This is a genomic window from Pseudoalteromonas sp. J2K-J599 (assembly GCF_059295115.2).
In genome coordinates this window covers 173,015-230,685 of sequence record NZ_CM200271.1, presented here as the reverse complement: position 1 = coordinate 230,685, position 57,671 = coordinate 173,015, and the positions used below count along the sequence as shown (strand labels likewise).

At 40.4% G+C, this 57,671-nt stretch carries 48 protein-coding genes and 1 riboswitch (2 of these 49 running past the window's edge); of the genes, 24 read left to right on the top strand and 24 right to left on the bottom strand.

The features are described 5' to 3' along the window. Positions 1 to 1,031, top strand: partial view of a flagellar assembly protein A gene (locus AC5NT5_RS01045; RefSeq protein WP_182692454.1) — the 3' portion only. Its footprint begins 577 nt before the window's first position; only the last 1,031 of its 1,608 coding nucleotides appear in the window; its start codon lies off the left edge, out of view; it ends in the stop codon at positions 1,029 to 1,031. Between the two features lie 39 nt (positions 1,032 to 1,070). Here the strand turns inward: AC5NT5_RS01045 and asnA are convergent, their stop codons facing one another. Continuing rightward, positions 1,071 to 2,066, bottom strand: a complete 996-nt coding sequence (asnA, locus tag AC5NT5_RS01040; protein ID WP_494514128.1) for an aspartate--ammonia ligase — start codon at positions 2,064 to 2,066, stop codon at positions 1,071 to 1,073. Between the two features lie 197 nt (positions 2,067 to 2,263). Between asnA and asnC the strand changes: the two genes are divergently transcribed. Genes asnC through recG form a run of 3 tightly spaced genes read left to right on the top strand, consistent with a single transcriptional unit; the run spans position 2,264 to position 5,590 of the window. Beyond that, positions 2,264 to 2,722 carry a transcriptional regulator AsnC gene (asnC, locus tag AC5NT5_RS01035; RefSeq protein WP_024595831.1) on the top strand — a complete coding sequence of 153 codons (459 nt, stop codon included), beginning with the start codon at positions 2,264 to 2,266 and terminating at the stop codon, positions 2,720 to 2,722. A gap of 41 nt (positions 2,723 to 2,763) precedes the next feature. Next, entirely contained in the window at positions 2,764 to 3,450 is a 687-nt protein-coding gene (trmH, locus tag AC5NT5_RS01030) for a tRNA (guanosine(18)-2'-O)-methyltransferase TrmH (RefSeq protein WP_007580009.1), read from the top strand. A 58-nt stretch (positions 3,451 to 3,508) separates the two neighbouring features. Then, on the top strand, positions 3,509 to 5,590 hold the full coding sequence (gene recG, locus AC5NT5_RS01025) for an ATP-dependent DNA helicase RecG (RefSeq protein WP_494514129.1): 2,082 nt from the start codon (positions 3,509 to 3,511) through the stop codon (positions 5,588 to 5,590). A gap of 160 nt (positions 5,591 to 5,750) precedes the next feature. Here the strand turns inward: recG and AC5NT5_RS01020 are convergent, their stop codons facing one another. The 7 genes from AC5NT5_RS01020 to AC5NT5_RS00990 form a co-directional block, all read right to left on the bottom strand. Further along, positions 5,751 to 7,883 (bottom strand): alpha-galactosidase, encoded by a 2,133-nt coding sequence (locus AC5NT5_RS01020; protein WP_494514130.1) that lies wholly within the window; start codon positions 7,881 to 7,883, stop codon positions 5,751 to 5,753. A gap of 321 nt (positions 7,884 to 8,204) precedes the next feature. Beyond that, the gene (locus AC5NT5_RS01015) at positions 8,205 to 9,683 is read right to left on the bottom strand and encodes an SLC5 family protein (protein ID WP_182682444.1); all 1,479 of its coding nucleotides are present in this window, start codon (positions 9,681 to 9,683) and stop codon (positions 8,205 to 8,207) included. Between the two features lie 53 nt (positions 9,684 to 9,736). Further along, positions 9,737 to 10,498, bottom strand: coding sequence for a SapC family protein (locus tag AC5NT5_RS01010; RefSeq protein ID WP_494514131.1), 762 nt, complete (start codon positions 10,496 to 10,498; stop codon positions 9,737 to 9,739). 12 nt (positions 10,499 to 10,510) lie between these two features. Then, on the bottom strand, positions 10,511 to 12,037 hold the full coding sequence (locus AC5NT5_RS01005) for a tryptophan halogenase family protein (protein WP_494514132.1): 1,527 nt from the start codon (positions 12,035 to 12,037) through the stop codon (positions 10,511 to 10,513). Positions 12,038 to 12,229: 192 nt separating this feature from the next. Continuing rightward, the gene (locus AC5NT5_RS01000; RefSeq protein WP_188161681.1) at positions 12,230 to 14,977 is read right to left on the bottom strand and encodes a TonB-dependent receptor; all 2,748 of its coding nucleotides are present in this window, start codon (positions 14,975 to 14,977) and stop codon (positions 12,230 to 12,232) included. Between the two features lie 187 nt (positions 14,978 to 15,164). Further along, a complete protein-coding gene (locus AC5NT5_RS00995) occupies positions 15,165 to 16,139 on the bottom strand; it encodes an aldose epimerase family protein (protein ID WP_494514133.1) in 975 nt (324 codons plus the stop codon). A 200-nt stretch (positions 16,140 to 16,339) separates the two neighbouring features. Next, positions 16,340 to 16,738: an acyl-CoA thioesterase gene (locus AC5NT5_RS00990; RefSeq protein WP_182671870.1), complete on the bottom strand. Its 399-nt coding sequence runs from the start codon at positions 16,736 to 16,738 to the stop codon at positions 16,340 to 16,342. Positions 16,739 to 16,771: 33 nt separating this feature from the next. Here AC5NT5_RS00990 and AC5NT5_RS00985 point away from each other — a divergent pair, with 33 nt between their 5' ends. After that, positions 16,772 to 17,476, top strand: coding sequence for a 2OG-Fe(II) oxygenase (locus AC5NT5_RS00985; protein ID WP_193226805.1), 705 nt, complete (start codon positions 16,772 to 16,774; stop codon positions 17,474 to 17,476). A 21-nt stretch (positions 17,477 to 17,497) separates the two neighbouring features. On the opposite strand, the gene AC5NT5_RS00980 is transcribed toward AC5NT5_RS00985, so the two are convergent. The 6 genes from AC5NT5_RS00980 to AC5NT5_RS00955 all read right to left on the bottom strand — a co-directional run bounded on the left by AC5NT5_RS00980 (position 17,498) and on the right by AC5NT5_RS00955 (position 26,035). Next, positions 17,498 to 18,733 carry a cysteine desulfurase-like protein gene (locus tag AC5NT5_RS00980; RefSeq protein WP_494514134.1) on the bottom strand — a complete coding sequence of 412 codons (1,236 nt, stop codon included), beginning with the start codon at positions 18,731 to 18,733 and terminating at the stop codon, positions 17,498 to 17,500. Positions 18,734 to 18,744: 11 nt separating this feature from the next. Beyond that, positions 18,745 to 19,377 (bottom strand): 2OG-Fe dioxygenase family protein, encoded by a 633-nt coding sequence (locus AC5NT5_RS00975; RefSeq protein ID WP_002958808.1) that lies wholly within the window; start codon positions 19,375 to 19,377, stop codon positions 18,745 to 18,747. A gap of 199 nt (positions 19,378 to 19,576) precedes the next feature. Then, positions 19,577 to 22,174, bottom strand: a complete 2,598-nt coding sequence (gene acnB / locus AC5NT5_RS00970; RefSeq protein ID WP_039488618.1) for a bifunctional aconitate hydratase 2/2-methylisocitrate dehydratase — start codon at positions 22,172 to 22,174, stop codon at positions 19,577 to 19,579. 292 nt (positions 22,175 to 22,466) lie between these two features. Continuing rightward, positions 22,467 to 23,528, bottom strand: coding sequence for an OmpA family protein (locus AC5NT5_RS00965; protein WP_494514135.1), 1,062 nt, complete (start codon positions 23,526 to 23,528; stop codon positions 22,467 to 22,469). Between the two features lie 390 nt (positions 23,529 to 23,918). Then, on the bottom strand, positions 23,919 to 25,328 hold the full coding sequence (locus tag AC5NT5_RS00960) for a protein adenylyltransferase SelO (RefSeq protein WP_494514136.1): 1,410 nt from the start codon (positions 25,326 to 25,328) through the stop codon (positions 23,919 to 23,921). A gap of 11 nt (positions 25,329 to 25,339) precedes the next feature. After that, the gene (locus tag AC5NT5_RS00955) at positions 25,340 to 26,035 is read right to left on the bottom strand and encodes a DNA-3-methyladenine glycosylase I (protein ID WP_149594454.1); all 696 of its coding nucleotides are present in this window, start codon (positions 26,033 to 26,035) and stop codon (positions 25,340 to 25,342) included. Between the two features lie 191 nt (positions 26,036 to 26,226). Then, positions 26,227 to 26,427, top strand: a riboswitch (Lysine riboswitch). Between the two features lie 190 nt (positions 26,428 to 26,617). Between AC5NT5_RS00955 and dapA the strand changes: the two genes are divergently transcribed. The 5 genes from dapA (at position 26,618) to AC5NT5_RS00930 (ending at position 32,003) form a co-directional block, all read left to right on the top strand. Then, the gene (gene dapA / locus AC5NT5_RS00950; RefSeq protein WP_494514137.1) at positions 26,618 to 27,502 is read left to right on the top strand and encodes a 4-hydroxy-tetrahydrodipicolinate synthase; all 885 of its coding nucleotides are present in this window, start codon (positions 26,618 to 26,620) and stop codon (positions 27,500 to 27,502) included. A gap of 15 nt (positions 27,503 to 27,517) precedes the next feature. After that, the gene (locus AC5NT5_RS00945) at positions 27,518 to 28,258 is read left to right on the top strand and encodes a 2,3,4,5-tetrahydropyridine-2,6-dicarboxylate N-succinyltransferase (protein ID WP_002958799.1); all 741 of its coding nucleotides are present in this window, start codon (positions 27,518 to 27,520) and stop codon (positions 28,256 to 28,258) included. Then, positions 28,258 to 29,463 (top strand): PLP-dependent decarboxylase, encoded by a 1,206-nt coding sequence (locus tag AC5NT5_RS00940; protein WP_494514138.1) that lies wholly within the window; start codon positions 28,258 to 28,260, stop codon positions 29,461 to 29,463. Before AC5NT5_RS00945 ends, AC5NT5_RS00940 begins: the two co-directional genes overlap by 1 nt. A 5-nt stretch (positions 29,464 to 29,468) precedes the next feature. Continuing rightward, a complete protein-coding gene (locus AC5NT5_RS00935; RefSeq protein ID WP_494514139.1) occupies positions 29,469 to 30,590 on the top strand; it encodes a succinylglutamate desuccinylase/aspartoacylase family protein in 1,122 nt (373 codons plus the stop codon). Positions 30,591 to 30,968: 378 nt separating this feature from the next. Continuing rightward, entirely contained in the window at positions 30,969 to 32,003 is a 1,035-nt protein-coding gene (locus AC5NT5_RS00930) for a phospholipase A (RefSeq protein ID WP_182671863.1), read from the top strand. 71 nt (positions 32,004 to 32,074) lie between these two features. Here AC5NT5_RS00930 and AC5NT5_RS00925 read toward each other — a convergent pair whose 3' ends face one another. After that, positions 32,075 to 32,968 (bottom strand): bifunctional GNAT family N-acetyltransferase/hotdog fold thioesterase, encoded by an 894-nt coding sequence (locus AC5NT5_RS00925; protein WP_494514140.1) that lies wholly within the window; start codon positions 32,966 to 32,968, stop codon positions 32,075 to 32,077. 246 nt (positions 32,969 to 33,214) lie between these two features. Here AC5NT5_RS00925 and AC5NT5_RS00920 point away from each other — a divergent pair, with 246 nt between their 5' ends. Then, positions 33,215 to 33,922, top strand: a complete 708-nt coding sequence (locus AC5NT5_RS00920) for a spermidine synthase (protein WP_494514141.1) — start codon at positions 33,215 to 33,217, stop codon at positions 33,920 to 33,922. Here the strand turns inward: AC5NT5_RS00920 and dtd are convergent. Further along, positions 33,919 to 34,356 (bottom strand): D-aminoacyl-tRNA deacylase, encoded by a 438-nt coding sequence (gene dtd, locus AC5NT5_RS00915; RefSeq protein ID WP_494514142.1) that lies wholly within the window; start codon positions 34,354 to 34,356, stop codon positions 33,919 to 33,921. The genes AC5NT5_RS00920 and dtd overlap by 4 nt on opposite strands. Then, a complete protein-coding gene (locus tag AC5NT5_RS00910; protein ID WP_002961130.1) occupies positions 34,357 to 35,262 on the bottom strand; it encodes a virulence factor BrkB family protein in 906 nt (301 codons plus the stop codon). It lies immediately after the preceding gene. Between the two features lie 87 nt (positions 35,263 to 35,349). Between AC5NT5_RS00910 and AC5NT5_RS00905 the strand changes: the two genes are divergently transcribed. The 3 genes from AC5NT5_RS00905 to AC5NT5_RS00895 all read left to right on the top strand — a co-directional run bounded on the left by AC5NT5_RS00905 (position 35,350) and on the right by AC5NT5_RS00895 (position 37,956). Next, the gene (locus AC5NT5_RS00905; protein ID WP_149594446.1) at positions 35,350 to 36,006 is read left to right on the top strand and encodes a DUF2959 domain-containing protein; all 657 of its coding nucleotides are present in this window, start codon (positions 35,350 to 35,352) and stop codon (positions 36,004 to 36,006) included. Between the two features lie 74 nt (positions 36,007 to 36,080). Further along, the gene (locus AC5NT5_RS00900) at positions 36,081 to 37,160 is read left to right on the top strand and encodes an MBL fold metallo-hydrolase (RefSeq protein ID WP_494514143.1); all 1,080 of its coding nucleotides are present in this window, start codon (positions 36,081 to 36,083) and stop codon (positions 37,158 to 37,160) included. A 67-nt stretch (positions 37,161 to 37,227) separates the two neighbouring features. Continuing rightward, positions 37,228 to 37,956 carry a CBM9 family sugar-binding protein gene (locus tag AC5NT5_RS00895; protein WP_182671860.1) on the top strand — a complete coding sequence of 243 codons (729 nt, stop codon included), beginning with the start codon at positions 37,228 to 37,230 and terminating at the stop codon, positions 37,954 to 37,956. A 349-nt stretch (positions 37,957 to 38,305) separates the two neighbouring features. Here AC5NT5_RS00895 and typA read toward each other — a convergent pair whose 3' ends face one another. Next, entirely contained in the window at positions 38,306 to 40,129 is a 1,824-nt protein-coding gene (gene typA / locus AC5NT5_RS00890) for a translational GTPase TypA (RefSeq protein ID WP_002961123.1), read from the bottom strand. A gap of 506 nt (positions 40,130 to 40,635) precedes the next feature. Between typA and glnA the strand changes: the two genes are divergently transcribed. The 5 genes from glnA (at position 40,636) to AC5NT5_RS00865 (ending at position 45,718) form a co-directional block, all read left to right on the top strand. Then, on the top strand, positions 40,636 to 42,042 hold the full coding sequence (gene glnA, locus AC5NT5_RS00885) for a glutamate--ammonia ligase (protein WP_002961121.1): 1,407 nt from the start codon (positions 40,636 to 40,638) through the stop codon (positions 42,040 to 42,042). A 113-nt stretch (positions 42,043 to 42,155) separates the two neighbouring features. Next, positions 42,156 to 42,677 (top strand): DUF4124 domain-containing protein, encoded by a 522-nt coding sequence (locus tag AC5NT5_RS00880; protein ID WP_165743523.1) that lies wholly within the window; start codon positions 42,156 to 42,158, stop codon positions 42,675 to 42,677. Positions 42,678 to 42,759: 82 nt separating this feature from the next. Continuing rightward, complete coding sequence (glnL, locus tag AC5NT5_RS00875) at positions 42,760 to 43,830, top strand: nitrogen regulation protein NR(II) (protein WP_494514144.1); 1,071 nt, start codon at positions 42,760 to 42,762, stop codon at positions 43,828 to 43,830. A gap of 14 nt (positions 43,831 to 43,844) precedes the next feature. Further along, positions 43,845 to 45,230, top strand: coding sequence for a nitrogen regulation protein NR(I) (gene ntrC / locus AC5NT5_RS00870; RefSeq protein ID WP_002961117.1), 1,386 nt, complete (start codon positions 43,845 to 43,847; stop codon positions 45,228 to 45,230). A gap of 29 nt (positions 45,231 to 45,259) precedes the next feature. Beyond that, entirely contained in the window at positions 45,260 to 45,718 is a 459-nt protein-coding gene (locus AC5NT5_RS00865; protein WP_182671858.1) for a cyclic nucleotide-binding domain-containing protein, read from the top strand. Position 45,719: 1 nt separating this feature from the next. On the opposite strand, the gene AC5NT5_RS00860 is transcribed toward AC5NT5_RS00865, so the two are convergent. After that, positions 45,720 to 46,385: a hypothetical protein gene (locus AC5NT5_RS00860; RefSeq protein ID WP_182671857.1), complete on the bottom strand. Its 666-nt coding sequence runs from the start codon at positions 46,383 to 46,385 to the stop codon at positions 45,720 to 45,722. 56 nt (positions 46,386 to 46,441) lie between these two features. Further along, positions 46,442 to 46,729: a hypothetical protein gene (locus AC5NT5_RS00855; protein WP_007582180.1), complete on the bottom strand. Its 288-nt coding sequence runs from the start codon at positions 46,727 to 46,729 to the stop codon at positions 46,442 to 46,444. A 245-nt stretch (positions 46,730 to 46,974) separates the two neighbouring features. On the opposite strand from AC5NT5_RS00855, the gene AC5NT5_RS00850 reads away from it, so the two are divergent. The 4 genes from AC5NT5_RS00850 to AC5NT5_RS00835 all read left to right on the top strand — a co-directional run bounded on the left by AC5NT5_RS00850 (position 46,975) and on the right by AC5NT5_RS00835 (position 51,224). Next, positions 46,975 to 47,358, top strand: a complete 384-nt coding sequence (locus AC5NT5_RS00850) for an RNA-binding S4 domain-containing protein (protein WP_182769411.1) — start codon at positions 46,975 to 46,977, stop codon at positions 47,356 to 47,358. Between the two features lie 98 nt (positions 47,359 to 47,456). Then, positions 47,457 to 47,885, top strand: coding sequence for a hypothetical protein (locus AC5NT5_RS00845; RefSeq protein WP_039488637.1), 429 nt, complete (start codon positions 47,457 to 47,459; stop codon positions 47,883 to 47,885). Between the two features lie 205 nt (positions 47,886 to 48,090). Beyond that, entirely contained in the window at positions 48,091 to 50,835 is a 2,745-nt protein-coding gene (acnA, locus tag AC5NT5_RS00840) for an aconitate hydratase AcnA (protein ID WP_494514145.1), read from the top strand. A gap of 134 nt (positions 50,836 to 50,969) precedes the next feature. Beyond that, positions 50,970 to 51,224 (top strand): hypothetical protein, encoded by a 255-nt coding sequence (locus tag AC5NT5_RS00835; protein ID WP_494514146.1) that lies wholly within the window; start codon positions 50,970 to 50,972, stop codon positions 51,222 to 51,224. Here the strand turns inward: AC5NT5_RS00835 and AC5NT5_RS00830 are convergent, their stop codons facing one another. The 4 genes from AC5NT5_RS00830 to AC5NT5_RS00815 all read right to left on the bottom strand — a co-directional run bounded on the left by AC5NT5_RS00830 (position 51,225) and on the right by AC5NT5_RS00815 (position 56,276). Beyond that, positions 51,225 to 51,773, bottom strand: coding sequence for a DUF4124 domain-containing protein (locus AC5NT5_RS00830; RefSeq protein WP_188161670.1), 549 nt, complete (start codon positions 51,771 to 51,773; stop codon positions 51,225 to 51,227). Between the two features lie 145 nt (positions 51,774 to 51,918). After that, positions 51,919 to 52,659, bottom strand: a complete 741-nt coding sequence (locus AC5NT5_RS00825; RefSeq protein WP_002961106.1) for a phosphoadenylyl-sulfate reductase — start codon at positions 52,657 to 52,659, stop codon at positions 51,919 to 51,921. Between the two features lie 43 nt (positions 52,660 to 52,702). Next, complete coding sequence (gene cysI / locus AC5NT5_RS00820; protein WP_002961104.1) at positions 52,703 to 54,400, bottom strand: assimilatory sulfite reductase (NADPH) hemoprotein subunit; 1,698 nt, start codon at positions 54,398 to 54,400, stop codon at positions 52,703 to 52,705. 61 nt (positions 54,401 to 54,461) lie between these two features. Then, positions 54,462 to 56,276, bottom strand: coding sequence for an assimilatory sulfite reductase (NADPH) flavoprotein subunit (locus AC5NT5_RS00815; RefSeq protein ID WP_494514147.1), 1,815 nt, complete (start codon positions 56,274 to 56,276; stop codon positions 54,462 to 54,464). A gap of 303 nt (positions 56,277 to 56,579) precedes the next feature. Here AC5NT5_RS00815 and AC5NT5_RS00810 point away from each other — a divergent pair, with 303 nt between their 5' ends. Then, on the top strand, positions 56,580 to 57,671 hold the 5' portion of the coding sequence (locus tag AC5NT5_RS00810; RefSeq protein WP_494514148.1) for an endonuclease. The gene runs 534 nt beyond the window's last position; 1,092 of the gene's 1,626 nt are visible here — the first part of the coding sequence; its start codon is at positions 56,580 to 56,582; the stop codon falls past the right edge of the window.

Sequence of the window (57,671 nt, the reverse complement as noted above, 5' to 3'; positions counted from 1 at the left end):
CAACCCCTGGTAAAGAAGGCTTCACCGTAATAGGTGACATACTGCCCGCAAAACCCGGAGAAAATAAACAATTAGTGGCAGGCGAAGGCACCGAAATATCAAAGCTAAATCCGCTTGAACTAGTCTCTACTATTGCAGGTGTTCCGGTTGAAATTAATAATGGTATGCGTGTCGACGATATTTTTACCATTTCAGATGTAAACGTAAAAAGCGGCCACATTGACTTTCAAGGCAGTGTTATTGTTACCCGCAATATAGACCCTGGAATGAAAGTAACAGCCAAAGGCGATATTACTATATTTGGCACGGTTGAATCAGGAGAGCTTACCGCAGGCGGAAACATCACCGTTAAACAAGGCATTATTGGCCATCAAAAAGCCGACGAACAATCACTGTCTTGTAAGCTTATTGCACGAGGTGATATTCACGTCTCTCATTCACAGTATTGCTACCTAGAAGCAAATAATATTTTTATTGATCGCCAAACAAGCCACTGTGTAATGAAAGCAAAACGCTTACTGCAAGTTGGTCAATCCGACTTACCTAAAGGTAAAATATTTGGTGGCGAAATACTTGATGCAACGACCCTCATTGCTGGCGAAATAGGGAATGAATCAGGCGCTAAAATGATTATTAACCTAGCGGCTTCTGGCGCCGAAATAACCGCTGATACTGATAATTGCTTTAAAGACTTAGCTAAAACAGATGCACAGCTAGACACGTTGCAAGCAGCACTAGAAAAAACTGATTTAGTGAAAGATGCCGAAAAGAAAAAACTATTAATTACTAAAATTGGTGCTACTCAAAAGCATTATTGTGAGCAGGCAGAGCAATTAGAAAAACGTCTTTCAAACTTAGATCACGACTTACACGATTTACTTAACGACGCTAATTTAGCGGTAAATTCTGTTTTGCATTCAGGTGTAGAGATTCATATTTTTGATAAAGTACTCAAAACAATCCGCAATTACCCTCCGTGCAACGTTAAACTTTTGAATAACAAAATTGAAATAGAGTTCAAAACAAGCTAATAACTGAGTGCTCTATTGAGCACTCAAATTTATTCACATTTAAAGTAAACCGCTTACCTCAGCATGTGTTTGCTGCGGCCATACACCCACTTGTACTTGACCAATATGCTGCTTTTGTAGCAAGAGCATAGCCAAGCGCGACTGCCCTATTCCACCGCCAATTGTTTGCGGAAATTTACTTTGTAGTAGCGCTTTATGCCAATCAAACTCTAAGCGGTCTTCATCTCCAGTTTTACTTAACTGCGCTTTTAAAACCTCAGGGCTTACACGTATGCCCATTGATGATATTTCAAATGCATCTTCAAGTACTGGGTTCCATACTAAAATATCACCATTTAAACCCATGTATTGCTCGCATGTCGGCGTAGACCAATCATCGTAATCTGGGGCTCTTACATCATGGATTTTGCCATCACCAAGCGCGCCACCAATACCAATTAAAAATACAGCACCATACTCTTGTGCAATGGCTTTTTCGCGTTGTTTAGCGCTAAAGTCAGGGTACATTTTACGTAGCTCTTCACTGTGCACAAACTTAATGTCGTCCGGTAAAAAAGGCGTCAAACCATAAGACTCACTTACAAAAGCTTCCGTCTCTTTTATCCCTTTATAAATAGATTGAACAGTTTGCTTTAGTGTTGCCAGCGAACGCTCTGTGGTTTCGTTAATTACTTTTTCCCAATCCCATTGATCAACATATACAGAATGAATAGGACTTAATGAATCTTCATCTGGGCGCAAAGCTTTCATTTGAGTGTAAATACCCTCACCAACACCAAAGCCATAAGTTGCGAGTGTTTTACGTTTCCACTTAGCCAATGAATGCACCACTTCGTAGCGGCTATCTGTAATCGCTTTTACATTTACAGCAACTGCGTTTTCATGGCCACTTAAGTTATCTTGCGTGCCGTCACCTACTTTAGCCAAAATAGGGGCTTGAACCTCAACCAGCCCAAGTTGGGTTTCTAGTTGCTGTGAAAAAAATTGCTTAACTTTACTTATTTGCTGCTGTTGCTGCACATAGTGTGAACTCATAATAATTGGCCTCATTCCCAGTTATTGTTACTTGCTTAATTGATAAAAAGCACCCTAATGAGCGCCTTTAATGAGGTTAATGTAACGATTTGATTAATTAATTCAATATCCCATAACAAAAATAGCTTTAAAATATTAAAACCATCAATTAAGTGGTATAAAAATCATATATTCGATAATTTTATGAGAAAAATATAATGGAAAATTATTTAATCGATAATCTCGATAAACAGATACTTCATGCATTAATGGAAAATGCCCGTACTGCGTACGCCGAATTAGCAAAAAGATTTAATGTAAGCGCAGGGACAATTCACGTAAGAATTGAAAAAATGAAGCAAGCAGGGATCATTACAGGCACCCAATTAACGATTAATACTAAACAGTTAGGCTACGATGTGTGTTGCTTTATAGGTATTAATTTAAATAACGCACGTGATTACCCACAAACACTTATAAAGCTAGAAGCATTGGAGGAAGTGGTAGAGGCTTATTACACAACAGGTAACTACAGTATATTTATAAAGGTAATGACAAAATCTATTGATCACTTACAAGATGTGCTGATTAATAAAATACAGGCAATAGAAGCAATTCAATCAACAGAAACTCTTATTTCTCTACAAAATCCAATTAGCCGTACGGTAATGCCTTAACTGCAAAAATCTCGTATAATTGCCGAAAAAAGAGGATAACCATGCAGCAAACTCGCTACCAAAGAATCGAAGACGTACTTTCGCGCCGTCAAACAGACTTAACCGTGTGCTTAGAAGACGTGCACAAACACCATAACTTATCTGCAATAGTACGAAGTGCTGATGCGGTTGGTTGTCATCACGTACATGCTGTATGGCCTGAAAAGCAAAAATGGCTAACTAATAACACCTCAGGCGGCAGTAAAAACTGGCTAGAGACGCACCTGCATAGAAATATTGATGATGCTGTTACTGCAATGCGTGAACGCAATCCAGAAATACAAATATTAGCGACTCACTTATCAGAAGATGCCGTTGATTTTAGAGAAGTAGATTACACCAAGCCAACGGCTATTATTGTTGGACAAGAAAAAACGGGGATATCAGAAAAAGCCCTAGAATATGCCGATCAAAATATTATTATTCCAATGCAAGGCATGGTGCAATCGCTAAATGTTTCAGTTGCTGCTGCGCTAATATTGTTTGAAGCACAGCGCCAACGCGAGCTGGCTGGTTTATATAATAGAGATATGTTGAGCGCCGAAGTTAAACATCCACTCTACTTTGAAGGCTGCCACCCTATTATCGCAAGGCAGTGTAAACAAAAAAAATTACCTTATCCTGCACTTGATGAAAACGGCGAAATAGTCGCTGACGAGCAATTTTGGCAAGCTTTAAAACATACTTGATGGACTAAAGCTCTGTAAGTACACTTAACTTATTCACAAATAATAAGATTGATATAATTTGTCTAAACCTAGCTTAAATCAATACCCAATTACAGAGCTCAAAGGGGTCGGCCCAAAAATGGCTGAGCGTTTGTTAAAGCTAGGTATTTTAACTGTGCAAGATATGCTTTTTCATTTGCCACTTCGCTACGAAGATCGCACTCGCTTATACGCGATTAATGAGTTGTCACTGCACAGCCACGTGAGTGTTGAAGCAACAATTGAAACAAGCCAAATCACGTTTGGAAAAAGGCGCATGCTTGTTTGCCAAATCAATGATGGTACTGGCAGGCTAACACTACGATTTTTTAATTTTACCGCCGCACAAAAAAACGCATTTAGCGCTGGTAAAATAATACGTTGTTTTGGTGAAGTGCGCCGTGGCCGTGTTGGCTTTGAAATGAGTCATCCTGAATACAGCATCAGCGATACCTCTAACGAGCAGCCGGTAGCGACAACATTAACGCCCGTTTATTCAACAACCGAAGGCTTAAAGCAACTATCGATTAGAGCTTTAAGCGAGCAAGCCATTGATTTACTAAATAAATACTCAGTAGAAGAACTACTGCCTTCACAGTGGCAGCCATCAAATATGCCGCTAAGTGACGCCTTATTATTACTGCACCGCCCACCAAATGATGTTGATGTAACTGCATTAGAGCAAGGTACTCACCCTGCTCAACAGCGCCTTGTATTTGAGGAGTTACTTGCTCAAAACCTCAGCTTATTAAAAGTACGAGAGCAAGGGCAACAAGTTAAAGCCGTGGCATTAAATCCGGTAAACACATTAGAAAGCCAATTTTTAGAGCAACTTCCTTTTGCACCCACAAATGCGCAAAGCCGCGTAGTTGCTGAAATTAAAGGTGACATGCAACACGCGTATCCCATGATGCGTTTAGTACAAGGCGATGTAGGCTCAGGTAAAACCCTAGTAGCAGCACTTAGTGCACTAACAGCCATTGCGCAGGGCTTTCAAGTCGCTTTAATGGCTCCTACTGAAATTTTATCAGAGCAACATGGTGTTAATTTTACAACGTGGTTTAATCAACTAGGTATAACAGTTGCTTGGCTTGGCGGTAAAACAAAAGGCAAAGAGCGCGTAGCAACAATTGAAAAAATAGCCTCTGGTGAAGCGCAAATGATTGTAGGTACTCACGCTTTATTTCAAGATGAAGTTAAGTTTAATAACTTAGTGCTTATCGTTATTGATGAACAACACCGCTTTGGTGTCCACCAGCGTTTATCACTGCGTGAAAAAGGTAAGTTTGGTGATTGTTACCCTCATCAACTAGTTATGACCGCAACACCCATTCCACGTACACTCGCTATGACCGCCTATGCCGACTTAGAAACCTCTGTGATTGATGAGCTGCCACCTGGGCGTACGCCAATCACAACAGTGGCACTTCCTGATACTCGCAGAGACGATATTATTGCCCGCGTTAAACTAGCGTGTAACGAGCAAGGCCGCCAAGTTTATTGGGTGTGTACACTTATTGATGAATCTGAAGTACTGCAATGCCAAGCCGCCGAAGACAGCGCACTGCAGTTAAAAGAAGCGCTACCAGAGCTAAACGTAGGCTTAGTACATGGGCGAATGAAATCAGCTGAAAAACAAGCCATTATGAGCGAGTTTAAGGCAGGAAACATACACGTATTAGTAGCCACTACGGTTATTGAAGTTGGTGTAGACGTCCCTAATGCGAGCTTAATCATTATAGAAAACCCTGAGCGCTTAGGCTTAGCACAGCTGCATCAGTTACGTGGGCGAGTTGGCCGTGGCGCTACGGCATCGCATTGCGTGCTTTTATACCACGCACCACTGTCTCATACTGCTCAAAAGCGATTAGGTGTACTACGCGATAGTAACGATGGTTTTGTGATAGCAGAGCGCGATTTAGAAATTCGTGGCCCTGGTGAAGTACTCGGTACAAAACAAACAGGGTTAGCCGAGTTTAAAATTGCCGATCTTACCCGCGATAAGCACATACTTAATCAAGTAAGACCGATTGCACAGCAAATGCTTAAGCAACACCCAGAGGTTGTTGACCCACTAATTCAACGTTGGTTGGGTAACAAGCAAAATTACGCGCAAGCGTAACCACTCTATTTTCGATACTTTTGAGTTTACTAAGTTAATTTACTAAATTAGCTTACTAAGGGTATAAAAAAGCCAGCCCTAAACAATATAGAGCTGACTACTGATATCTCAATAGAGCAGCATAAAAGCGATTTTCGCCCTTTACTGCTCTTAGTTAAATTTAAGCTTTGTTAAGCTCAAATATAAGCGATGTTTGCGGGAATGAAATTGGCATTTGTAAACCAAACTGCATTAACGCTTCACCGGTAAATGTTTGACCATTTACCGCAGCAATAGAAGATGGACGATACTCTTCAAATTTTACCGGCCACACTAAATTAAGTGTGTACTGCGCATCGGCATCTAGGCCAACAAAACGAAGCTTATTAGGCGCTGTACGCGGTGTTTCGCGAACGCTGTTATAGGCAAATAACGCTTTTGTTTTTTGCTCATCGATTAAACCAAAGTTAATTGATAAATCGTCGCTATCAAGGCGGTATAAATCGGCAGCATGAATAAACTCACGATGCTCTTTGTGAAGTGCTATTGCCGCTTTAAGTGCATTGTATTCGTGATCGGTCAGCTCACGTGGGTCCATTTCAATGCCCATGTGGCCAAACATTGATACCGCAGCACGCATTTCAATACTTACATTACGCCCTGTGATATGACAATCACGTGGCCCTACGTGTGCCCCCATTACCGACGATGGGAAAAAGAACGAACATCCACGCTGTATTTCAAGGCGATCAAGCGCATCGTTTGAATCTGACGTCCATACACGGTCTGTGTGTGCAAGTACGCCGTAATCTACACGTGCACCACCTGACGAACAGCTTTCTATTTCAAGCCCTGGGTGCGCCGCTTTAATACGGTCAATTAAACGATAAAGTGCTAATGTTTGCTGGTGCACTGCTGGCTTACCATCAAAATTACCCGCATGGTTAATATCGCGGTTCATATCCCATTTAATGTACTTAATAGTTGGGTATTCAACTAAAATATCGTCAATCGCTTTGTATAGGTACTCAACAACCTCAGAGCGCGTTAAATCAAGTACTAGCTGATTTCTAAAGCTTAACTGCTCGTTATTTTCTGAGCCTAAAACCCAATCAGGATGCGCGCGGTATAAATCGCTATCTGGGTTGACCATTTCTGGTTCAAACCAAATACCAAACTCCATACCTAAGCTGTTTACATGATCAATGACTGGCGATAAGCCATCTGGGTAAATTTTGTAATCTACTGTCCAATCACCTAAGCCTGCATTGTCGCCACGGCGGCCTCTAAACCAGCCATCATCAAGTACAAAACGCTCAATACCTAACGGCGCTACTTTGTCGGCTAACTGCTTAAGCGTGTCTACGTCGTGATCAAAGTAAATACCTTCCCACGTGTTGTAATGCACAGGGCGCGCTTTTTCACGTTGAGCTTGGCTAAGTAAATTAGCTTTAACAAAACGATGAAAATTACGAGAAAGCGCGCTAAAACCTTCACTTGAAAACGAGCCATAAATGCTCGGGCTTTGATACGTTTGACCTTTAGCAAGCGTAAGCTCACCAGGAAGTAATAGCTCACCCATTTGTACATAACGACGACCTTCAGCTAGAAGCTCTGCGCGTAGTTTATTGTTGCCGCTCCAACCTAAATGAAAGCCGTAACATTCGCCGTGTTGCTCGCCTGCATTTTCGTTATGCACTAATAAACCAGGAAACACATCGTGTGATGTTTTGCCTTTACGGTTTTCACGTACAAAGCTGCCAAGCACTAAATCAACAGATTGACGCTGGAATTCGTTTGACCAACGACCTTCAAAGCTCACTATTTTACTTACGCTGTCTGGCAATTGAAATGTTGGCGCGGCGCAAAAATTAACGCTCAGTGGTGAGTCACCTAAATTAGTTAATACAGTATGTGCACTTAGTACGTCACTGTTGTTGTCAAGCGTAATGCTGTGCACGACTTCAATACCACGAAGCTTATCTACACTTACAAACTCAACAGTCGCACTTGAAGGCTGACGCACTTCTTGAAGCTCTGGCCCAACTGACCATGCAATTGAATCATTTACTAGCTCAAGCCCTGGCGCGCCAGTAAAGCCTTCGCCTAATAAAGGAGATAGAGAAATAGGCGCTTCTTCAACCACGGCACATTTTACTTCTTGACGGGTAGCAAGCTGAGTAAGCATTGTTTCTGTTGTTTGCTCAGATAGGCGCTTACCAAAGTACAGTAACGCCGGTGTTTTGCTCTGGCAGTCGAAAATAACGGTGCTGTTTACACTGTCTAATCGATAAAATGATTTAGTGTCGGCCATGATTTTCCTATCCTCTTGTTCATTGTGTGAGTTATAAATATAACGAAAATTAGTAAGCTACACTATTTACTAAATGTATCTCTTTGCTTGAGCCACAATCTATCAGATGGTGACACTCAATAATAATAGTATATATCATACAAATTAGGTTTTGATAGTCTTTACATCGCAAATAGTCAGATAAACTCACTGGAAGTACCACTGTAATAAAAGGTATTAAACTAACCTTTACTTTAAAGCTCTGTTATTGCTTTTAATATATATAAAAAATCGGCCAGAGTTGCCCCATGACCGATTTTGTCAGCTTAAACTATTTACAATCTATTTTTGTACTTGTACTTGTCCTGCGTCATCAAGTGCCGGTGTTTTACCTGCCCACTGCGCATTCAAACCAAATACCACTTTATTTACTATCAATGCAAAAGCTACACATACAATCAGTGTAATTGGCATTAAGTGAATGTAATGAATGTCAGTATGTAGTGGGGAGTTTGCAAACGTAAGCATGCCGTACATTACAACACCTAAAATTACTGCTGCAATACCTGCACGTGCATCAACATTTTTAAATAATAAGCCCACTACAAAAATTGAGAATATAGGCATACTTAATAAGCCATTTAATTGCTGTAGCAAGTTAATAATACTGTCTGCTTGCTGGTAAATTGGTACAAGTACCAGTGTTAAGCTTGTTAGTAGCAATGTTACGTAACCACTTAGCTTTACAACACTTGGCTCTTTATTAAAGTAAGCTTCGTGAATGTCACATACATATAGTGCTGTAGCTGAATTTAATAAGCTGTTGTAAGTAGACAGCACTGCCGCTGCCATTGCCGCTGCAAACACACCAGTTAACCATGCTGGCATTACATCACCTACAATTCGACCATAAGCAGCGTCGCCAATATCGCCGTAAAGTTTAAATGAAATAATACCCGGTAATACCACAATGGCAGGGACGATTAAAAAACGAATTCCCGCTGCGGCAAATATACCTTTTTGCGCTTCTTTAACATTAGGTGCTGCCATGGCTCGTTGCGTAATTGTTTGGTTAGTACCCCAGTAATACATTTGAATAAAGATCATACCGGTTAAAAGTGTTGGCCACGGAATAGGTGAGTCAGCATCGCCTATGAGTGTTAAGCGCTCCTCAGGAATACCCGTAAAGTCATAATTAATCGCATTAAGTGCTAAAAACACCACTAAAACAGCCATACCCAGTACCAGTAAACCGTTGTATGTATCAGACACTGCAACTGCACGTAGACCACCAAAAAACGCATAAATAGCACCTACAATGGCAAATGCGGTGGCAATATACATTAGCGGAATATCAACCTTAAACATGGTTTGCATAAATAGCGCACCTGAGTAAATTACCGCTGGCATGTAAATAAGTGCATTACCTAAAAAGAATAATCCCCCAATAACAGCGCGAATATGTTTGTTGTTATAGCGCTTTTCTAAAAGCTCTGTGGTGGTAGTACAATTGTATTTGTAATAAACAGGAATGAAGACTTTAGCTAAAATAATTAAGCCAATAATCGCCGCAAGCTCCCACCAAACAAGCAAAGCCATTTGGTTACCATTCATACCTACTAGTTGGTCGGTGCTTAAGTTAGTAAGTGTTATTGAACCTGCAACAAACATCCAAGTAAGGCCACCGCCCGCTAAAAAATACTCTTTGGTTTGGCTTTGTCCGTTATTACGATTTTGGCCTCGGCATTTCCAATAAGTAAGGCCACCAATTAAAGCGGTGACAAAAACAAAAACCACCAGCTGTAAAATGTTATCTGACATGTGTGTGTCTCCTACGCGTTACGCGCAATGTCTGTGTAATAAAAAAGTGCACGCTACAGCGCGTGCGCATCTCGACTTAGTTCTAACTTAATTTGCTTTAAAGGCATAAGTTCGGGACGTTGGTTGTGCAGCTTTACCAATGCATTTAACTGAAACAGAGAAATAAGCATACTGTTAAGCACACTTAGGTAACCTTGCTTGTGTAAGTTTGCAACGGTATCGCTATCTAAAGTTTGCAGTTTGTCTTCATCAACGGTGCTCAAACCTTGAATAGTTTGGGTTTCGCCTTGTTCAAACTGCAATACAATATCTATGTTTTTAATAAGCCCTAAGCGCGCTACTTCTTGGGTAAATTGATACGTTTGATAATCATTTTTTAAATCGCTCTCAAGTAGCTTTTGCTGTGAATTCAAAAATAAGCTTGGCTTACCTTTAGCATCAAATAGTGCCTCGCCTTGCTGCGTATTTACGGCTGAGCTTTGATCATCAATCGCAATAAAGTAGTCGCTGTTATTTGCTTCACGGGTCATTAAATAAAGAGGGTGAGTTTGTATACATACCGGTGTGTAAAGCGCCTGCCACTGGTTGTTATTAACCAATAAACTTTGCCCAGCACTAAAGCTTGTTAAACCCGATACGGTATAACTGCCGTTTTGCGCATTTCGCGCTAAAAATATAGGTAAGTCGCATGCAGCTTTTGCCACTTCGTTAGCTCTTAAATTAACTAAATGCTGCGTTTTTGCATATTCAACACCTGCATTAGGGTTAATTTTTAATGTTTGGTGTTTGGTGTTTACTAGTTCACTAATAGCCATAGTTACACATCCTTAAACTGGGTTAGCCGCTAACCACTGCTCAATATAAGCGCGGTGTGGCGGCAAAGTTTGCAACATCTGCTGTGTAAGCTGGCTGTTACGTTCAATTATTTGTTTGGCTTGAGCGTCTTGTGAATACAAATAAGCCTGTTTAGTAAAGTCTGGTTTGAAGCCCATACCATATAAAACGTACTGGTAGCTGGCGGCTGGGAATAACTCTAATGCGCCATGAAAATCTTGAATAAGCGGGCCACGGCTTCCCCAAAGCAGTAAATCTTCTTGCAGGGTTTGTGGAATAGTGTCCGGATGTACATGCGCTTGCCAGTAAGGTTCTGGACGCTTGGTTAGCATGTAATGGAGCTTTAAAAAGTCGATAATGCGCTGCCAGCGGTAGTCCATTTGCTCGTTAAAGCGTTTAGCTACAATAGGCATTACTTGTGTATCTGCTGGCATATGCTCTGCTACAAAGCGTGCTGAAATTTCAACAAGCATAATAGCGGTTGCTTCAAGCGGCTCTACAAACCCTGCTGACATACCCACTGCAACACAGTTTTTATGCCAAAACTTCTCACGGTAGCCCGACTCAAAGCTAATTTTACGGGCAGTTAAACCGTTTGCTGCATCGCCTAAATAGTTTCGTAAGTTTTGCTCTGCTTCATCGTCTGATAAAAATTTGCTTGAATATACATGCCCTACACCACGACGATGCGTTAAACCTATATCCCAAATCCATCCAGCATTTTGCGCTGTTGCTATGGTATGGCTGGCTAAGGAGTCATCGTTTTCATCGTAAGGGACTTGCATCGCCAGTGCGCTGTCGTTAAATAGCACGTGGTCCATTTTTTTAAACGCTACGTTGAGCGCTTGGCCTAATAACAATGATGAAAAACCAGTACAGTCTATAAATAAATCGGCGCTTATAATGCGGGTTTGATCTTTTAGAGTAAGCTCATTTATTGCACCATCGTCATCAAGTTTTACCTGATCAACAGTACCAACAATATGCTCTACGCCAAGCTTACTTTTACAATGCTGTTTAAGCATTTCTGCAAAAGCGCCGGCATCTAAGTGATAAGCGTAATTACAGTTACCTTGATATTCACCCTGAGCTATACCTCTTGGGGCTAAGCTTGCTTCGCAAATATCATGTTGAAAATTAGTTTGCTGTGCAAAGTCTTCAACATTATCTAAATAAGGGGCTAAATCTATGCGGCCGTAGCCTAGCGGTACAGTAAATGGATGGTAGTAAAAGTCGTTGTTGCCGTGCGTCCAATTTACAAATTTACCACCTTGCTTAAAGGTAGCGTTACAGGCTTTAAATACATCAACTTCACGCAAACCTATTTGCTGAAGTGTGTTTTTCATAGTGGGCCAGGTACCTTCACCTACACCAATTGTTGGAATATCTGACGATTCAACCAACATCACTTTTAAGCCATCACCATTTTTACCTTGGTGATACGAAGCTATAATTGCAGCGCTCAACCATCCTGCTGTGCCGCCACCAATTACTGCGATTGTTTTTATTGCTTTATTCATAGTGGACTACTCTTTGAGTATCTTTGATAACGTTTTATACAACAAATGCCCGGTAGGGCATTTGGATTTAATGTGGTTTCATTTTAGCCAATTAGGTTAACTAATATACATTACTGTTAAATTAACCTAATTGGTATTAGCACTAATGTACTGCAATGAAACAAGAGGCGAGAAGTTCGCCTCAAACATTAATTAAAACGATCCGCGAATACCAAACGCGTAACGTGAGCCATTATCTTCCACTGAATAGATTTGGTTAGCAAAACGACCTGTTTGTACTAACTCTTCTTCAGTGATATTGATGCCTTCTGCAAAAATAGTGAAGTTTTCGTTAATATCGTAGCTTGCACTAATATCCCACTGGCCGTACGTTTCTACGTTCACTGGTTCACCATTGAAGCCGTTATCAACTAAGCGTAAAAAGCCTTCACGGTTGTTAAATGCAACACGTGCTTGCCAGTTGTCTTGCTCATAAAACAATACTAAGTTTTGTGAATCGCCCAAACCTTCAAGTGCAAATGTTTGAGTTGTATCATCACCTACACTAATGTCGCTATTCACAACAGTCGCATTAGCGATAAAACCAAAGCCATTTTCAAACATGTGAGTAACACCCACTTCGAAGCCGGTTACGGTTGCAGACTCACCATTTTGAGGACGGCTTACAGTGTAAACTTCTGAGCTACCAATAAGTTCGTCATCTGTTTGGTCTGTACATGTAGTACACGCAAAATCAGGGCCCGAACGGTCAGACATTTCGTATGTTTCTGCACCCGTTAACGTAACAATAAAGTCGTCAACTTCTTTACTAAATACCGCAAAGCTAAATAAGTTAGCATCGTTGTAGTACCACTCGTAAGAGATATCCCAGTTTTCTGATTGGAATGGTTTAAGTGCTGGATTGCCACCACTTGCCGTTAAGTTTTGACGACGTGGTTCGTTAAAGTTTGTCGCAGGAGATAACTGAGACATCGTTGGACGAGTAATACTATCGTACGCGGCAAAACGTAAAATCATATTATCTTGTAGCTCAAGCTTAACGTTGAAAGACGGTAGTAAGTTTGAGTAGCTAGTACCTTGTTCAATATTAGTCGCAGGACCAAATACGTTAGCAAACAATGTCGCATCTGACGTTGGAACTACATCGCTAATAAAGCTTTGTATAGCAGCAACTTCAATATCGGTTTCAGAGTAACGAGCACCCATATTAACGGTTACCGGCATATCAGCTAGGTCAAAACCAAGCGTAAAGTCCATGTATAAGCTAGTGATGTCTTCGTTAATTGTGTAACGGTTATTTTGTAGCGTTGGCTCTACTGGAAAACCTTGATCGGCTAAGTAATCAAGCATCTTATCGCCATCGTAGCTATAAAATGTATCGATTAAACCAGGGAAGTAATTACTCGCTGTGTATGCTTCAAAATCAATTTCATCAAGCGGTGCTTGTGTACCGTAACCACAAAATTGACATTGGCTACCAAAAATTTGGAAGCTAGATTTTTCACGCTCTTGGCGATAAGCACCAAAGTTAATACGCTCTACTGGGCCTTTATCTGGCACGTATTCAAAATCGGCTTTTACTTCAGTGATTTCATCTTCATCAGTAAATTGGTTACCAATTTCATTGTAGTGAAGACGCGCTAGGCTTGGATCTGGCAATGACCCATTTTCAAAGCCATCATGCTGTACGGTAGGAATACTGCCAGTACCGTCAAAGCTGTAGCTGTTAATCATACCTACAACGTTAAAGCGATCATTACCTGCACGGTCGTTTTCAGCTGTTGAGCGAGATACATCAAATTTTGCTTTTAATGACTCGTTTACTTGCCAATCAACATTAATACCAAATGCTTTGTTAGTTACATCACGTGAGTTACGCGTGTGTGATACAAAGTCACTTGCAGGGTCGCCACTTGGCGCGCCTAAGCCAGCTTCTTGAGAGAAAGTTAAAAGCGTACCCGTTTCAGCATCAATTGTTGCACTGCCTACACGGTCTGGTTCAAACCAAGATGCTAAATCACGCACTGACGAATCAACTTCAAATTTTGAAATCATTCCATCAACAGTAATTGTAACATCGTCAGATGGTGCATATTGAAGCACTAAACTTGCGTTTGTACGTTCACGGTCTTGCTCATCAACTACTTGATCCCAGTTACGTGGAATGTATGCATTTTCAAACAGTACACCATCAGTAGGGTTAGAAATTGTTTGGCCGCCGCGCCAACCTGCCGTTAAAATTTGGTTATTTTGAAGCTTTCGTTGCTGATTAGTGATGGCAAAAAGCACACCTAGCTTGTCATCGTTAAACGTATTACTAATTAAAAATGATGCTGATGGAGATACTTCTTCAGAAAGGCTTTCGTACATGCCTTTAACAGAGCCTAAAACATGTAAACCGCCAAAATCAAAAGGACGTGCTGTAGTTACGTTAACCGTACCACCAATGCCGCCTTCTTGAAGCGTTGCTGTATTACTTTTATAAATATCAGCACCGGTGATTTGATCTGCCGCTAATACATCAAAATTGAATTCACGACCTGCACTGTCTGTCGCAATTTGACGACCATTAACAAGTACAGTATTAAATTGTGGACCAAAACCACGAATAGTTACCGCTTGGCCTTCACCACCACTGCGGTCAATTGCCACACCTGTAATACGTTGCAGAGACTCTGCTACGTTTAAATCAGGAAATTTACCAAGATCTTCTGCTTTAATCCCGTCTGTAACAACATTAGATGCTTTTTTATCTAACATTGATGAACGTAAGCTGCTGCGGATACCCGTTACTGCGATAACTTCAACATCTTCATTTACTACTGTAGGCGTATTGCCTTCAGCGCCTTGAGCTGCAACGCTTCCGCTTGCCAATATACCAGTGATAGCAATACTGAGCGCGGTTTTCTTGTTGAACGATAACTTATTGTTAATTATCATTTTTTAAAAACTCCTGATTGTGTGTAGTCGTTGTGTCGTTGTGGTAGTGCATATAGTTTCAAATACTATTTATATTATAAATACTTTAAACCAGCAAAAAGTGCAACCTTTTCCTGAATTATGGATAGCATTTAATCACTATATTTTTGCTTTTAATTTTCTTTAAATTAACATTAGAATGCTGTATTCACTCAGAAAAAGAGTAAATAATAACCTGTTCGTAATCCTCTCCCGGAAATAAATTAGCTTTTGGAAAATTTGTCCGGTTTGGCGCATCTGGCCAATTTTGCGCTTCAAAACACAAAGCTTGCCGTGCTTTAAAAGGCGCACCTACAAAGTTTGCGGTATAAAGTTGCATGCCTGGCTGCGTACTTTTAAGGGTTAAACTAACGTTCGTGTGTGGCGAAGTTAATGTAGCCATCGTTTTTAAACTGCTGTCATCATTAAAAATATAGCAGTGATCAAAGCCATTACCAGCTTCTAGCTGAGGATGAACGGCGCTTAAGGCCTCACCAACTTGAGCTGGCTTAGTAAAATCAAAGCAGGTGTCTGTAGCTAAAGCGGGTTCATTAAGTGGAATACTTGTTGTATCGATAGGAAGGTAACGATCGGTATTAATTTGAACAAGATGCTCATTAATTGATTCACTGCCATCAAGATTAAAGTAGCAATGGTTAGTAAAGTTAACGAGCGTTTCTTTATTCGTTATCGCTTTAAAGTGCAGAGTAAGCTCGCCGTTTTTAGCGCTAATCGTTTGCCAAACCTGCAACTCACCGGGGAAACCTTGTTCGCCGTCGGGCGAGCAATAATAAAGCTCAACTTCACTTTCAGTTTGTTTACTTACTTGCCAAAGAACTTTATTAAAGCCTTTAACGCCGCCGTGCAGGCTATTAGGACCGTTATTAGTATCTAACTGATATTCAGTACCCGATAGACTAAAACGTCCACCAGCAATGCGGTTAGCGTATCTACCGACAGTTGCGCCTAAGTAAAATGGGTTTTCAAGATAGTATTGCGGGTCGTCAACGCTAAGCGTCATTTCTTGTTTTTTAAATTTAATGCTTTTTATTATTGCGCCAAATGGCAAAATTTCAGCTGTTAAATTTTGACCATCACTGAGCTGAATAACTTGTAAAGGTTGGTTATTGCCAATAGATGTCACACGCATTCTCCAATCAAATTACCGAATTAACATTTCCTGTTATAACGGCGCAACAATATATAATATAAATAGTATATAATTGAGACCTGTAACTCAATCTAAATGCGTTAAAAAATCACGACAAAAATTTACAGCTGCCATTATTTATTTACACTAATTCAGCTCAGTATGGGCTTATGTAAAATATAAGCCTCGTAAAGTTAACTGCTTTGGTAAATATGCTCGTTAAGCGCCGTTTTTTCGTCAATGCTAAGCGCTTGCTTTGATTTAGCAATAAAATCGTACCTCACCATCACAGCTTTGCCTATTGCGCAGCATTTATCGTGTTGCCATGCTTCTTGCCTAAGTGTAAAAGAGCTAGTGCCTATATGCTCTACAGAGGTTTTTACGGTCACTTCGTGGCCATAAAATAATTCGCCCACAAACGACACTTCAACTTTGGCGATAATCAATTTCCAGTCATGTGGATTTAAGTCCGGTGTAAAAAACTTAAAAATAGGTCCACGCGCGACTTCAAACCATACAGGGAGTACGGTATTGTTAATGTGTCCGAGTGCATCTGTTTCGCTAAAGCGCGGCATCACTTTTTCAATAAACATAAAAATCCAATAATAATTATATAAAGGTAAACCATGACGGACTTTATACGCGTTATTGATAACGCATTAAGCGATGAGTTTTGCGATGAATTTATTTCCACATTCGCGCAAAGCCCGCATGTAAGACAAGGGGTAACATCGGGCGGTATCGACTTAAAGAAAAAAGACAGCCACGACCTACACTTAAATAATCACCCCGAATATGCACAACAATTAAAACATATACAACAAACGACTGCACAGCATGTTTTTAAGTATGTTGAAGAGCATATTTTTATGATGATTGGGGCATTTGGCTTAAAGGTTTATCATCCAAAAACAGGTGATGTAGTCGATTTAACCCAAGAGAATTTTGAAGAAGTGGGTAAACCGCAGTTACCCGTTTTAGTTCAGCAAATTTTTAGACTCGGTAACATTCAAGCGCAAAAATACGAAGTAAACAAAGGTGGCTACCCTTACTGGCACAGTGAAGTTTATCCGCAGCTACAGCACAATGAAGCTTTGCATCGCGTGTTGTTATTTATGTTTTACTTAAACGATGTAGAAGAAGGTGGTGAAACAGAGTTTTACTATCAAAACCGTAAAATCGCCCCTAAAAAAGGCACTATGGTAATAGCACCTGGCTACTTTACACATACTCATAGAGGCAATAAGCCAGTATCAAACGATAAGTATATTTTAACCTCGTGGGTACTGTTTAACCGTGCAGAACAAATATATGGTGCGCCTAAGAGTTAGCGCACCAAAAATCAGTATTATTTAACCAAGCAGTTCATCAAATAAATTAAACAACTGATCTAGCTCTTCAATGGTGTTGTAGTGCATACAACCAATGCGCACTACACCGCCTTTATCAAGCACATCTAATTGCTTACACAACCCTTGCGCGTAAAAATTACCATCCCACACGCAAATATGCTGCTTACCTAGAAATTCTGAAACGGCGCGTGGCTCAAGCCCTTCAAAAATTAAAGCAAAAGTAGGTGTACGCTCATTAAGGCGATCAAAATCATCAATACCAAATAACTTAATACGTGGATAATTAACTAAGCGCGTTAAAAAGTGTTCGCTAAGCGCCATTTCGTGCTGCTTAGTTTTAGCAAAAGCAACGCTTAACTTTTCGCGGCGTGAATGGCTATCGTCAAGTTCGCTAATCGCCGCAATGTAATCAACAGCTGCGATAAAACCAGCCATTGCTTCAAAGCTTTGCGTGCCGGTTTCCCAGCGACCTGGTGCTATGTCTTTAGCTGGCTCAACCTTGTAAGGCGTAAACCCGTCTAAATGTTCTTTTTTACCGTAAACCATACCTAAATGCGGGCCAAAAAACTTATACGCAGAGCACGCTAAGAAGTCGCAATCAAGTGATTGCACGTCAACAAGTTCATGCGGTGCATAGTGTACGGCATCAACATAAACAAGCGCACCTACAGCGTGAGCAAGCTCGACAATACGTTTAATATTATTAATTGAACCTGTGGTATTTGAAGCGTACGTTACCGCGACAAGCTTAGTGTTGCTGTTTAATAAGCTTTCAAATTGCACCATATCTAAGCTGCAATCAGCTTCGTTAATTAAAGCCGTATTAACTTTAACGCCTTTATCTTCTGCAGCTTGTTGCCACGACGATACATTCGAGAAGTGATCGGCATTAGTTACAATTATTTCATCGCCAGCCTTCCAGTCGCGTGAAATTGCACGGCTAAAACTAAACGTAAGGCTGGTCATGTTTGGACCAAACACAATTTGTTGTGAGCTAGGTGCATTAAGTAAGTCAGCGGCGGCTTGGCGCGCATTCGCCATTAACTCAACCGTTTTATCACTTGAAAAAAACGCGCCACCTAAGTTCGAATTATAATGACCTAAATAAGCTGTCATCGCAGTAAGCACCGATGTTGGTACCTGCGAGCCACCTGGTCCGTCTAAAAATATTGGCGATTTACCATCAACGTTCTGCATTAATGCTGGAAACTGCTCACGTAATTGCGTTATGTTCATGCCTAACTTCCTTAAGACGTTAATACAAAACAATCCAGGTAACCTGGTTTGCTAGCATCAATTTTGTTCATAGGTGTTGCGTTATGCCACACTTGACGGTCGTTTATTAATGCAAACATGCCGTCTTTTATTTCCATTTTAAAACAAGGCTCAGCTTGCTTGTTTTCGTATACAAGCAGTTCGCCACCTTCTAAGTTCTCGTGAGAAACACCGCATATACATACATGGTCAAAACCATCTTGATGCACGCCTTCTGGAGCTGCAGGTGTATCGCTATCGATGGCAAGCATACGGAACTGATGAATTTCAATATCACGCTGCTCATCAATACCGGTAAGTTGGCGAAACTCATTTACAATGCTTTTCATGCCCTCTGACTCAAGTAAACTTTGCTCTAAATTTTCGTAAGTACGCTCTACATTACCTTGAAAAGTATTAATTGAATCATCTTGAACAAATGCTTTGGCTTGCTGTAGCTTTATTTCACCATTTTGCATTTTTACTACTGAATAACGACGTTTACGAAAGGCACCATCTGCATAAAGGTTTGCAGGAAGGTTATCAAAAGAAGGTTTAACCAAATCAATATTTGCTTGGTTAACAAAACGTAGTTGCAATAAATTCTGGTTGTTTAATGCTGTCATAAAATCTCGCCTAAAATAATGAGAATATTGATAAGGATTTTAATGCATTTTGATAGGAATTTTTGCGCGATTAATTACTTTAAAAGCAATTTAAGACTAGAGTTAATACAATAATACAAAAAAAGAAGCATGAACTATCTAATATTTTTTTAGCCAATAAAAAACCCGCCGAAGCGGGTTTTTAAACAAACTCTAAAAGTTATACAGCTTGTTGAATAATCACGTTGTCTGCTTTTTTAGTGTAAGCAGGCATACGGTGGAAGTTTAAGTAACGGTAAGTATCTGCAGCCGTTGCATTAATCTTCGCTGCGTATTCTTGGTACTCAGCTGGAGTAGGTAGTTTACCTAAAATAGCCGCTACTGCAGCAAGTTCTGCTGAAGCTAAGAATACGTTCGCGCCATTACCTAAACGGTTAGGGAAGTTTCGTGTAGAGGTAGACACAACCGTTGCTTTGTCTGCAACACGTGCTTGGTTACCCATACATAGTGAACAACCTGGAGTTTCGATACGTGCACCTACACGACCAAAGATACCGTAGTAACCTTCGTCTGTAAGCTGATCTTTATCCATCTTAGTTGGCGGGGCAACCCAAAGCTGAGTTGGGATACGACCTTTAAAGCCATCTAGTAACTTACCTGCTGCGCGGAAGTGACCGATGTTAGTCATACAAGAACCGATGAATACTTCGTCGATTTTCTCGCCAGTAACATCAGATAATAAACGTGCATCATCAGGGTCATTTGGAGCACAAAGGATTGGCTCTTTAATATCTGCTAAATCGATTTCAAGTACATGTTTGTACTCTGCATCAGCGTCAGCTTCCATTAGTTCTGGGTTAGCTAACCAATCTTGCATTGCAGTAATACGACGCTCAATAGTACGTACATCGCCGTAACCTTCAGAGATCATCCATTTAAGCATAACAATGTTTGATTCTAGGTATTCTGCGATAGACTCTTTAGAAAGTTTAACCGCACAACCTGCTGCAGAACGCTCTGCAGATGCATCTGATAGTTCAAACGCTTGCTCAACAGTTAGGTGTTCAACGCCTTCAATTTCTAGTACACGACCAGAGAATTCGTTAATTTTACCTTTTTTCTCAACTGTTAATAAACCTTCTTTAATACCGAAGTAAGGGATTGCATGTACAAGGTCACGTAAAGTGATACCTGGTTGCATTTCACCTTTAAAGCGAACCAAAATTGACTCAGGCATATCAAGAGGCATAACACCTGTAGCTGCTGCGAATGCTACTGCACCCGAACCTGCTGGGAATGAAATACCTAATGGGAAACGTGTATGTGAATCACCACCAGTACCTACAGTATCTGGTAATAACATACGGTTTAACCATGAGTGAATTACACCATCACCTGGGCGAAGTGACACACCGCCACGGTTCATGATGAAATCAGGAAGCGTATGGTGAGTGTTTACATCGATTGGTTTAGGGTAAGCCGACGTATGACAGAAAGACTGCATTGTTAAATCTGCAGAAAAACCTAAACATGCTAAGTCTTTAAGTTCGTCACGTGTCATAGGACCTGTTGTATCTTGCGAGCCAACAGTTGTCATTTTAGGTTCACAGTATTGGCCTGGGCGAATACCTGGAACGTTACACGCTTTACCAACCATTTTTTGCGCTAGTGTGAAGCCTTTTTCAGACACTTCTGTCACTGTTGGTACTTTAAACACATCAGTTGGACCTAGGCCAAGTGATGTACGTGCTTTATCAGTTAAACCACGACCAATGATAAGTGGTATACGACCACCAGCACGAACTTCATCTAAAATTACGTCAGATTTAAGTTCAAAAGTTGAGATTACTTTGTCAGTACCGTGGCTCTTAACAACACCTTCGTACGGGTAAATATCGATTTGCTCACCCATGTTAAGCTCATCAACATTTAATTCAATTGGTAATGCGCCTGAATCTTCCATTGTATTAAAGAAGATTGGAGCAATTTTATTACCTAGACACACACCGCCAACACGCTTATTTGGTACGAATGGGATATCATCGCCCATGAACCAAAGTACAGAGTTAGTTGCAGACTTACGAGAAGAACCAGTACCAACAACATCACCTACATATGCAAGTGGTAAGCCTTTAGTTTTTAATTCTTCAAGCTGAGAGATTGGACCTACTTCGCCTGGCTTGTCTGGTGTAATTCCATCACGTTCAATTTTTAGCATTGCTAAAGCATGAAGTGGGATATCTGGACGAGACCATGCATCTGGTGCTGGTGATAAGTCATCAGTATTTGTTTCGCCAGTTACTTTAAATACTGTAACTGAGATCTTTTCAGCAACAGCTGGTTTATTAGTAAACCATTCTGCATTTGCCCAAGACTCAATAATTTGCTTAGCGAATGTATTACCCGCTTTTGCTTTTTCTTCAACATCGTAGAACGCATCAAACATAAGTAATGTATTTGAAAGGCCTTTAACTACGATTGGTGCAAGTGTTTCGTCATCAAGTAGGTCAATCATTGGCGCGATATTGTAACCGCCCAGCATTGTACCTAATAATTCTGCCGCTTTTTCTTTAGAAACAAGTGGAGAATTAGCTTCACCTTTAGCTACGGCTGCTAAAAATCCCGCTTTAATATAGGCAGCATCATCAACACCAGCTGGTATACGCTGAATGAACAAATCTAAAATGAATTCTTCTTCACCTGCAGGTGGGTTTTTTATTAATTCAATAAGATCAGCAGTTTGCTGAGCATCTAATGGCGCTGGTACGATACCTAACGCGGCACGTTCTTCTACGTGTTTACGATATTCTTGTAGCACAATATTGCCCTCTTGGTGACGTGAAAGTATCCGGTAGCGCTTTGGGCGCAAATAAGTTACCCAATACTTATAGTATTCTAACGCGTAATTATAAAGCTTTTATGGATAGATGAAAATCCATCCAGTTGCGCAACTGATTATACCGATTATAAATACTATGAATAGTGGTTGTGGTAAAAACTATTTTCATGAATACTTGTTAAGTAAGAATCATTACCATTAACTAATATTAATTTATTACAGGCATAAAAAAACCCAGCACTTGGCTGGGTCTTTATTACAAACTATTTAATTAACGTAAAACTTTAACGTTTTTGATAGTTTTGATATGCGCTTCTACACGACGGTTTTCTGCGTTTGCAGCTTTAGTGTTTGCATCATTTTTAAGACGCTCTTCACCTAAACCAACTGTAGTAATACGGTCTTCAGCAATACCATCAGCAACAAGTTGCTTAGCTACAGCATCAGCACGTTTTTTAGATAACCATTTGTTGTAAGTTGCTTTACCTACAGCAGAAGTGTGACCTTCTAATAGTACTGTTGTATCTGGGTACTCTTTTAAGAATGCAGATACTTTTTCAATATCATTTAAGTATTGAGTAGATACTGCAGAAGCATTGTTAGGGAAAGTCACTAATAAGCTTACTGTTACTTCTTTATCTTCATATAAAGTACAACCAGTACCATCTACAGCATCAGTCATAGGTGTGTTAGGACACTTATCATCTGCGTCAAGAATGTTATCGTTGTCGCTGTCTACAGGAGCTACAACTACTTCAACTACTTTAGGCTCTGGAGCTGGTTTTACTGGCTCTACAGGAGCAGAGTTTTGGCCAAATAAGTAGTTAATACCAATTTTAGCGCCAACATCTGTGTAACCACGGTCAAGACCTTGGTATACAGCTGTTTCAGCATTTACAAATAAGCCGTCTGTAATGAAATGTTGGTAACCAACACCTGCATTTAAGAATGTGTTGTCATCAACTACGTCAATTTCTTTAATACCGAAAAGACCATAGAAAGGACCGCCGTCTAAATGGTAAAGAGCATCAATACCGTAACGCTCGCCATCAATATTGTTACGGTTGCCAGCAACTTTATCAAAAGCATTAAAATCCATGTCTGCATATTCAAGACGTGCGCTCCAGTAATCACTGAAACGGTAACCAGCTTCAACACCCCAGCCAGTTGATTCGTTTACGTCAAGACCAGCTTGGTCACGCATGTTTTTCCAAGATGCGTCATAGTAGTCGCCAAATGCGCCAATGTAGAAACCTTCTTCTTTATCAGCAGCGAATGTAGATGCGCTAGTTGCAGCCAACGCGATTGCAATTGTAAGTGATTTTAATTTCATTGTTTTCTTCCCATTTGAACAATTGTAAATTGTAGCTAATCGATACTAGCTCAATCAGTTTTATATAGACTAACTGAGCCTTTGTTAATCAATACTTAACGAAAAATAAAGTTTATTACTTTTTTCTATGCCTTGTCGCAACACACATCCACTTACTATAGGCGAAATTAAAACTTTATTGAAAAATAAATATAGTAGTTTTTTGTAAATTAGTACTTAGCAAGGAATGTAAGAGCAATTAAATTGAATGCACTTATAAATGCAAAGAAATATTGCTTGGTTTTAATTGTGCGCATAATACCACCAGAATTAGCATTCCCCTAGGTATATGCGCATGTTTGATTAAAAAATGACTCTTTTTAATCATGCGGTTATATTTAAAGTTAAGTATTAAGTACCACAAAAAGTCTGGTAGTCATTATCATTCGTCGGTGGAGAGCAAAATTCTGATAACTTTTCACCGTAAGAGTATGGATTACCGGCTATTTTTATAAAGCGCTGTAGTAACTCGCTGGATCCTGTAGCGTTATATTGTGCAATTATTTCTTCGATCACATGATTTCGCGGTATAACACGAGGATTTGCAGCTCTCATTGCTTCATAACTATTATCGTCAGTTAAACTTACCCACCTAGCTCTCCATTCAATTAGCGACTCAGGTACGCTTTTTTCTCCTTTTAAGGATTCAGTAAGCGCATCAAAGGTATTGGTGTAGTCGAGCTGATTATCTTTTAATAGCGTTAACAACTCTGCTATTAACTCGCCACTACTATCGCTAGATTCATTTAAACCCAGTTTTTGTGCCCACATAGCCGTAAACTCAGTATTAAACTGCTCAGCAAAACTATTAATAAATGGCGTCATTAATGAAACCGCTTGCTCGTCATCATCGCTAATAAGCGGTATTAAGCTCTCAGCTAAGCGTGCGCAGTTCCAGTTAGCTATATTAGGTTGATTACCGAATGCATAGCGGCCTTGTTTGTCTATAGAGCTAAATACGGTATCAAAATCAAAGCTATTCATCATGGCACACGGGCCGTAATCAATGGTCTCTCCGCTAACTAGCGTATTATCTGTATTTATTACTCCGTGAATAAAGCCAACACGCATCCAGCTCACAACTAGCTTAACTTGGTTTTTAATCACAGCGCCTAAAAATGCTAAATATCGCTGCGAACCTGTATCGGTTATTTCTGGGTAGTGTCGCTCTATAGCTAATTCGGCTAAATTTTTAAGCCCTTCAACATCGCCTTGCGTCGCTAAATATTGAAACGAGCCAACACGAATATGGCTAGTTGCTACACGCGTAACGATAGCCCCTGCTTGTGGCGGATTACGATAAACCGTTTCACCACTACCAACAACCGCTAAGCAGCGTGTGGTTTTAACTCCCAGTGCATGCATTGCCTCGCTCATTACGTATTCACGAATAGCAGGGCCAAGAGCACAACGTCCATCCCCACCTCTTGAGTAAGGAGTAGCACCAGAGCCTTTTAATTGAATATCCCATAACTGGTTTTCATCATCACTAATAGCGCCCAGTAAGTGCGCTCGTCCATCGCCTAAGCGTGGTGAAAAATGTCCAAATTGGTGCCCAGAGTAACCAAGTGCTACTGCAGGAATCGCCTGTTTTTCGTTACCGCTAAAAGTGCTGGCACGCAAATCAGCCGCAACGTTAATATTAAATTGTTTTGCTAAACTCTCGTTCCACAGTAATAGCTGAGGAGAGGCGACACTTGCAGGGAAATCTTCTATTGCGAAGTTTTCCGCAATATCTGTGTATCTTGGCACTAATTTCATGGTAATTCCTATTATTGCTGACTTATACCAACACGGTTGTCACCTACGCCATAAGCAACAATTAAGCTTAACTCTTGCATACTTAAGCCGCTTTGCTTTTGCATTTCGTTAAAAAAAGCTTGGGCTGCATTTAGTGACTTTTTAGTTTGTAAGCCGCCGTCTATAATTTTATGGGCACGCAAATAATTCTCTACATCGCGTGATAGTAAAAATGTATCTTTACCAAGTGCTCGCAGCGCATAAGGCCCTGTATTTCCGCCTAAACGCGAACCATGTTTTTTTAAATACGCCCACAAGCCAATAATATCGTCTGTTGGCCAATTAGCGATAAACTGGCTAAAACTGCCATGTTCTCCTGCTATTTCGTGGATCATGTAAGCATTTTCGGTAATTGTTTTTACTTTTTTATAGTTACGAACAATTCGCTCATCCGTTGCTTTTTGTTCCAGCATATCAGGTGGCATCATTAATAACTTATCAACGCTAAAATCCCAAAAAACCTCTCTAAAGCCCGGCCACTTATTATTTATGACTGACCAATAAAAGCCGCTTTGAAATACTTTTCGAGTAAATTCTTCAAGCCAATCGTCGTCACTTAACGTGCTTAGTTGTTTTTTAGATAGCGGTTTTGCAAGTAATAACTTAAGCATTTTTTCAGAGCCTTTTCGCTCTACCGCTCGCTTATAAATATCGCTAAATTTTTCCATACTAATTAAATACCTCACTACTTATATTGCTAGTGTACGAGAAAAGCACCTAATACGTAACCACCCCTCTTTTCGATGAATTAATCTGTATTTAGTCGCTTGACACCTAGACGGCTAAAATGCTTTAATCGCCGTAATTACCCTATTTAAATTGCACAGGTTTGTAAGTTTTACCCTACAAACAGGTGCAAAGGGCTAGAAGAGGTGCGTTATTCAGGTAGCGTATGTTAGGAGCGCAAACTCCAGTAAGCATACGTGAGGGGAATTAACGCCGAGAAGTAACCACTTTTGCGAGGTGTTTATTTCGGGCGACTAGGTTGAACCCTAGCGACTGTCACCAATAGCTGCTTATAAAAAGCAGCTTGTTAGTTTGGTGGAGAGCTTCTGGTCTTAAATATTAAGGCCGTGCGCCCTATTATTTTAAGCCCATTCGCTCTTCGAATTATTAGTTCGAACGACGTTAATGCGGCTCCTTCCATAAAGCTTTTTAACTCTTCGAATAATACCAATTACATTAAATTAGTTATCGCTAAAATGATCACGTTTTTAATAAAATTGGTACAAATTATAAGTTCGTGAGAGATGATCAACAACTTCAATTTAAACGACTACTCACTGTGGACCGCGCTCGTTACGCCATTTGATCAACACGGCGATGTCGACTACAACACGTTAACTAAGTTGGTTAGCGATCAAGAAGCGGCACATAACGGTATTTTGCTACTTGGCAGTACGGGCGAAGGTTTAGCACTAACGCTAAAAGAACAACAAGCCATTGTTGAGCACGTATGCCAGCTAAAACCAACAGTACCACTCATGGTAGCTGTGGGCGGTAGTAACTTAAAGCAACAAATTGAGTGGGTTAACTACTGTAATACACTCCCAATTCATAGCTTTTTACTTGGCTCACCGCTTTATGCAAAGCCTGGCGCTATAGGTCAAACTCATTGGTTTGAAAGCCTACTAAATGCAAGCGCTCACCCATGTATGCTTTATAACGTACCGGGTCGAAGTGCTGTTAGCATCCCAGTGGCAACAATTCAAAACTTACAAAAAAATAAAAATTTATGGGCGTTAAAAGAAGCGAGCGGCAGTATTGCTCAGTTTGAAGCTTACCGCCAAGCGGCGCCTAATTTAGCTATTTTTAGTGGCGACGATGCGTTAATGCCTTATTTTGCTCAAGCTGGCGCAAAAGGTTTGGTGTCGGTAGCTGCAAACGCATGGCCTGAACAAACTCACGAGTTTGTTAAGCGCAGTTTAAGTGGCCAACACCCTAATTTATTTGCCCAGTGGTCAAGCGCTATTAATAGCCTATTTGCTGTCGCAAACCCTATTCCCGTAAAGGTACTGATGCATTTGCAAGGCCGCTTAAGCAGCCCGCAACTTCGTCCACCTTTAACACACCTTGAGTTAACTCAAACCGATTGCATCACAACTGCAAACAACACCATTTTATCTTGGCATTAAATACAGGTTTTTATAATGAGCTGGTTAGAACTATTAAATAATTTAGAATCGGGCGCAGTACGCGCAGCATCGCAAAACGAAAGCGGCCAATGGCAGGCTAACGTAGAAGTAAAGCAAGGCATTTTAGAAGCCTTTAAAAATGGCACTAATACTGAGTTTGCAGGTGGTTTTGTTGATAAACATAACTTAGCTCCACAAGAATTTAGTACTGATGATGGCGTACGTATGGTGCCGGGTGGCTCTAGTGTTCGCCGTGGTGCTTATGTTGCTAAAGGCACGATTATTATGCCACCAGCGTATGTAAACATTGGTGCATATATCGACGAAGGCACAATGGTAGATAGCCACGCATTAGTTGGCTCGTGTGCACAAGTAGGTAAAAACGTACATTTAAGTGCTGCGGTTCAGCTTGGTGGTGTACTTGAGCCTATTGGTGCAAGCCCAGTAGTTGTAGAAGACGACGCATTTATTGGCGCTGGCTGTATTATTGTTGAAGGTGTAGTTATTAAAAAAGGTGCAGTACTTGCCCCAGGCGTGCGTTTATCAGCAACTATTCCGGTATACGACTGCGTAAACGAGCGCCAACTAGATAAAGGCGAGCCAATCCCTGAGTACGCTATTGTAATACCAGGCTCTCGCCCTGCGTCAAACGAGTGGGCGCGCGAGCAAGGTCTAAGCATGTCGTGTGCGTTAATAGTTAAATACCGCGACGAAAAAAGCGATGCATCATTATTACTTGAAGAGGTTTTACGATAATGAGCTTTTTGAGCACGCCTATCAAAACCGCTGTAAATACTATTACACAACAACTTGATACACCTTTTTTTGTTTACGATTTAGATCAACTAAACACGCATCTTGCGCGTTTAGTTGCGCAAACCGATGTAAAACTGTGGTACGCGGTAAAAGCAAACCCACTGTCTAAAATTATTCAAAGCTTAGACAGTGCTGGCTTTAATTTTGACGTAGCAAGTAAAGGTGAGCTTGAGCAAGTACTAGCACAAGGTATTAGCTCGCAGCGCGTGCTCAACACAGGGCCTGCAAAAAGCCCTAAACAAATAAAACACTTTATTGAGCGCGGCGTGCGTATATTCGTAGCCGAAAGCCTCAATCAAGTACGTTGGTTAAACCAACAAGCGCAACTACAAAATACGCAGTTACAAGTATTACTGCGAGTGCAATTACGCTGGCCTGAAGGTGAAAAAAACCCACTGGGCGGCGACAGCCTTACACCATTTGGTTTGGGTTGTAATGAGTGGCAAGCACTCAATGTAGCCGAGTACCCTGCACTTAAGTTTGACGGCCTGCATATCTTTCAGTGGGGCAACATGCTTAGCACGCAAAAACTAAGCGACTTGTGGTCACAAATGATTGCACCTCTTAGCCAACTTGCCAGCGATTTAAATATTAGCCTTAAAATTTTAGATTTAGGCGGCGGTTTAGGTATTCCTTATACACAAAACGAAGCAACACTTGATTGGGATGACTTAATTGCTGCGCTCGCTAAAATTAAAAATGATGCGGGTGTAGAAGAGCTATGGATGGAACTTGGTCGCTATGCCGTGGGCGAATGCGGTCATTACGCAAACCCAGTAGTAGAGCGCAAACAAAACTATAATCAACAGCAAGTAATTTTAAGCGGCGGTATAAATCACTTATTACGCCCTGCTGTTACCAGCCAAGACTTTCCTGCTGCATTACTGCGTGAATCCAGTGCTAAAACTCAAGCGGTCACTTTATACGGCCCACTTTGTACAGCGCTTGATTGCTTGGGTGAACATAACTTACCAAGCGATTTAAATGAGCACGACTGGCTAGTGTTTAGCCAATGCGGTGCTTACGGCTTTACCGAAAGTATGCCGTATTTTTTATGCCATGAGCTAGCTGCTGAGTACACCTTGCAAAACGGTACACTTACCTGTGTTCGCCAAGCCGAAAATGCCAGCCATTATTTAAGGTAACAAGTATGAGTAATACAACACACATTAGCCAAGAGAACATTGTAGTAGGGGAAGTTGCAAACGGCTTACCGCTTACAATTCCTGTGTATCGTTTAAAAGGCGATGGCACAGGGCCAAATGTTTACATTCAGGCCAATATGCATGGCGCTGAAGTGCAAGGTAACGCAGTTATTTTTCAGCTGCTTGAGCAATTAAAACACCTTAACCTTAGTGGCGATATTACCCTTGTACCTTATGCCAATCCGATTGGTTGTAATCAAAAATCTGGCGAGTTTACCCTTGGCAGGTTCGATCCGATTACGGGCACTAATTGGAATCGCATGTATCACTACAATAAAAATTTAGTGGCACAGTTTGCACAAAATCATACTCAGTATGACGACGCTACATTAAAAAGTAACTTCAAACAGGCACTTATTGACGAAGTAGACAGCAAACTTAACGGCCCTGCTTATTTACTCAATACGGGTAAACGCATTGCGCTTAACTTACAAAAGCTCGCTCATCAGGCTGATATAGTACTCGATTTACACACAGGCCCTATTTCAAGCAAGCATCTGTACTGCCCAAGCTATGCAACCGACAGCGCACGTTACTTTAATATTGAACATGTACTGCTTATTCCTAGTGATTTTGACGGCGCTATGGATGAAGCTAACTTTTGCCCATGGTGGCATTTAAGTGATGCACTTAGCGGACAAGGTCGCGAATTATCAATACCTGTAGAAGCATTTACTGTAGAGCTAGGCAGCCAAGAAAAAATAGACTTAAAAGAAGCATTAAACGATGCAAACAGCATTTTAAGTTACTTAAATCACAAAGGCGTATTACAAAACGCACCGCATACGCCAGCTAATATGACCCGTTATGCATGTAATTTAGATGACTACTTTGCCTACTACGCCCCTATTGGCGGCATGGTTGAATACTTAGCCCCACTTGGCGGGCACATTAAAGCTGGTGAGCCTATTGCCAATATTTTACGCATGGAGCGCTACTTAAGTGAGCAACCATTGCAAACACTTACTCTTGATTGCGATGCAATTGCTATTTTGCACTTCGCCTCAGCGAGTGTTAATCAAGGTACCGAGCTTTATAAGTTTTTTACTAACATATTTGAGCTTTAGCTCACCCTTCTCATTGCGTGAGAGTAATACCAATTGCATTAAATTAGTGATCTATTATAGCGATAAGGAAATAGCTTAATAACAAGGCTAAAATTATGGTACATAGTTGTTCTATATAAATAATTTTTAACGTAGTTAGTGAGCTATTTAATACGCTAGAATAATCATGTTTTTAATAAAGTTGGTATAAATTAACTAAAATAGTTAATTTGCATTAGAAAAGCGGCTTAGGCCGCTTTTCTTTTGATCTATACTTACTTTGTATACGTATAGACCTTGTTATAAATACAAATTCAGTAAAAGTTCACCGTTACATATGTAAAAAGACGTTATAATTAAATTAACGCATACAACAACCCAAACTCACAAGGAATTACAATGAGCTGGCGCCACTGGATAACTCTTTCTGCTTTAATTAGTACCGCTACCTTCGCACAAGAAGAAGTTGCTACAAACGAGCAAGATAACGACATCGAGCTTGTAAAACAGTGTATTTTAAATGAGGTAATTGGCGGAGATGGTAAACAGACATTAGACGATCTTCGTAAAAAGTGTTCAGCTCTTGAAGAAAATAAACAACTTACCGCGCTTGATAAACGCCAGGCCCGTGAAGAAGTAGGTAAAAAAAATAGAAATGTAATTACGCCACATAAGCGTAACTATATTTTACCGCTTTCGTACTTATCACACCCAAACGATCGCCCTTTTGATGGTTTTGATGAACTAACAGATGATAACGACGGCGAACCGCTCGACAATCTAGAAGCCAAATATCAGCTATCGATAAAAGTGCCTCTTTACGATGATTTTTCGGATAAAGACCAAGCCATATTTTTTGGCTTTACACTGCAATCATATTGGCAAATTTATAACTCAGAAATTTCGTCTCCATTTCGTGAGACCAACTACGAACCAGAAATATTTTGGATAAATTACCTCGACCCAGAAAACGTATTATGGGGCGACGAAATGGCAATCGCATTAGGTATTTCGCATCAATCAAATGGTCGAAGCCAACCAAACTCACGTTCGTGGAACCGTATTTACGCAGACTTCATTTGGGAAAACAGAGGCTTTGTTTTTAGCTTTAAACCTTGGTACCGAATAGCTGAGGACGAAAAAGAAGATATTTTAGAAGCCAATGGCGACGACAACCCAGACATATACAAATACATGGGTTACTTCGAATTTAGCGGCGCGTATCGTTTTCATGACCATGAATTTAGCTTTATGACGCGTAACAATTTAAATTCAGATAATCGTGGTGCAATTCAACTCGACTGGTCGTTTCCTTTATGGGGTCGCGTTCGTGGTTATGCACAATACTTTAACGGTTATGGCGAAAGCTTAATTGATTACAATGCGGATGTAGAACGTATTGGTGTCGGTATATTATTAACCGATTTGCTGTAATACTCCCTAAGTTTTACGCACAAAAAAGCCAAGCATTGCTTGGCTTTTTTGTGTTTTGAACAGCTAAACAGTTATTTTTTTACTACAAACTGCCCTTCAAATTCTGCAACCACGTTATCACCATCGTAAATAGTTACTGGCACTACGTAACTTGCTTTACCGTCGGTTTCTAAATCGCTTAACTTGCCCTTACAGGTTTGTATATCAACACAACCACGTGGGTCGGTAGTAAGCGGTTTTAAGTACTTAATGTTAGCATCGGCTAATACAATATTACCTTCAAGCCCAGCTTCTTTAAGTGCTAAGTACGTAGCGCCCCAACCTGTTAGCGTGGCCAAGCTATAAATAGAACCTGCAAACATAGTGTTATGTAGGTTTAAGTTAGCGTCTAGGTCGGCGCTGGTTGTAAATTGCCAATCGGTATAGCTTTCTACCTTAATCCCCATCACGTCACTAATTGGAATAGACTCACGCCACGTATTTTGTAGTACTTGCGTCCAATTAGGGTGACGAAACCAACCTGGCTCAGACGGTTTTTGCTTTACCATTTTAAAGTGTTGAACATCGCCATACGCTAAGTGCGCTTTTTCTTTTAATTCGTAACCGTGGCGTTTATAAAACTCAAGCGCTCGTTCGCGTGCAAACAATACAAGCTCGCCTGCGTTTTGAACCCATGCAATTTTTTCAAGCTCGTGCAGTAAGCGACTACCAATATGCTGGTTACGATTACCCTCTGCAACCGCCATATAGCGCACTTGTGCTTGCTCATGATTGTTAAAGTGCAAACGTGCTACACCTAGCACTTCGCCTTCTTTATTTTTTATAAAGCGGTGCTCAGAGTCTTGTTCCATATCGTCTTGTTCAGAGCCACGTGGCTCGCCCCAAGGCGCGCGTAATACCTGCCAACGTAATTGGTAATACGCTTGCCAATCTTCGCTACTTTGTGGGGTGCTTACCTGAAACATACATACTCCTGTTGTTATATAAGCCGTAAATAAAAGTCAAAAAAGGCTACGGCGCTATACTAATAGTATTGATTACCTACCAAACTAAAAAGCTTAAATAATTAAGTCCGTTGGTATTATTTATGGCAAATACCATACTCCATCTTAAAAAAACTGCAAATACGACTTTGGTGATGGCTGTAAAATAACGTAAAAAATAATGGCAAAGGCCATTGCGCTTTAACGTTGCTAGTTTATGCTGAGAATATGATGGAAAAAATCAATTATATAAATTCACTGACGGGTTTGCTGGGCGATCAATTTATTGAAAATAGCCACAGCATTGGTCAGTTAATCTATTGGCATAAATGCAGTGGCGATCACATTCAAGTACGTGAGCACGAGCAGTTACGCTGGTTACTGATTAACGACACTCTTCAATCTGTTATTGATTTAAATAACCCGGATTTATTACTTTTTCCACACTTATTATGCCTAGGTAAGCATTGGCAGGCTCTTAAGCCGCCACAAAAAGTGTTAGAACTCGGCCTCGGCGGCGGAGCAATTCGTAATTATTTACAACACAAATACCCTAAAGCACAAATAACATCGGTTGAAAAAAACGCCGATATTATTGATTGCTATACCCAATTTTTTTCGTCAAATAAGAATGAGCAATTGCTGTGCGCCGATGCGCAACAGATTTTAAAAAGTGCGCAAAATATTGATTGGATTATTTTAGATTTGTTTAGCCAAATAGATGCACCTCGATTTTTATTTGAAGAAGCATTTTATAAAAAAATTTACTCGGCTTTAAATAACAACGGTGTGCTATTTATTAACTTTTTATCGCAGCATGAGTCGCAATTAAAACAACTTCAACAGCTATTACTCGATGTATTTGGTTGTAACATTAGCCCGCAGAAAATTACGGGCTATGTAAATCATATTGTCGTGGTTACTAAAAAAGTTTAAACAGATAAGTTAAACGTCACGGGCCCATCGTTACACAGGCTTACTTGCATATCGGCACCAAACTCACCGGTGGCTATTGTAAGTCCCAACTCTTTAGCTTGAGCAACAAAGTACTCGTAAAGCTCATTAGCTTGGCTTGGCGTTGCCGCAGATGAAAAGCTAGGGCGCATACCCTTTTTAGTATCAGCCGCTAGTGTAAATTGCGAAACCACCAGTAACTCACCTTTAATATTTTTAAGGCTTAAGTTCATTTTGTCGTTTTCGTCAGTAAAAATACGATAATTACTTACCTTGTGTAAAAGCTTATCGGCCGTTTGCGTATCGTCGTGCTTTTCAACGCCCAGCAACAACAATATACCTTGGCTAATTTCGCCTACCACGTGGTTGTTAATTTCTACTTTGGCATGCTTTACGCGTTGTATTAAACCTTGCATTTAAACTGTGTCCTTTACTGCTGGTTCATCATCTTCTAGTTCAAGTTCTGGTGTTTCTGGAATATCATTTGGGCTAATACATGCTGTAAATTCAGCGCCAAGCAAAACAACTACCCACGATAAATACACCCATACAAACAAAATAGGAATGGTTGCTACTGCCCCGTAAATAACTTCGTACGAAGGAAAATGGCTAATATAAAGTGCAAACCCTTTTTTAGTCAGCTCAAATAAAAGTGCCGCAAAAAAAGCGCCAGGTATTGCTGCTCTGAAAGATACACGCGTATTAGGCACTAAGGTGTAGAGCATAATAAAGCCCACCATCGAAATCCCATACGGCAATAACTTTAACAAAAACCCGCTAAACCCAGGAATACCCTGATCAGCAAACGATACCAAAGATACAATATAAGAGGTAACCCCAATACTCGCTCCGAGTAATACAGGCCCTAAGCTCAAAACCATCCAATACACAGCAAATGAGATCATCATCGGGCGTTTTTTCTTAATTCGCCAAATTCGATTTAGTGTGGCATCTACATTACGTATTAACAGCAAGGCTATTGCAGCTAAAAAGCCAATACCTACCGCCGTCATTTGATTAGCGTTACCGGCAAAGGAGCTAATGTGCTCTCTAATAACATCGGTAGAGGTAGGGACAAAGTTGGTAAACAAAAAGCTCTCAATTTCCATGCGAGTAGATTCAAAGCCCGGAAAAGCTGAAAATATAGCAACACCCACCGCAATTAATGGCACTAACGAAAGAAGGGTTACGTAAGCAAGGTAACCTGCATTAACCGTTATTTGATCGTCTATACACCGATTAAAATACTGCATCCACCAACCAGGCTGCTGGCGTATAAAGGACTTAACTTGCTGTTTGTAATGTGAGAGCTTATCATTCATACAATTGACTTGTGCTTATTTAGTTTTGATTATAATAACAATCAGCGCCATAATTTACAGCACTAACGCTCGTAAACAGGAATTCAAATGAAAAAACAAACATTACTCAGTGTTTCAATGCTTGTAGTAACACTTACTTTAACTGGCTGCCAATCAGCTTATTATTCTGCGATGGAAAAAGTGGGTGTTCACAAACGCGATATTCTTATTGACCGCGTAGAAGAAACCAAAGACTCTCAGCAAGAGTCACAAGAAGAATTTAAATCGGCACTAGAGCGCTTAACGACTCTAATCGATTTTAATGGTGGCGAACTACAAGACACTTATAATCAGTTAAACGACGATTACGAGTCGAGCTTAAATGCCGCTAACGAAGTGTCAACTAACATCAATAAAGTAGAAGACGTAGCAGAAGCCCTGTTTGATGAGTGGGGCGATGAGCTAGAGCAATACAAAAGCGCGTCACTTAAGCGTGAAAGCAGCAAAAAGCTAACCGCGACTAAGCGTCAATTTGATCAGCTATTACGCTCAATGCGCAGCGCAGAGAGTAAAATGGAGCCAGTATTAACCTCGCTTCATGATAACGTTTTATACTTAAAGCATAACTTAAATGCACAAGCGGTATCGGCTATTAAAGGTGAATTCACTAACCTTAAGCGCGATATTCAATTGTTGATGAACGACATGAACAAATCGATTGCCGATTCAAATAAATTTATTGAGCAAATGAATAGCGCTGGCTAATCATTTGTTACTTTAACAAGCCTGCTTAATTGCAGGCTTTTTTATGTTAAAGGGAATACTAAAAGGGATTTACAATGAAACGCTTTTTAATCGCAGCAATGCTCTTATGTATATTAACGGCCTGCGGTGCACCTAATAATATTAATCGTATTACCAGCTCTGACTCAGTTGTTGTTATTAATGATAAGAACGGCCGTTATAAAAATTTATACACAGGTGAAAAAACATATCCCACTACCTGTACTGAAAACTGCTACCCAGCTCACCCAGACTTACTATGCAAAACCGGCAGCGAAAACTGCCAGTACCAAGGTCTGCAAACTAAACCACAACTTAGCACTGGCTATACCGTACGCTGGCTTGGTCACGCTAGTTTTGTTATTAACACTCCAAATGGTCAATGTGTGCTGTTCGATCCGGTAAAAAATCAGTTTGATTCTCCAGTCGCACTTGGCTTTAAACTCGGCGGTGGTATTTATCGTAAAGCAGGCGCTTGGCCTAGTGAGCAAGAACTCGAAAATATTGATGCGGTAATGTATTCGCATATTCATTACGATCATTTTAATAAAGCCGACATACAAAGTATTGGCAATAAACCTCGCTATTTAACACCACTCGGGATGGCCGATAACTTCCCTGCCGGCGGTTTTAATATTACCGAAATGCCGTGGTACTCAACAACCAACATTGACGACTTAGTTATTAACGCCGTGCCAGCTCATCATTTTAGCGCTCGCGTATTAGTGCCCTTTATTTACGAAGATCACGATAAAGACCTATGGAATGGCTGGTTACTTGAACAAAACGGTAGCACTTTATTTTTTGCAGGCGATACAGGCTACTCAAAACATTTTAAAGACATACAGCAAAAATACGGCGATATCGATATTTGCTTAATGCCAATCGCTTCTTACTACAGTAAAGAAAGTGGTAAATTTTATCGTTACGTTCACACCACACCTGAAGACGCGCTCAACGCAGCACAAGAGCTTAATTGTAAAGTAATGATACCGTGGGGATACGGTAACTCAAGTTGGAAAATGGGCGACCACAGCAGTCATTCAGCCTTACTTCGCTTATTGCATATGTACAATAAAATGGATTCAAAAGTACCGCTGTATATTTTAAACGAAGGCGAAAGTATTTCACTGTAACTATTTACTTAGCTGTTTTAAGATTGTTATTACATTAAGACAAATCGACAATAAAATTGAGAGATTAATGAAGAAATTAGCACTCGCCTTAAGCTTTTTATTAAGCACGCCAGCAATGGCTATTGATGTTGAACATACATCAACTCCAATTACTATTGATGGCGTATCAGAAAGCGCATGGGATAAAGCCGCTTGGCACGACATGCCTTATCTAATGGATGGCACACTGCCATCAAACGATGCCGACTTTAAAGGGCGTTATCGCTTATTGTGGGATCAAAACTATTTATACCTACAAGCCGATATTGTGGATGACGTTTTAATAGATACACACGCTGATCCAACCTATAAATATTGGGATGACGATGCGCTTGAAGTATTTATTGATAGCGATGCATCGGGCGGTAATCATCAATTTAATCACACCGCTTTGGCGTACCATATTGGCCTTGATAACCAAGCTGCCGATTACGGACCTGATAAAAAAGCTCATTTGTATACTGACCACCTAGTTAGTAACTGGAAGCGCAACACCACCGCGCCCTTTAACATTACCTGGGAAGTAGCAATAAAACTCTACCCTAATGATTATAAAGAAGGGGCTAAAAACACGCCACTTACACTTAGCGAAAAGCAAATAATCGGGTTTATGTTAGCGTATTGCGATAACGATGGCAGTGACGTGCGCGAGCACTTTATGGGCTCACATGAAGTACAACCAGTAAATGGCGACAGAAATCGTGGTTTTATAGATGCCGACGTATTTGGCAAAATAACCTTACTTCCTAAAAAGTAAGTTACTACCAATAAAATAATTGAACATGTATGTTGGGTTGAGCGAAGCGAGACCCAACATACACAGATACTTTGCATTATCGGCTGTTTCAGCTCTCTCTTTCTCTTCTCATTCCCTTCTCCTTGTGCAAAAGATCTTTAAGTAAATTATTCACAAAGGGGTTAAGAGGCGCTGCGCTTTTAGAGGTAAATATATTATGGAAATTTCATCTCAAAACAGTAGTCATATAATTTTGAACTAAATACTTTCAACTGACGACTATAGCTAACAGCTCTTATTTTCATCCACAAAAAAGCCGCTGTATTTTGCAATACAGCGGCTTTTAAAATCATTATTCTAAATTAATAGATTATGACTTAGGTGCACGACCCGCACGTTTACGTTCGTTTTCTGTAAGGTGTTTCTTACGGATACGAATGTTTAGTGGAGTAACTTCAACTAGCTCGTCATCATCGATGAACTCAAGCGCTTGCTCAAGTGAGTAGTTAAGGTGCGGAGAAAGCGTTTGCGCTTCATCAGTACCAGATGCACGTACGTTAGTTAACTGCTTACCTTTAAGGGCGTTAACTGTAAGGTCGTTATCACGGTTATGAATACCGATAACCATACCTTCGTATACTTCAACACCGTGACCGATGAATAAACGGCCGCGCTCTTGTAAGTTGAATAATGCGTTAGTAAGTGCTTTACCAGTTGCGTTTGCAATCATTACGCCGTTCTTACGAACACCGATAGCGCCACCTTTATGAGGACCATAATGATCGAACGTATGGTACATAAGACCAGAACCCGAAGTAAGCGTCATGAAATCAGTTTGGAAACCAATTAAACCACGGCTTGGGATCATGAAGTCTAAACGCATACGGCCTTTGCCATCTGGAGTCATGTTAGTAAGTTCACCTTTACGTAGGCCAACTTGTTCCATAACAGAACCTTGATGCTCTTCTTGACAGTCAATAGTCACTGTTTCAAACGGTTCTTCTAGAACGCCATCTACAGTACGTAAGATAACTTCTGGACGAGAAACTGAAAGCTCGTAACCTTCACGACGCATGTTTTCGATTAAGATACCTAGGTGTAATTCACCACGACCAGAAACACGGAAGCTATCTGGGCTAGCAGTATCTTCAACGCGAAGTGCTACGTTGTGTACTAATTCTTTGTCTAAACGCTCACGGATATTACGTGACGTTACAAACTTACCTTCTTTACCACAGAAAGGTGAGTTATTTACAGAGAATGTCATTGTTACAGTTGGCTCATCAACACTTAGTGGTGGTAATGCTTCAACGTTTCCTGGGAAACAAACTGTGTCAGAAATCTTAAGCTCACCAATACCTGTTACAGTTACGATGTTACCAGCGTAAGCTCTATCAGTTTCGATACGCTCAAGACCTAGGTAGCTTTGTACTGCACCAATTTTACCATTACGTGTAGTGCCATCAGCACTGATAATAGTAACTTGTTGGTTAGGAGCAACAGAACCACGTTTAATACGACCAATACCAACTACACCAACATAAGAGTTGTAATCTAGTTGAGAAATTTGCATTTGGAAGTCACCTTCAGGATCTGCATCCGGTGGTGATACTTCTTCAACGATCATCTTGAACATAGGTTCCATGTTGTCTGATGGTTCGTCTAAATCTAGTGTTGCCCAACCGTTGATTGCTGAAGCGTAGATTACTTTAAAGTCTAACTGTTCGTCAGTCGCGCCAAGGTTGTCGAATAAATCAAAGATTTGATCCATAACCCAATCTGGACGAGCGCCTGGCTTATCAATTTTATTGATAACGACGATTGGCTTTAAGCCTTGCGCGAATGCTTTTTGCGTAACGAAACGCGTTTGCGGCATTGGACCTTCTTGAGCATCAACAAGTAATAATACTGAGTCAGCCATCGAAAGTACGCGTTCAACTTCACCACCGAAATCGGCGTGTCCCGGGGTATCTACGATATTGATATGGTAGTCATTCCAAGAAATGGCTGTGTTTTTAGCCAAAATGGTAATACCACGTTCTTTCTCAATGTCGTTTGAGTCCATCACGCGCTCTTCGTTACCGCCGCGTGTTTCTAATGTACCTGATTGCTCAAGTAGTTTGTCAACCAGTGTTGTTTTACCATGGTCAACGTGCGCGATAATCGCTATATTTCTTAACTGTTCGATGCTCATATATTTACTCAGAGAAATTAAATTCTCATTGATCCTGCAAGATCTACGCACTCATCCACGCTTTCGCGAGATGTCCCAGCATAGGATTTAAAAGGGCGCATATTATCCCTCATTAATGACATGGATGAAAGTTTATCCAATATAAATTTCAAAACTTTCTCAATACTTTTACTAAGTATCTGTTTTATATATGACAATTATATGAATTAAATTTCAAATTTTTTTTGAAAAACAGCCTTTTGGCTATTTTGCTGATCTTTTTGGTACTCTTTTGCATTTAGGTTATGCTATTTCCGAGCGATTAAATTAGCAGCAAATTGTGCCCTGTAAATTTTGCACCAAAAAGGAAAATTTACGCACCAATATAGTGCGTTTGTACATTCCATTTTGATGCAACGATATTTTTTTAATTTATAAACAGCTAGTTATAAAAATGGCACAAAATCAGCTTAGTAAATCCCAAAGCAATTATGCAGCAATAACAAAACCCAATAGTTGGAGGACACATGTCACAATCGGTTTTAGATTTTATTAAAGAAAATGACGTTAAGTTCATTGATTTACGCTTTACTGACACTAAGGGTAAAGAACAACATGTATCTATTCCTCATCACCAAGTTGATGAAGACTTTTTTGAAGACGGTAAAATGTTTGACGGTTCTTCAATTGCAGGCTGGAAAGGCATAAACGAATCAGACATGGTATTAATGCCAGTTGCTGAATCAATCAAACTAGACCCTTTCACTGAAGAATCAACATTAATCGTACGTTGTGACGTAGTAGAGCCTTCAACGCTTCAAGGTTATGAGCGCGACCCGCGTTCTGTTGCTAAGCGTGCTGAAGATTACATGCGCTCTACAGGTATTGCAGATACAGTTTTATTTGGCCCTGAGCCAGAGTTTTTCGTATTTGACGACGTTAAATACAAATCAGATATGTCTGGTTCTATGTACAAAATTGATTCTAAGCAAGCTGCTTGGAACTCAGACAAAGAATATGCAGATGGCAACACAGGTCACCGTCCAGGTATTAAAGGCGGTTACTTCCCAGTTGCTCCTGTTGATGACTTCCAAGATTGGCGTTCAGCTACGTGTCTAGTTCTAGAAGAAATGGGCCAAGTAGTAGAAGCACATCACCACGAAGTAGCAACAGCAGGTCAAAACGAGATTGCTACTCGCTTTAATACAATGGTATTAAAAGCGGATGAAATCCAAGAAATGAAATATGTTATCCATAACATGGCTCACTTATACGGTAAAACAGCAACGTTTATGCCTAAGCCAGTTGTTGGTGATAACGGTTCTGGTATGCATTGTCACCAGTCACTTGCTAAAGATGGTGTAAACCTTTTTGCTGGTGATAAGTACGGCGGCCTTTCTGAAGATGCGCTTTATTACATTGGCGGTATCATCAAGCATGCTAAAGCAATTAACGCTTTTGCAAATGCCTCTACTAACTCGTACAAACGTTTAGTACCAGGTTTTGAAGCACCAGTTATGCTTGCATACTCTGCACGTAACCGTTCTGCATCAATCCGTATCCCAGTGGTTCCATCTGAAAAAGGTCGTCGTATTGAAGTACGCTTCCCAGATCCAACAGCTAACCCATACCTTGCTTTCTCAGCAATGCTTATGGCTGGCCTTGATGGTATCAAAAACAAGATCCACCCTGGCGATGCTATGGATAAAGATTTATATGACTTACCAGCTGAAGAAGCAGCAGAAATCCCAACTGTTGCAGCATCACTTGACGAAGCACTATCTGCACTCAGCGCAGACCGTGAATTCTTAACTCAAGGTGGCGTATTCACTGATGACTTAATCGATGCTTACATCGAACTTAAATCTAAAGAAGTTGAAAAGCTTAACATGACAACTCACCCGGTTGAGTTTGAAATGTACTACAGCTGTTAATTTAGCTGTATAAAATATGTGTGTTCTCAAGCCCGCTTTGCGGGCTTTTTTAATGGTAAAATTAATCAATCTCCACTAAAGTTAAGTTACCGACAAAAATGCAGGGCTGCAGAGTGAACAACAAGATTTTATTACTATTAATTGCTTTAGGATTAAGCAATTATGGTTACGCTGGTGAAACAAAGATATACGCTTGGAAAGATAAAAATGGCGTATTAGTGTTCTCTGACACCCCTCATAAAGGTGCTAAAGAGGTAAAGCTTACCAGCCAAGATCTTAATATGCCTGCAACAAATACTGACATTTTTGACGAGCAACCCCAGCCCCAACAAGCGGCCTTTAGTATTGCCATTTCCTCACCTGATCATAACCAGACTATTCGTGAAAATACCGGCACTGTTTATGTTACTAGCCGAATAAAACCACGCTTTGAAACTGGTTTTACTATACAACTTTTTATTGATGGCAAAGCACATGGCCCAGCCAGTGACAGTTCAACCTTTGCAATAAGAGATGTAGAACGTGGTGAGCACACACTACAATTAAAGCTTTTGAATAGTAAAAACCAAGTTATTGCTATAAGTGAGCCCTGCATATTTTTTATGCACCGAAAAGGGCTAAACCTAAGTAACTAAATTGGGGCATTACTAAACGTGCAGCAGTGTATTTTACTATATAACTTGCTTGTAAATATTCACGCACTAAAATGGTGCAGCTATGATTAATAATAAAAACTTTAGCCCTGAGCTACTCGGTGCTATTTGGCAAAATCAAACAACCGCTATCATGTTGCTTGATAAAAACTTCACCGTTGTCTATGCCAATACCAGTACTAGCGAACTGCTTGGCCTTGGTAACAAGCGCCTATTAGATCAGCCTTTTGATAGTCTTTTTAATTACCATTCAATCGATTTGCAGCGTATAGAACAATACTCATTAGTTGAAGGTGTAGATTGCCAGCAGCACAGAGCTGACGTGGTTTTTAGCGATTCTCGCCATGCAAAAGTAGCCGTAAGTACACGACAAATTAAGTTTGATGGCTCACTTTATATTTTATTTGAGTGGCGCCAAACCGATGACGAAATTAAGCACGACCAAGTGTCTAATCAAATGCATCAATACCAAGCAGCCCGAAATCTAATAAGAGGCTTAGCTCACGAAATTAAAAATCCTTTAGGTGGAATTCGCGGAGCGGCGCAGTTATTGCAGTATGAGGTTGATCAACAAGAAAGAGACCAATGTGCTGAACTTATCATTGAGCAAGCTGACCGATTACGCGAATTAGTTGATAGGCTTTTAGGGCCAAATCAGCTTCCGCAAAAATCGTATGGCAATATACATCAATCACTTGAATCAGTTGCACGACTAAGTACGTTAGATAATTGTTCTAACATTAGCTTGGTTAAGGATTACGACCCAAGCATTCCTGATGTATACATTGATCAAGGTAAAATTCAGCAAGTAGTATTAAACATTGTTCGAAATGCTCAGCAGGCGCTTGTAGATGGCGGTGAAATAACAATAAAAACCCGCATTAATCATCAGCATCGTCGCCCAGGTAAAGCACCTAAAAAAGCCTTGTTGATCCAAATATCTGATAACGGACCAGGTATTGATCCCAGTGTACGTGAAACACTGTTCTACCCTATGATCACCAATAAAGAAGATGGCTCAGGGTTAGGACTCTCAATAGCGCAAACGCTGATAGATCAACATGATGGCTATATAGAATGTGATAGCTGGCCTGGACATACTGAATTTAATATCTATCTGCCCTTTGCAGATTAATGTTTGGAGTTTGCATGAAAACAGTTTGGCTTGTAGATGATGATGCTTCTATTCGATTTGTACTTGAAAAAGCACTAACCCGTGCAGGGTTTAACGCAGAAAGCTTTGCTAATGCGCAAGATGTATTAAGCGCATTAAAGTTTAGTCAACCTACTGTTTTAGTTTCGGACGTACGAATGCCTGGTATGGATGGCATGGCGTTGCTTGAGCTTATAGCAGAGCAAAACCCTGGGCTGCCAGTTATTATAATGACTGCCCACTCAGATTTGGATTCTGCAGTTAATGCATTCCAAAAAGGTGCTTTTGAATACCTAGCTAAGCCGTTTGATTTAAACGAAGCAGTGGCGCTAGTCGAGAGCGCATGCAGAGCAAATTCCACTAAAAAAACTAAGCGAAAGCAAGCTCCACCAAAAAGTGCCCACATTATTGGTGAAGCACCCGCTATGCAAGAAGTGTTTAGAGCGATAGGTAAACTATCGGCCTCTAGCATGAGCGTATTAATAAATGGTGAATCTGGCACAGGTAAAGAACTTGTCGCCAGCGCCCTGCACAACCATAGCCCACGTAAAGAAAATCAATTTATTGCACTTAACATGGCGGCCATTCCAAAAGAGCTTGTTGAGTCAGAGTTATTTGGCCACGAAAAAGGCGCGTTTACGGGTGCCGATAGCGTACGTAAAGGCCGCTTTGAGCAAGCCAATGGCGGTACACTATTTTTAGATGAAATTGGTGATATGCCACTTGATGTGCAAACACGTTTATTACGCGTTCTTGCCGATGGTGAGTTTTATCGCGTTGGTGGCCATCAAAGTATAAAAGTGGACGTACGCATTATTGCAGCTACGCACCAAAACCTGGAAGATTTAGTTAAACAAGGCAAGTTTAGGGATGATTTATTTCATCGCCTTAATGTTGTGCGCCTACGTTTACCCGCTCTTCGAGAGCGTACTGAAGATATAGAAAGCTTATCGCAACACTTTTTACATAAAAGCGCTAAAGAGCTACAAGTAGAAAGCAAAGTACTCAGCCCTAAAGCAACTGAGCAATTACGCTTATTTAATTGGCCAGGCAATGTACGCCAATTAGAAAATACGTGTCGCTGGCTGACAGTTATGGCACCGGGTGAGCTTGTAAGCGAGCAAGATTTACCGCCGGAGATTCTGGATGCTTCACCAACCCAAGAAGAAGGTGATTGGCTCGATGCATTCCAACAATGGCTTAATCAAGAGCTAAAAAAAGGCAAAGAAAATATTTGGCCTGACATTCAAGCTCAACTAGAAACTCGCTTAATAAAAACAGCCCTGGCTAATTGTTCTGGTCATAAGCAAGATGCTGCTATAAAAATTGGTTGGGGACGCAACACGTTGACCCGAAAATTAAAAGAGCGCAATATTAGCTGATTAAACGCTTTTAACACATTTGGTTATTGATGAAGCTAATCGAACATATTCCATTATTCAAACAAATGGAAATTATAAACAGGCTACACTTTTTTAAAGAATTTACGCTCAGCGAGCGCCAAGTCTTATTGGAGTCGTTCGGCCTGTTATATTTAGTAAGTCAGCATCAATTTTTATTTAAGCAATACGATAACGACAAGCGCTTGTACATTGTACTTAGCGGCGCATTATTAGTATTTAAGCATAACCATTTGCTAGAACTTGGCACAATAGAGCCCGGTGAATTTATAGGTGAAGGTGCCTTTATAAATAACCGAGAGCGCAGTACCAGTGCTCGCGCTAAAACCGACACCATAGTACTTGCCATTACCCCTGAAGCACTCACCCGCTTACCTAATGTTATCCGCGAAAAAATTAAAGACCGAATTATTGAAGGTATGAGCTTGCGCATTGCCAGATTAAGCGAGCATATAGAAACTCACGGTTAGTTCAGTCCATATAAATAATTTGTAGTGAGCAATCAAGCCAGCTGGGGTTATTAACGTGAGCTGTAAACCTGTAAGTATCGGATGGTTTGGCGCCAAAGGGCGTATTTATAAGTGGTTGTGAGTGACTGTATGTTTGCGAATAATTTTTGTAATAAATGACAACGTAACCGTATAAAAACTCCCAGCCTAACCTTATAACAGCGCCACTGGGTAAGCTAAAGTCAGCATATTTATCTGTAAATGTGACAAGTAAATCATTGTACTTCTCTTCGCTGCATTGGGTTGTTCGTAACTTTTTAGGCATAACAAAGGTAGTACCCGCTGCTATATTCTTTAAATAAAAGCCTATATTGCCATCACCATAAAAGTGATTTGAACGAGTCGTGTAGTTAACTTGTGGCTTGTAACCTAGCTCTTGCATTATAGCCGCAAGTTGCTCAGTTTCTTTAGGATAAATCTTATCACTTGATAAGAGTAATGTGGCTTCACCAAAATCAGGTGGGATTGCCAGCTCTACATATTCATAAGGGAGCGATTGTACTTTTAGCGCAGCATCGAGCTGGTTGCGCTGTTCATCTTGCAAGTTTTCACTAAATACATACACGGTAGGTTGTTGGCACGCAGCTAATAGTAATGCCAACACACATATTAAAATTCCACTTTTCATAGTTACCCCTTTTTGATTACAATTGTAGTCTATTAAAGGTAACTATTTATCGCAATTTAATTTGTTTGGCTATCTAACCAAGCATCAACACTTTTGCGAGTATATAAAACTTCTTTAAACAAACGATGGCGTTCAAATTCAAGTTTTGTTTTTCTCGTGGCATCACCACTAACTAAACGGCTATGGGTATCATTGAATTTTGAAATTACAGAAAAACCGCGCTCATCTTGATCAGCTTGCTTTTTTACAGAATTAGCAAGGTGCTCTCTAACATCGTCAGCAGTTAACATACCTGAATTATCTAATCCCATTAGCTCTTTTTTCATTGCTAATCTTACGCCCATTTCCTACTCCATTTAATGAAAAATATTTATTCCGCCAAAGTTTTAGCAATTAGCAGGCCATACGTAAAATTAACTGCTGCAAAGATTACTCTTCAATTGCTTCAGTTTTTTTAAAGACAGATAAAATACATAAAAACTTTCGTCCTTATTTCCCTATTACAACTAGCTAAAGTTACTTGCTTTGGTGCAAAAGTAGCTGCAAGCCTTTATACTACAGCTTGTGCGTTACCCCACCGAGAGCAAATATGAACGAAGAATACATAGAAATAGAATTAGAAGAAGAGCCGATTGAGCTCTGTAAATTATTAAAAGTACTAAACTTAGTTGAAGGTGGCGGCCAAGCTAAAAACCTAATTACTGAAGGCTATGTGGGTGTTAACCATGAAATTTGTACAATTAAACGGAAAAAATTATACAGTGGTGATGTACTAGAGTTTGATGGTGAGTTTTTTAAACTCTCACTAAGTGAAGATGCAATCCCTGTAGAAAAACCTGCGGTACAAACTCAAGCAGAGTCAAAGCAAGCTGCACCACAACCAACAAATCAACCAGCTAAAAGTAAGCGTAAGCGAACTAAAAAACCAAAAGTAGATGATAAAACAGGTCGTCGTCCTATTTCATTTGGTTAAGCATTTAAAAGCACTCTTTTTATATAAAAAGGCCAACTTGTATAGTTGGCCTTTTTACTCTTTAATAACCTAATTAATAATAAAAACAAGGTTATAAAATGTCTGTAAACACACCTAAAAATTGGTTTAAACCCGTTGTATGGGCGGCACTCGTATGGAACTTACTTGGCGTTATTGCATTTGCTATGCACATGATGATGACACCCGAAATGATAGGTAAACTTCCGTTAGATCAACAAGCTGCCTACTCTGACATCCCTCTTTGGTCAACCATTGCATTTGCTGTAGCTGTATTTGGAAGCACTTTGGGTTGTCTGTTTTTACTTGCTAAAAACGCGCTGGCAACACCTACTTTTGCGCTATCGCTCGGCGCTATTTTAATTCAGCAATATTATAATTTTGTGGTCATAAATAGTATTGAGCTACTTGGCGCAAGTGCGGTATTTATGCCTATTTTTGTAATCATTATTGCCATCGCTTTACTTTGCTTGAGTATTAAAGGTAAGCAACAAGGCTGGTTACAGTAATTAATAAGGGTCGAAATAACTTTTGACCCTATCTCTTCTTTTAAATCATCTCTTGAAATTAAATTTTTCAGCATCATCTCTACTATAATAACTGTATAAAATTCGTTCTCTAAACGCGATTTTTTACACTGGTATGTACTTTGCAACTCGAACACTACAGAGGTCACTCTTCAAAACATTTTTATAATTCATAAAGGGGCAAATAATGAATAATAGTTTCGATACCCAACATCAGCTCACAATAAATGGTGAGCAATATCATATTCATTCTCTAAAAGGACTTGGCGACAAAGCGAAACGATTGCCCTTTTCCTTAAAAGTACTACTTGAAAACCTTCTTCGTAACGAAGATGGCGTAAATATAAAAGAACAAGACATTCAAGCCCTTCTTAGTTGGGATCCTCAAGCAAAGCCTGCATCTGAAGTTGCCTTTACTCCCGCCCGTGTTGTTATGCAAGATTTTACCGGCGTACCCGCTATTGTAGATTTAGCCGCGATGCGTGACGCAATGGAAAAGCTAGGTGGAGATCCTGCAAAAATAAACCCGTTATCGCCTGCTGAACTTGTGATTGACCATTCGGTACAAGTAGATGGCTACGGAGACGATGGTGCATTTGATTTAAATGCAAAACTTGAGTACGACCGAAATAAAGAACGTTACGAATTTTTACGTTGGGGGCAAACCGCTTTTGATAATTTAAAAGTAGTGCCACCAGCAACCGGCATTGTTCACCAAGTAAACCTAGAATACTTAGCGCGCGTTGTTTTTAATGAAGAGCGCGACGGCAAAAAATTTGCTTACCCAGATACGCTTGTAGGGACTGACTCTCACACCACCATGATTAATGGCTTAGGTGTGCTTGGTTGGGGTGTAGGCGGCATTGAAGCCGAAGCAGCCATGCTTGGTCAGCCAATCAGCTTACTCATTCCACAAGTAGTAGGTATGAAGCTAAGCGGACGTTTACCTGAAGGTACTACCGCAACCGATTTAGTGTTAACAGTAACCGAAATACTGCGTAATCATGGCGTAGTGGGTAAATTTGTAGAATTTTATGGTGACGGCCTTGCCGACCTACCACTTGCCGATAGAGCAACCATAGCCAATATGGCACCAGAATACGGCGCTACGTGTGGTATTTTTCCAATTGATGATGAGACCATTAACTACCTTCGTTTAACAAACCGCGACGAAAAACACTTAAAAGTAATTGAAGATTACGCTAAGCATCAAGGCTTATGGCGTAACGATGGCGACGAAGCCAACTATACCGATACACTTGAGCTTAAATTAGATGACGTTGTACCAAGCCTTGCAGGCCCTAAACGCCCACAAGATAGAATTGCCTTAAACGAAGCTGGCAAAGTTATTGGCGATCATTTAAAAGGCTTCCAAGACGAACGTATGGCTCGTCGTGATAAAAGCGATGAAGAACAAGCTCGTATTGAGAGTGAAGGACCGACAACAAATCCAGATGAGCCAGTTAACGAAGCGCAGTTTATGGGTGCCGCTAAGGTTAAATTTAAAGGCCAAGAGTTTGAGCTAAACGATGGCGCTTGTGTTATTGCCGCAATTACCAGCTGTACCAACACCTCTAACCCAAGTGTTATTTTAGCTGCTGGTTTGGTTGCTAAAAAAGCAAAACAGTTAGGCATTAATGTAAAACCTTGGGTTAAAACATCACTTGCTCCAGGCTCAAAAGTAGTTACCGACTACCTAGAAAAAGCAGGCCTGATGGATGACCTAGAAAGCCTAGGCTTTAACTTAGTTGGCTACGGCTGTACTACGTGTATTGGTAATTCAGGGCCACTTGCAAGTGAAATATCAGACGCGATTCAAAAACATAAATTAGTAGTGAGCTCTATTTTATCGGGTAACCGTAACTTTGAAGGGCGTATTCACCAAGATGTTAAAATGAACTTTTTAGCCTCTCCTCCGCTTGTTGTAGCTTATGCCATTGCAGGTAGAACCGATATTGACGTATACAACGAACCCCTTGCTCAAGATGCTAACGGTAACGATATTTACCTTAAAAACATTTGGCCAAGCGTTAAAGAAGTAAGTGACTTAGTTAAAGAAACCGTAACTAAAGAAATGTTTGAAAAAAGCTACGCTAACGTTTACGAAGGCGATAGCCGTTGGCAGCAAATTAAAATACCGGATGGCAAACTTTACGATTGGGATGATGCATCTACCTACATTAAAAAAGCACCCTTTTTTGATGGTATGAAAGTAGAACCACCGGGCATTCCTTCTATTGAAGGTGCACGTTGTTTAGCTAAACTTGGGGATTCAGTAACCACTGACCATATTTCTCCAGCGGGTGCTATTAAAGCAGAAGCGCCAGCAGGTTTATACTTGCAAGAGAAAGGTGTAGATAAAGCGCAATTTAACTCGTACGGCTCACGCCGTGGTAATCACGAAGTAATGATGCGTGGAACGTTCGCTAATGTGCGTCTTAAAAACTTACTAGCTCCTGGTACTGAAGGCGGAGTAACACGTACTCAGCCTGGCGATACGTTAGAGAGCATTTATGATGCAGCAATGGAGTATCAAAAAAATAATACTCCACTCATTATTTTAGCGGGCAAAGAATATGGCACGGGTTCATCTCGTGACTGGGCTGCTAAAGGCTCACTTTTATTAGGCGTTAAAGCCGTTGTAGCACAAAGCTACGAACGTATTCATCGCTCTAACTTAATTGGTATGGGTGTATTACCGCTGCAATTTAAAGAAGGTGAAAGCTACGAGTCACACGGGTTAACAGGGCAAGAACAATTTGATATTGATGGCCTGTACGATAAAACCGATGAAGTTACCGTTATTGCTACAAATGCCGAAGGTAAAAAAGTAACCTTGAGTGCAGACGTACGTATTGATACCCCTAAAGAGTGGGATTACTACAAACACGGCGGCATTTTACAATATGTACTGCGTAATATGCTCGACTAACAAAGACAGTAGTTAATACATCTAAAAGCCCAGTTTAGTAATAAGCTGGGCTTTTTTTGTACTGTTTGTTGTCTTAAATCAATGCCAAGTATTTAAAGCCTGTCTACAATAAGCTTACTCTTAGCGAGGTGACTATGTCGCAAACAATGATAATTAGGCTGCTTAAAACATCAATAGTGCTTGGGTTGTGCCTTATCGTGACTGGCCATACGTTAATTGTGTCGAACTACTTTACTGTCGATCATGGTATTAAAGGAATAATTATAGCGGCGGCATGCATTGCTGTAGGCGTGCTGCTGTCGCTTCCCACTAAAATATATTTAACAGTATTATTGATGGAAGCCGAAAAACGTTATTTAAAAAACCATAAAAGCACTCACTCTAAATAATTAAAGTGCACTTAAATTATTAATTTCTTTATTACGTTTTTCTAGTTTGTCTTTTACGTTTTCGGCGTCATTAAATAGCTTTTTAACCGAATCGGGGTTCAAAATACTGATCCCCTCTGGTGCAGCCGACGTTGTGTTTGGAGTTGAAGAGGTATTTAAAATAGACGTGTCTTCTGCAGCAATAACAGTAATATCTTTAGGATCGAGTTTTACTTCAATACTTTTTGCATGTGGGTTAGGTGTATCAGAAAAGTGCCATTGGCCTGTTTCGTCTTGCCACTTAAAAATTTTACCACTTGAGGTAGCATTTGCAGCAATTGGTTCATCAGAAATACTGCTCGCAATTTTATCGCCAGCTTGCTTAACGCCCAACACTGCTTGGTCCAAAGTACTGCTAGATAGCGCGACCATTTTTTCTTTAATTTGCTGAGATTCACTGCTAATTGATGATGCAGAAAGCCATGTTTGACCATCAGGCTTTTTTAAATAAAACAAAGAGATGACTGCAATAGCCATGATTGATATAGCTAAGTAGGTAAAGTATTTCATAGCGTTCCTGCTTTAATTAATCCTTTAATGCCTTGAGTCTAATAAAAAATACTTAATTAGGCAATTTTTTGTACCCGAATAAAAGAAAATAAAAACGCAGCCGAAGCTGCGTTTTTATTTGCGATTTAACTACATCGTAGTGACGTTAAATACCGTCACCATCCATGTGTAGTCCACATTCTCGGTTTAAACCAAAAAAGCGAGTTTCTTCCTCTGTCATTCCTGGTTCTAACTTACGTGTTGTATGTACGTCACCCATCGACACATAACCTTGTTCCCATAATGGGTGATAAGGTAAATCGTGCTTAGTCAGGTATTGATACACATCGCGGTTAGACCATTCAATAATCGGGTACACTTTAACGGTACCACGGCTTATTTCTACAAACTGTTTATCAGCACGTGTAGATGATTGATCGCGACGCAAACCACTAAACCACGTGCCCGCTTCGATCTCTTTAAGTGCGCGGGTCATCGGCTCAACTTTATTAAGCTGGTTATATTGCTTAATGCCGTCCTCGCCTTGCTCCCACAACTTGCCAAACTTAGCTTCTTGCCATGCTGGGCTTAGCTGCGCTCTATACACCTTTAAGTTAAGTGATAAACGCTCACTCATTTGTTCAATAAACTGATACGTTTCAGGAAATAAATAGCCTGTATCGGTTAATACAACGGGAATATCTGGACGTTGTGAGGTCATTAAATGCAGCATTACTGCCGCTTGAATACCAAAGCTAGATGATAAAAAAGCCGTATTAGGCAAGTTATCAAGCGCCCATGCAACACGCTGTTCTGCGCTCATATTCGCTAGCAAACCATTAGCATCAGCTAACATAGCCGCTTGGCTTTGTTTATCTAGCTGTAAAATGTTTTTAAATTCACTCATGGTAAATTCCAAACCTCACCAGCGCTTTGGCGCTGGTATTAAATTAAGCGTGAAAATCGGTTACTGATACTTTTACTTCAGCAACTATGCCTTTGCGTATAACAAAGTCACCAAAACACTCACCATCGTTACGCTCTTTTGCCCATTGCCCAATGAGCTTATCGAATGCTTCTAGGTAAACGTCTTCGCCTACGTTCTCAAGGTACAATTTAGGAATACGTGTACCTTCTAAATTACCACCTAGGTAAACGTTGTACTTACCTGGGCCTTTACCCACTAAACCAGCTTCTGCAAGCATTGCGCGGCCACAACCGTTAGGGCAACCTACAACGCGCATAATAATGCTGTCATCTGGTATACCGTGCTTAGCAAGTAATGCTTCAGTTTTTTCTACTAGGCTTGGTAAGTAACGCTCTGCTTCGGCCATTGCAAGTGGGCACGTTGGCAGTGAAACACACGCCATAGAATTTTTACGCTGCTGCGAATCTTTGTCGTCAATCAGGCCGTGGCTACGTGCAATTTCTTCAATCACGGCTTTTTGATCTGCAGGTACGCCAGCAATAATTAGGTTTTGGTTTGCCGTCATACGCATGTCACCTTGGTGAACTTCTGCGATTTTACGACAACCAGTTTTAAGCGGCTTGCCTGGGTAGTCTAAAATACGACCACTTTGAATAAATAGCGTTAAGTGGTGCTTACCATCAATGCCTTCAACCCAACCAATACGATCGCCACGGTGAGTAAACTCAAACGGGCGGCTTGGTGCAAATGTAACGCCTGAGCGTTTTTCTACTTCTGCTTTAAATACATCAACGCCAACACGGTCTAATGTGTATTTAGTTTTTGCATTTTTACGGTTTGAACGATTACCCCAATCGCGCTGCACAGATACAACATGCTCTGCAATTTTTAAGGTATCTTCGAGCGTAATAAAGCCAAAGTCATCAGCCTTACGCGGATACGTAGCCGTATCACCGTGAGTCATGGCAAGGCCACCACCAACAAGTACGTTAAAGCCAACAAGCTTGCCGTTATCAGCAATTGCCACAAAGTTTAAGTCATTCGCATGCACATCAACTTCGTTATTAGGCGGAATGGTTACCGTTGTTTTAAATTTACGCGGTAAGTAGTTAGATCCTAAAATTGGCTCTTCTGTGGTTTCTGCCTTTTCGCCATTTAGCCAAATTTCAGCATACGCTTTCGTTTTTGGTAATAAATGTTCAGAAATTTTTGCAGCCCAGTCGTAAGCTTCTTGGTGTAACTCAGACTCAACAGGGTTAGTAGTACAAAGCACGTTACGGTTAACGTCACCCGCTGTAGCAATAGAGTCTATACCTACGCTGTTAAGCATTTGGTGCATGCCTTTAATATTCGGCTTTAATACACCATGAAACTGAAACGTTTGACGCGTAGTTAGACGAATGCTGCCGTAGCTTGTTTTTTCATCAGCAAACTTATCAATTGCTAACCACTGCTCTGGCTTAATAATACCGCCAGGCATACGTGCACGTAACATTACATTATGTAGCGGCTCTAGCTTTTGCTTAGCGCGCTCACCACGTATATCGCGGTCATCTTGTTGGTACATGCCATGAAAACGTATTAACTGAAAGTTATCGGCAGTAAAACCACCGGTAATTTCGTCTTTTAAATCTTGCTCTATGGTGCCACGTAAAAAGTTACTTTCTCTTTTCAAACGTTCGTTATCAGAAAGTTTGACGTTTTTATCTTGTTCGCTCATTTTAAATCCTAAATTTGTTACAGTGACGGCTGCTAGCTGTTAAATAAAATAAGAAACGTGATTAATACACGTCTTTCTGATAGCGGTTTGCGCTACGCAAATCTTTTAAATATTGCTCTGCGTCTTCATTGCTCTTGCCTGTGTTTTCTTTAACGATATCAAGTAAGGCGTTGTGTACATCTTTTGCCATGCGATTTGCATCGCCACAAATATAAAAGTGAGCGCCGGCTTCTAACCATTCAAACACGTCTTTACTGTTACTGCGTAATTTGTCTTGTACGTATACTTTTTCGGCTTGATCACGGCTAAATGCAACATCTACTTTGTTAAGTAAACCCGATTTTAAATAACCCTGTATTTCTACTTGGTATAAAAAGTCTTGAGTGAAATGTGGGTTACCAAAGAACAACCAGTTTTTGCCTTGTGCTTGACGCGAATCACGCTCTTGTAAAAATGCACGGAATGGCGCAATCCCCGTACCTGGGCCTACCATGATCACTGGTGTATCATCGTTAGTTGGTAGGCGGAAATTGTCGTTGTGTTCGCTAAATACTTTAACTTTACAACCTTCCTCTGCACGACGAGTTAAGTAACCAGTACAGCCACCTAAATGCTCGCTATCAAATGCATCAAACTGTACTAGACCTAGTGTTAAATGTACTTCATCTTCAACCTCAGCTTGACTAGATGCAATTGAGTACAAACGAGCTTGTAGTTTACGTAGGCAATCTACTAATGTTTGCGCATCAATTTTTGCTGGGTTTTGGCGAATCACATCAAATATTTGGCGAGGTTCAATATACGCACGCATTGCAGCTTTATCTTCTACAAGCTTTAATAATTCAGGCGTACCTGTTGCTGTTGCGTATTTTTCTACAAAACCTGGGTACGACTGAGTCAGCTCTAGTTTTTCAATAAGTGCATCGCGTACGCTTAGCTCTTCACCACCTACTTTTACAATGCTTGTTGCATCTATTTGAGTAAGTGTAAGTACTTCATCAACTAATACATCGTCATTTAAAAAGTACACACCTAATGAATCACCTGGCGTGTAAGTAATGTCAGAACCTTCAAGCGAAATTTCAACGTGGCGTACATCTTTAGTCGAGTCGCGACCGGTAATTTTTTGAACAGTTAATAGCTCTGCTTCAAATGGATTTTGTTTTGTATATTGGCTTGCTGCAGCGGTTGGAGCACCAAATGGCATTGATACAACTTGACCACCAGCGGCCTCTTGCTGCGCTTTTAAATCAGGTTCAAATGCATCAACTGCACCGGCGATCCACGTAGCGGCTTCATCTTCGTAATCTACATCTAAATCAGCACGTTGATAGATAGTTTGTGCACCGAGTTTATTTAAACGCTCTTCAAAATCTTTTGCTGTCTGGCAGAAAAACTCATAGCTAGAATCACCTAAGCCAATAACCGCTATTTTCACATCGTCTAGTTTTGGCGCTTTTTTAGTGGCTAAAAATTCGTGGAGTGTTTCTGCGTCTTCTGGTGGCTCACCTTCGCCGTAAGTAGATACAACGATAGTTAAAAACTTTTCTTTTTTCAGGGCTGTTGGTTTGTAATCTGACATGCTCACAAGCTTAACTGCTAAGCCTCGCGACTCAGCCTGCTCTTTCATTTTGGTAGCTACACCTTTTGCGTTACCTGTTTGCGAACCATATAAAATAGTTAGCGCTGCTGCATCACCCGCAGCCGGTACGCCTGCCGTAGGAGTACCTAATGCAGCCGAATTAGCATTTGCAGCTAAGTAACCACTCACCCACGCTTGTTGAATTGGATTAAGTTCAGCCACTAAACCTTGCAGCTTTTGTACTTGATCTTGCGATAGCGGGCTTGCCGCAGCATTTAGTTGACCTAACAACATGAATCGATTCCCCATAACCCTGAAAATTAAACACAACACACTTTGTGTATTGTTAAAAATGAGTTTTACCTCATCCAGAGCGTATCTGTTGAGGTTTTCTAAGTTAGTAGGATAACGGGCTCAGCATAGATAAAAAAAGAATAGAATCTGCTTTGATATTCCATTTAGTTATTAATTTATAAAAATACCTTCAAAAACAGATTAAAGACTTATTATTGCTTTTTACTGCACTTTAAATTAACAATTTTGTAACCTAGCTAATGTAGGGTATATTCTTCATTCAAAATAAAAATAGGAACAACTATGATACACGGGAAATATAAAAATAAACTACTTAGTACCGCTTTGTTACTTGGCTCATTACCTGTAATGGCCAATGTAGCTAATGGCGGATTTGAACAATGGTCAGGTAATACACCTAGCTCTTGGAGCACTATTGATAGCGGAATCAACTTAACGCGCTCAACTAGTACAGTTAAAAGCGGTAGTAGCTCTGCTGCTGTCAATGTAACAACAGGATCGCAAAGTAACACTGATTTACTACAACAGGTTGCTGTAGAAGCTGGTAAAACCTATAACTTTTCGGCTGATGTTTACCACACCGAAGGTAAAATTAAAGCGCGCTTATATGTAGATGGCTATCAAGGCTATTCAAATCAAGCACAAACTAACCAATGGCAAACAATTAGCCATAGCTATACGCCAAGCAGTGATAAAACAATTAGTGTTGGGCTTAGGTTTTACGATGTAAGTGGATTTGATGGCAGCGAAACCGTATACGTAGATAACTTTTTACCAAATGCTGATGGCAACGCATCAACAAGTTGCACCGACAATAGCCTTACCTTAACGCTTAACACCGATAATTACGGTAGCGAAACTAGCTGGGCCGTTAATAACAATCAAGGTAGCGCTGTTGCTAACGGCAGTGGTTACGCATCAAACACTCAGTATGATGAGCAAATATGCCTAACTGATGGTACTTACACACTTGTTATTAGCGACAGCTACGGCGATGGTATGTGTTGTTCAACAGGTAATGGCAGTTATGCGCTTAAGCAAGGCTCTACCACACTTGCTAGCGGTGCAAGTTTTAATAATACAGACAGCACGGCATTTACTTTAGGTAGTGGCTCTGGTGATGGCGGCGGGACAAACCCAACACCCACTGGCTACTATGTTACTGCTCAAGGGTTATCAGGTTATGCACTAAAAACTGAGCTTTATAATATTATTAAAGATCATAATGCACAGGGTTACTCGGCTATTTGGAATTTTTACGACTCATCTGCACGTGATAAATACTTTGAAAACGATAACAGCATTTTAGATATGTATAGCGAGAAACCAAACGGCTCAGATAGCTACAATTATACTGCGGTGAGTGACCAATGT

What these genes read in the sequence shown, in the direction of transcription:
- dtd (WP_494514142.1), bottom strand. Translation starts at nt 34,356, where the DNA reads ATGCAAGGTTTAATACAACGCGTAAAGCATGCCAAAGTAGAAATTAAC.
- AC5NT5_RS00895 (WP_182671860.1), top strand. Translation starts at nt 37,228, where the DNA reads ATGAAGAAATTAGCACTCGCCTTAAGCTTTTTATTAAGCACGCCAGCA.
- asnC (WP_024595831.1), top strand. Translation starts at nt 2,264, where the DNA reads ATGGAAAATTATTTAATCGATAATCTCGATAAACAGATACTTCATGCA.
- glnA (WP_002961121.1), top strand. Translation starts at nt 40,636, where the DNA reads ATGTCACAATCGGTTTTAGATTTTATTAAAGAAAATGACGTTAAGTTC.
- AC5NT5_RS00855 (WP_007582180.1), bottom strand. Translation starts at nt 46,729, where the DNA reads ATGGGCGTAAGATTAGCAATGAAAAAAGAGCTAATGGGATTAGATAAT.
- AC5NT5_RS01000 (WP_188161681.1), bottom strand. Translation starts at nt 14,977, where the DNA reads ATGATAATTAACAATAAGTTATCGTTCAACAAGAAAACCGCGCTCAGT.
- AC5NT5_RS00930 (WP_182671863.1), top strand. Translation starts at nt 30,969, where the DNA reads ATGAGCTGGCGCCACTGGATAACTCTTTCTGCTTTAATTAGTACCGCT.
- AC5NT5_RS00825 (WP_002961106.1), bottom strand. Translation starts at nt 52,659, where the DNA reads ATGAGTGAATTTAAAAACATTTTACAGCTAGATAAACAAAGCCAAGCG.
- AC5NT5_RS00865 (WP_182671858.1), top strand. Translation starts at nt 45,260, where the DNA reads ATGAAGCTAATCGAACATATTCCATTATTCAAACAAATGGAAATTATA.
- AC5NT5_RS01020 (WP_494514130.1), bottom strand. Translation starts at nt 7,883, where the DNA reads ATGGCCGACACTAAATCATTTTATCGATTAGACAGTGTAAACAGCACC.
- AC5NT5_RS00990 (WP_182671870.1), bottom strand. Translation starts at nt 16,738, where the DNA reads ATGTTTATTGAAAAAGTGATGCCGCGCTTTAGCGAAACAGATGCACTC.
- AC5NT5_RS00830 (WP_188161670.1), bottom strand. Translation starts at nt 51,773, where the DNA reads ATGAAATACTTTACCTACTTAGCTATATCAATCATGGCTATTGCAGTC.
- AC5NT5_RS00955 (WP_149594454.1), bottom strand. Translation starts at nt 26,035, where the DNA reads ATGGAAAAATTTAGCGATATTTATAAGCGAGCGGTAGAGCGAAAAGGC.
- AC5NT5_RS00850 (WP_182769411.1), top strand. Translation starts at nt 46,975, where the DNA reads ATGAACGAAGAATACATAGAAATAGAATTAGAAGAAGAGCCGATTGAG.
- AC5NT5_RS00975 (WP_002958808.1), bottom strand. Translation starts at nt 19,377, where the DNA reads ATGACAGCATTAAACAACCAGAATTTATTGCAACTACGTTTTGTTAAC.
- asnA (WP_494514128.1), bottom strand. Translation starts at nt 2,066, where the DNA reads ATGAGTTCACACTATGTGCAGCAACAGCAGCAAATAAGTAAAGTTAAG.
- AC5NT5_RS01005 (WP_494514132.1), bottom strand. Translation starts at nt 12,037, where the DNA reads ATGAATAAAGCAATAAAAACAATCGCAGTAATTGGTGGCGGCACAGCA.
- ntrC (WP_002961117.1), top strand. Translation starts at nt 43,845, where the DNA reads ATGAAAACAGTTTGGCTTGTAGATGATGATGCTTCTATTCGATTTGTA.
- AC5NT5_RS00940 (WP_494514138.1), top strand. Translation starts at nt 28,258, where the DNA reads ATGAGCTTTTTGAGCACGCCTATCAAAACCGCTGTAAATACTATTACA.
- AC5NT5_RS00945 (WP_002958799.1), top strand. Translation starts at nt 27,518, where the DNA reads ATGAGCTGGTTAGAACTATTAAATAATTTAGAATCGGGCGCAGTACGC.
- AC5NT5_RS00935 (WP_494514139.1), top strand. Translation starts at nt 29,469, where the DNA reads ATGAGTAATACAACACACATTAGCCAAGAGAACATTGTAGTAGGGGAA.
- AC5NT5_RS01015 (WP_182682444.1), bottom strand. Translation starts at nt 9,683, where the DNA reads ATGTCAGATAACATTTTACAGCTGGTGGTTTTTGTTTTTGTCACCGCT.
- dapA (WP_494514137.1), top strand. Translation starts at nt 26,618, where the DNA reads ATGATCAACAACTTCAATTTAAACGACTACTCACTGTGGACCGCGCTC.
- AC5NT5_RS00960 (WP_494514136.1), bottom strand. Translation starts at nt 25,328, where the DNA reads ATGAAATTAGTGCCAAGATACACAGATATTGCGGAAAACTTCGCAATA.
- trmH (WP_007580009.1), top strand. Translation starts at nt 2,764, where the DNA reads ATGCAGCAAACTCGCTACCAAAGAATCGAAGACGTACTTTCGCGCCGT.
- cysI (WP_002961104.1), bottom strand. Translation starts at nt 54,400, where the DNA reads ATGAGCGAACAAGATAAAAACGTCAAACTTTCTGATAACGAACGTTTG.
- AC5NT5_RS00980 (WP_494514134.1), bottom strand. Translation starts at nt 18,733, where the DNA reads ATGAACATAACGCAATTACGTGAGCAGTTTCCAGCATTAATGCAGAAC.
- AC5NT5_RS00835 (WP_494514146.1), top strand. Translation starts at nt 50,970, where the DNA reads ATGTCGCAAACAATGATAATTAGGCTGCTTAAAACATCAATAGTGCTT.
- AC5NT5_RS00845 (WP_039488637.1), top strand. Translation starts at nt 47,457, where the DNA reads ATGTCTGTAAACACACCTAAAAATTGGTTTAAACCCGTTGTATGGGCG.
- acnA (WP_494514145.1), top strand. Translation starts at nt 48,091, where the DNA reads ATGAATAATAGTTTCGATACCCAACATCAGCTCACAATAAATGGTGAG.
- AC5NT5_RS01010 (WP_494514131.1), bottom strand. Translation starts at nt 10,498, where the DNA reads ATGGCTATTAGTGAACTAGTAAACACCAAACACCAAACATTAAAAATT.
- AC5NT5_RS00920 (WP_494514141.1), top strand. Translation starts at nt 33,215, where the DNA reads ATGATGGAAAAAATCAATTATATAAATTCACTGACGGGTTTGCTGGGC.
- typA (WP_002961123.1), bottom strand. Translation starts at nt 40,129, where the DNA reads ATGAGCATCGAACAGTTAAGAAATATAGCGATTATCGCGCACGTTGAC.
- AC5NT5_RS00900 (WP_494514143.1), top strand. Translation starts at nt 36,081, where the DNA reads ATGAAACGCTTTTTAATCGCAGCAATGCTCTTATGTATATTAACGGCC.
- AC5NT5_RS00860 (WP_182671857.1), bottom strand. Translation starts at nt 46,385, where the DNA reads ATGAAAAGTGGAATTTTAATATGTGTGTTGGCATTACTATTAGCTGCG.
- glnL (WP_494514144.1), top strand. Translation starts at nt 42,760, where the DNA reads ATGATTAATAATAAAAACTTTAGCCCTGAGCTACTCGGTGCTATTTGG.
- AC5NT5_RS00965 (WP_494514135.1), bottom strand. Translation starts at nt 23,528, where the DNA reads ATGAAATTAAAATCACTTACAATTGCAATCGCGTTGGCTGCAACTAGC.
- AC5NT5_RS00925 (WP_494514140.1), bottom strand. Translation starts at nt 32,968, where the DNA reads ATGTTTCAGGTAAGCACCCCACAAAGTAGCGAAGATTGGCAAGCGTAT.
- AC5NT5_RS00815 (WP_494514147.1), bottom strand. Translation starts at nt 56,276, where the DNA reads ATGTTGTTAGGTCAACTAAATGCTGCGGCAAGCCCGCTATCGCAAGAT.
- AC5NT5_RS00910 (WP_002961130.1), bottom strand. Translation starts at nt 35,262, where the DNA reads ATGAATGATAAGCTCTCACATTACAAACAGCAAGTTAAGTCCTTTATA.
- AC5NT5_RS00985 (WP_193226805.1), top strand. Translation starts at nt 16,772, where the DNA reads ATGACGGACTTTATACGCGTTATTGATAACGCATTAAGCGATGAGTTT.
- AC5NT5_RS00905 (WP_149594446.1), top strand. Translation starts at nt 35,350, where the DNA reads ATGAAAAAACAAACATTACTCAGTGTTTCAATGCTTGTAGTAACACTT.